Origin of the sequence: Microcoleus sp. AT8-B5, assembly GCF_036705565.1 — a bacterium.
Classification (GTDB): domain Bacteria; phylum Cyanobacteriota; class Cyanobacteriia; order Cyanobacteriales; family Microcoleaceae; genus Microcoleus.
This window is the reverse complement of sequence record NZ_JAUBUY010000021.1, coordinates 1-57,671: the sequence shown is the minus strand read 5'-3', so window position 1 is coordinate 57,671 and position 57,671 is coordinate 1. Positions and strand designations below refer to the sequence as shown.

The following is a 57,671-nucleotide window of genomic DNA, read 5'->3' as shown; positions in this document are numbered from 1 at the left end:
GCCGAAGAGTTCTTCTACTAAACCTTTCCAAGCGGGCAAAATGCCTGCGTGGTGGGCGGCGATGCCTTTTAAAAGTGCTTCTTTTTGACCGAAGCGTTCTGCTTCTGGGTTTCGCTGTAAAAAATCGTCAATGATGCGTTTGAGTTCGGCTGTTTCGGCTTCGTTAACTAGGGAGAAGTTGCCGACTTCTGCGACTGCTTGGTCGCACCCGCGACGGCTGAAGATGAAGTAAATTGCTGGTAGCATATCTCGATCGTCCAACCGGGCCAAAACATCGGTCAAACTCGGAGTGGGAATGCTGCCTCTTTCTACTTTTTGCCCCTTCTTTTTGGGGACTAACCGGACATTCGCTCTTTTGCCGGTCTCGTCTAGCAGCGGAAATATCCCTTTTTGGTTGGCGAAGTGGAATTGCAGGGGTACTGGCCGAAAGTCTGAGTAGACGAGCTCTGTGGGCCCGTGGACTTTGTTAATCCAGTCTGTGAGTTGCTCGCTATTGGCAACGGTTGCTGAGAGGGCCAGCAGTTGAATTTCGCTCGAACAGTAGATGATGGATTCTTCCCAGACGGTACCGCGCTGGCGATCGTTCATGTAGTGACACTCGTCGAGCACGACGGTTTCGACTCCGGTGAGGGAAGTGCCGACTTCTCCGATCGGCGTACCGTAGAGCATATTCCGAAATATTTCGGTAGTCATCACCAAAATCGGCGCATCTCGATTGACGGAGATGTCGCCGGTGAGCAAACCTACGTTGTTGTCTCCAAATTGACTGCGGAAGTCGCGCAGCTTTTGGTTAGAGAGTGCTTTGAGGGGTGTGGTGTAGAAGACGCGCCGCCCTCTGTCGAGTGCTTGATGGATGGCGTATTCGCCGATTAACGTTTTCCCAGAGCCTGTGGGAGCGCACACGACAACGGATTTACCTGCATCGAGGGCGGCGATCGCCTCTCTCTGAAAGTTATCTAGCTCGAAGGGAAATATGGTCTTCAGATCCAGCTCTGGGCGGTTCTGGGCAGTGTCTGGCACAAGGATTATTATCAGGTTTCAGGGTAAGTATGCTGAAATCTTGCTAAAAGCAAGTCAGCAGAGGACTGTACTGATTTTAGATCAACGCCCGCAAATCGGCTATGAAGGAAGAGGGAAGAAGGAAGAGGGAAGAAGGAAGAGGGAAGAGGGAAGAAGGAAGAGGGAAGAAGGAAGAAGGCAAAAATTTTTTCTTTCTTGTGCCAACTGCCAAAACATGAGGTGCTCATAGGGCATAGGGTTCCGTGGGCATAGGGCTCGCCCCCATACCTCACCACGCTTGAGAACCGCTATATTGATTAGTCCCAGCCGAAGTCTCGATCGCACAATTGGGCTAATCTCTGATTGTGCGATCGAAAATATGCTCTCAATTGGTCGTATATTGTGTCGTTTAATATAAAAATAGCTGTTGGCTGTGAACTTGGCTCAAGTGCTGCGATTTGTGGATTAAACACAATACTATTCGACTAGATATCACAGAATAATATGAATGTCAAGCTCTTTTGATAAAAAGATTTGTAGGGGCGGGTTCACCCACAATATCTCACAAATACAAACAATCTAAATAAACCCGCCCCCTCCCCACTAATAACCTACATGAACCTTGATTTCCTCCCATTATCCAAACGTATAGATAGATTTACCGTTGGGTGGGGCGGGTTTAGGAGATTGTGGATTATTGACGATTATTGTGGGTGAACCCGCCCCTACAATTCCCGAAATGATTAGTCCCAGCCGAAGTCTCGATCGCACAATTGGGCTAATCTCTGGTTGTGCGATCGAAAGTATGCTCTCAATTGGTCGTATATTGTGTCGTTTAATATAAAAATAGCTGTTGGCTGTGAACTTGGCTCAAGTGCTGCGATTTGTGGATTAAACACAATACTATTCGACTAGATATCACAGAATAATATGAATGTCAAGCTCTTTTGATAAAAAGATTTGTAGGGGCGGGTTCACCCACAATATCTCACAAATACAAACAATCTAAATAAACCCGCCCCCTCCCCACTAATAACCTACATGAACCTTGATTTCCTCCCATTATCCAAACGTATAGATAGATTTACCGTTGGGTGGGGCGGGTTTAGGAGATTGTGGATTATTGACGATTATTGTGGGTGAACCCGCCCCTACAATTCCCGAAATGATTAGTCCCAGCCGAAGTCTCGATCGCACAATTGGGCTAATCTCTGGTTGTGCGATCGAAAGTATGCTCTCAATTGGTCGTATACTGTGTCGCTGATGGGGGGATATTGGGTGGCGTTGTATTTTTCGTAGGTTTGTAGTTGGTGCGGCGGTAAGTCTAGAAATTCTAAGACGCTGTTGTATGTGCCGAAGGGATTGGTATATAAGTCTTCGCTTTTGAGGATTAAAAGTTGTGATTTGGGAAAAAGTTTTATCCAGGCTGGGAGTTGATCGGCGTAAATGCCGCGGGTTAGATAACTGTGGTGTTGGTGTTCGTAACTGTAGTAGTTTGGGTTGGTTTGGAGTTTTTCTATTTCGCCTTTGAGTCTTTCGGGTTCGGCGGCGATCGCACTTTCTAATGATAGGGATTCGTAGCCTATTTTGATATAGTAATAATAGTGGGAGATTGCGCGTTCTACTGGGTTTCTCAGCAGGGCGATTATTTTAACTTTGGGACATAAATCATAAATTCGCTGGGGAACTTGGGGGTGACAGATATAGTAGGGGCTGGCTTCTCCGGTTAGTAGATTTTCGCTTGTTTGGGGCTGGGGAAATTGGGCGTAGTACCAGTCGGGGCTTTTGTCGAAGTTGAAGTCGAAGTAATGGATTTCTTTTTGGGCGGCGGGGAGGATTTGGGGATGTTGGATTAGGTAGTTGTACAGGGATGTTGTGCCGCCTTTTTGGGCGCCGATGATGATGAAGTCGGGGGGTTTGGGGGGTTGTTTCATGGGTGGGGATGGTAGGTTTATTTGGCGCTTGTACTGACAGTGTTTCGGATTTGGCATTTGTACCGATTGTCCGCCGGGGGTTTTAACCCCCGTCTCATAGCGCAAGTCCTTTGAAAAGGACTGAAGATGTATTTATATATCTAATATCTTAATATTTGATTAGTCCTATGCAAGAGGACTTTAGCTATGAGACGGGGGTTTTTAACCCCCGGCGGGCTGGGGCGCAAGACGAAAATTCGATCGCACTTGGGGGCATTAGGGCAATTCGATCGCACTTGGGGGCATTAGGGCAATTCGATCGCACTTGGGGGCATTAGGGCAATTCGATCGCCCAATTTAGATTTGATGGCGCTGACAGGCATAACGATTCGATGGGCTGATCGTGATTGTAGATTCCGGTGGTTGAAAAGCGCTAGCAAGGCGAACACATCAACAAAGCCTGCCAGACAAGGGCTGGGAAATACATCGGATACGATCGCGATCGCTGTTTTTGGGCGATCGCATTCACTCTGAGTCTGACCACGAATTTCAAAGGTGGTATCAAGCCCCCGCATTTATCTCGCGCAAGTCAATCGAAAATCGAAAATCGAAAATCCTCAAGAAAGAGCATTTATCTCGCGCAAGTCAATCTAAAATCTAAAATCTAAAATCTAAAATCGATTGACCCCTGACATTTCAATTTAACTAGATTAGAGTGGAGTTAGGAATATCTAATCCCTGCGGGGCAAATCTTTCGCGGAAATATATTATTATCGGCGGCGATTTTGGTTGCGGGTTTGTGGGTTTTATTTTTCAGCCAAGGTACAAATTTAAATTTGTGCAAGAGGCTGATATGCAGGTTGTGGAAAATGGGAACAATAAAGATGGGATTGTACTGTCGAGCAGTAACTACCAGCAATACCATCTCTGAAATTATTCAGGAAGGCGTCAATGTTTAAGAGCAAATTATCCAAAATTATCGTATCCCTGCTGCGGCGGATTGCTGGTGTTACCAGATCCGGGGCTAAGCGGCTGATGAGAGCAATGCTGCAAACCCTGATGGCTATGGGCCGGAGGGCGAGACTGCCGGTGGCGGGGTTTGTGCTGCCGACGGTGACGATGGTGTTGCTGGTAGTGATTTTGTTGACTGTGGCGATTACGCTACGATCGTTCGATCGGGCTAATACGGCGCGTAACGTGCGCGTGAACCAGCAGGTGCTGGCGGCGGCGACTCCCGCGCTCGATCGGGCAAAGGCGAAAATAAATTTCATGCTTTGGGAAGACCCGCAAAGACCGACGGGTACTCCATCCGATCGAGAATTGTACTTGAGAATGGCAAATGCTGACAAAGCTGCGACGGATCTTTATAGCTTTGGGGACGAGGAGCGACTGATACTTAAAGCAGACCTCGACGGTGGCGGCGTCAATCCCGCGAGTGACGCTAACCAACCTCCTATTCTTGCTGACGGCAAAACAGAAAATGAGTCGATCAATACTGCGTGGAGATATCCCGTAGATACTAACGGTGATGGCAAATTTGACACTTTTACTATTTACGGCATATTCTTCCGCAGTCCGAAGCGCAGTGATGTAGAACCAACTTTAGGCAACTTCACAAGGGCCAGAAGGTCGTTGGAGGCAAGAACGCCACCGACATCGGCCAAAAGTCTCAACCCGGAATGCGTGCAGGGTGGAGGTACTGTCGCTACTTTGGTAGGCGACTCGGGCTGGTACAGAATAGACGGCCCACTTAAAAAAAGTTTTTTTGTTGAGACAGTTAATGTACCGATTACACAGAAAGATATAGATAATGGCTTGGTAGGGAATTATCAAGCTTTCAACGGATCTGCCAGCACAGCCGCTCTGGAATACCAACAAGACCAACTCCGCATTCCCCTCGCAAACAATGCCGTTGTATATGAAGACGACTTGGATATATCGCCAGGGCCTCTGTTCAATCTAAACGGGCGGATATTCACAAACAGTAATTTGTTAGTGACCAACTTAAATGGGGGAGATAGGACACGACTGTATCAAGTTAGCAGCCCGGATTCTTGTTTTTACGAACAAGAAAATAGCAAAATTGTTGTGGGAGGCAATGTAGTTAATGGCTGGGCAGGCAATACCGCCGGAATTAATCCAGTAAGCGTGCATCTTTTCCAACAAGCCTCATCACTACCTACAGGTAATGGCAGAAACGCCGCCATGCTGACGGCGGCAAAAACTATTAGCAACGACGATTCTGAATCCACTACCGCCGATAGCAGCTTGGATGTACTTTACGACAATAAAGCCTATTCCGATCGCCTCTCTTCGCTAGTGAATGCACAGATGGGGCCACCGTTAGCCCCCAACAATGAGCGAGAACCTAACCCCCAGCCGGGAGACCCATTTTCCGTGCGAAATAAACCAGACACGCAAACCCGGAGCCAAGCGCTGGAAGAATATTTTAAACAGATGCTCCGCAAAGTTCCCTTTGCGGAAACAGCAAACCCGCCGACAACAACACCAGACCCGCCGATTGCAGGAGCGCAAGACCAACTGCGACCTGCTTTGCCGACATGGATCGAGCCGGATGATGGTACAACCCGTATCGAAGTCTTGCCCCAACTAGCAGCTCATAAGTTAGAAACAACACCACCAACTGAAGATGGCTCACCGCTAACTGAAGAAAAATTGCTGGGCGATCGGGTGATTGCGGGTAACAACTTACCAGCGAAAAGATGGAAGACCGATGACAATGAATTTACCAGCGCGCCAGAAGAAGTTCCCGGCAAGTGGAATCCTACCGACACCAGTGGCATTCCCCGCACGAGAACGCCCCAGGTGACAAAGCTGGCAGACGTAGGAGCGACAGACCGCGGTGGTTTCTGGGAAGGAGCAGCAGCGGAAAAACCTAAAAATCCCCTGGATGGCGTTGGCGGCCTGCGGGTGATCACCAGTGCAGGAGTTTACGAGCGCATCAATTCTTTTCTGCCACCACCCACTTGGATAGATTCAACTGGTAATTTATTGGGAAATGGCACAACTGATGCTTACGACGACCCAACTACCACCGGTACTGAGAAATACCCCGTTGTGTGGCCGGACTCCATGCCGATGTCACCTCTGGGAGCAGGCTCTCAAGTGTATAACAATAGTCTTCCCGGCGCTTATGATCCGATAAAGTGGACTCCGTGGCTGCCCGCCTGGTCAACAAATCTGCCAACCGTCGCCGCAGGATCGATCGATCCGAAGACTCCTCAGTATGCCAAGGGCGATTTACGGATGCGGGCGACAGCGGTTTATCACTACAAAAAAGACGGCGGCTACGTTCCACCTGTAGCACCAAACAAGCCCGATCTCACTAGCGTTCGGCCATTTGCCTGTGTCAGCAGCTATTACGACCCCAGCAACGCTTCCACAGCCAGAAATTTAGCTGGACTTCCCGATGATGTAAGCGGTCAGAACGCAACCCTAAACCCACCCGAATTAGGGACGAGGGGGGCTCAAATTGGCTCAAATAATGGGATAGTCTACGGCCCGCCGGTCGATCGAACACAAGATGCAAAATTAACTCCAGATGCAAACGGCTTATTAGTCGGCGCCACCCCCAATGATTTACAAACGCAAGCAAATTACGTGTTTCCTGACGGTAGGTTTGCCAACGAGCCTTTGAGAAACGCGCTGCTGAAAGAACCAGCCGATCGCACTCTGGCCGACAAAGCAGCGATCGATTCTACAATGTGCGCTTTAGGGATTATAGCCACCACCCCCTTACCATTCAGTCCTGATATTCCTGCCGGGGCAATTCAAGAAGTGGCATTTTTGAACGCTAGAGAAATCAAGGCGATCGATCGCGATGACCTCAATACCATCGTTAACGAAGCCTTTACGCTCAGCAGTCCACTGGGTACAGGCGCAGCAAAACTAACAGGCAATTACAACCAGCCCATAGAAGAACGGCAACCTTTAGAAATTCGCGCCACTCAGATAGACCTCAATCTATTGCGAAGCAACTCAATTGCTGGAGAGCCTTTACTGCCATACAGCGGGATTATCTATGCCAGCCGAGATGACGCGCTGCCTGATCGGAGCGATCGCACCGCAGGAGGCACCGGCATAGATAAAGATGAGAGTGCAAGAAAGAGCCCCACTGACTTCCTACTAGACCCCACTCGCAAGCCTAACGGAATTCTGCTGATTAATGGTGAAAAACTCGCCAGAGTTCCCAGCCTCCCTCCCACTGTGGCCAATGTAGTTCTGGAAAAAGGGCTGACTTTGGCATCGAATTTGCCCGCTTATGTTAAAGGAAATTTCAACCTTCACACCCAACAAGAATTTAAAGCTCCCTCCCAAGCAGAATTTAAAACTACTGCTGATTGGGAGAAGTTTTACAATCGCGCAAAAAACGACCTCAATAAAAACTTTGCGTGTCGCCCAAACGACCCCAGGCTGAGTGGTCAATGTACGATCGGCGACGAATGGCGCCCTGCAAACGTACTGGCAGATGCAATCACCCTGCTGTCCAAAAATTACCGTTTTGGCTTCCGCAACGAGGGAGATTTTGACCTCAGAAACAATGCGGGCGCTGCTGCTGTACTGCCCCGCAGACAGCAAGGATTTTTCAACAACAACTTTGTTACTAACGGACTTTCCAGCGGAGCGTTTTTAGCTAATGGCAATTTAAGGCCAGCAACAAATCCGATAGTTCTGACAGACGCTAACTACGTGGCTACAAATCCCCAGCCACTATGGAGTTCCTACTTCAACAACTTTGTCACGCCGGTACAGCGCCGCGGGAACTTCCCAGAGTACGTAATGGAAGTTTGTACAAAACTGCCAGTTTCTGCCTGTAAGGATGATGATTGGTACGTCGATCCAACATTGGCCACAGACCCACCCACAGCAGCAGGTAAGGCAAAAGTTGGTCCATACACAGCCGCTGCTTATCCAGCGGGAACAACTGCAATTCCCCCAGTACAAGAATTGCAGCGCTTCCCCCGCCGCGTAGCTTTTGAGAGAAAGAGTATAGCACCTTTCGATCTGACAAACCTGACTGATCCAAAGCCCTTGGGTATTAGTGGAGGAACTATCGCAGCAGGTGCGGGCGTTGCAAAAACTAACTCTCTGTGGTTTGCAGCCAAGAATGGGACTAATGTCGCTTACGATGCTACCAATATTCCCTATCCAATCAACACCAGCAACACCACTGCTGGCAATTCAGACGGCAGTAGAGTACCTCTACCAACCCTCGCCGCATCAAGCACAGCTCTTGCATCCTTACCAGCAGTAACAGTACCGACAACAGGCTACAGCTACAGTGGGTCGCAGCCGCTATTGATGCCAGTCCCGCAGTTCATGAGTGCAACAGCAGCCAACCCAGGTGCCCCGCGAGGTAGTGCCGCTGCAGACTCAACAGGGTGGATAACCCGGGCTGTAGAGACTACATTCAATATGGTGGTGGGAGCGGGCGACACTCCCTCAAGGAGGCTAGGTACTACGTCGTCGGGTGACTTTAACGGCGGCTTGCAAAACTTGCCCCGATTCTTGGAACTCTGGAACATAGGAAATCCTGCTACTTCTACTAACATCCAAGGGTCTTTCATCCAGCTAAACCGTAGCGCCTTTAATACCGCACCTTATATACCAACTCTGCCGAAGGACTATCTGTCATCGCCCAATAGCCTAAAAACTTTGTTCGCCCAATCGTCTAATCCTACTGCACAGGCTACTGCTATTCCTGGTGTTGACCAGCCAACAAAAATAATTGAATACAACATATCAGGTAATCAGCTTCCATACTTCAGCCCGCCCACCCGTAACTGGGGCTATGACGTGGGCCTGCTATCTCAGCCACCGGATTTGTTTACCCAAAAGTTCACAACTCCTCCCTCACAACGAACCCCGGACGAGTATTTCCGGGAAGTACCTCGCGATGACGAGTGGATCAAAACTTTGATGTGTTCTAAGGTGGCTCCAGGCGGCTCCAACGCCGACAAAAACGCCACCGAAAGCCTCACAACTGCCGATCGAGCTAAATGCTCCACTTAACCCTCTAACTTTCCGTCGCGCAACTACTGGAGTCCTACTTATGACTAAGCAAAAACCACACCAAAATTTATCCCAGTCACGAGATGGTGGCTACACGATTATCGAGTCATTGGTAGCGATGATTGTAGTTTCGGTACTGATGATCGCGATCGCCCCCGTGATGGCCTTCTCAGTCGCAACTCGCGTACAAGCGCGGCGGGTGGAACTGGCCACGCAGGCGGCGAGAACTTACATCGACACTCTCAGATCGGGGGCGATCGCGAGTCCAACTCAGACATATGACCCTTCCAATTCCATAATTCCTCCTGCTCCCGCAGACAAAACTAATTTGTACTGTTTTAAGTCAGAGCAAACGAGCGAGGTCTGTGGCAGCGACAAAGACTTTTACGTTCAGGGTATTCGTTCTCTAGGGGCCAAGCCGACAGACACAGGCTATTTCTTAAAAGTCCGGGTTTACAGAGCCGATGCCCCCTTCGGCTCTTTGATAACCCAAGAACAAGGAAAACAACAATCAGTTGCTAATTCAGGACTAGGCAACCCTAAATTGCCTTTGGTGGTAATGCAGACAGAAATTCCACCTACTACAACAGGAAATTCGTCTGCATATCGATCGTTGTGCGATCGTACCGGTGGTTGCAACTAATCAACAAAGTCCGCGGCGCGCTCGAATTTAAAATCGCTCCCCCATTTGACAAAGGAAACAGTCTAAATGAAAACTTTACTCAGGTGGCTTCTCAAAAGTCAGCACCAGAAAAACCGCTCCGGGCCAGATCAAACAGACAAGGGCATGACTCTCGTCGAGCTATTAGTCGGAGCAATTATGGCGTTTTTAATCATTACGCCGATGCTCGGTTTTGTAGTGGATATGCTGAATACCGATAGAAGGGAACAAGTCAAGTCAAACACCGAGCAAGACCTTCAGGCCGCCGTTGATTTCATCGCCCAAGATTTGAGTCAAGCTATTCATATTTACGATAATTCTGCTGCTGGCATTCCTGCGCTCCAAGCGGGAAATTTCATCCCAAATCAACCCGATAGAACTCCTATTCTTGTATTTTGGAAACGACAACTTCTCAAGGACTCTGTGCCAGTTAATGCCGATACTCCTCTACCAATAAATTGCGATCCAGAGGCTCAACCGGGTAAAGTCGGAGACTGTAACGACACTTATGTACTATCATTAGTTGCCTACTACCAGATCAAAGATAATAATCCTATTTGGTGTCAACCTTCAGGAGGTTCTTGTCCTACCCGTATCGCTAGGTATCAAATTAACGACGGATTGAAAGACACCAATTCAGGTGTTTATTTTACTGCTCCAAGCCAAGTAGAAAAATCGCAAGAAAAAAGTCCAGCTTACAATGGTACTCCCACGGGTAATATACCAGCTTTTGACATTTCTCAGCCAGATAAAAATGTGACTACAGGAGGTGCTAATTTCCCAGAACCCCCAGAGGTACTCGTTAATTACATCGACCACAGTAGCAATACCGAGACGGAATTACCAGCCACTGAATGTACAACGGCTCTTGGTGATCCTACAATCAAAATTGGAACTACAACATCCCCAATCCCAGAAAAGAGTCTAAAAATAACAGATTCTTTAAGTCCCAATCCAACTAACAGTTTCTACGCTTGTGTAGATACAGCTAAAAACATAGCTAGAGTTACGATTAGAGGAAACAGCCTGCGCCGCCTTCAAGCCAACGATGCTGAGTTCAAAACAACTAAGTCGGCATTTTTTCCAAGATCGAGCGTGCAAGTAAAAGGTCTAAGTGGGTTAGGAAAGTAACTGATTGGCTGAAACACATTTCTGAATCGCCGCCCGCCGATAAACAATAGGAGAATACCATGAAAACCCCACCAATATTATTAAAACTTTTGCATAACTCGGCTGCCAAGCCCAGCCCTAATTTCAACAAAACTGCATCCAGAAAAGATGATGGAGGATTCACGCTTCTAGAAGTGCTCGTGATAGCGTTGCTCATAGGTATATTTAGCTCGATCGCCGCTCCAAGCTGGCAGGGATTCATCAACAGACAAAGAGTTCGCACTGTGAACGATCGCGTTTTCCAATCATTACGACTTGCACAAAGTGAAGCAAAGCGAACTAAGCGCGATGTCACAGTTACATTTGATAGAACGGTCGATCCGCCAAAAATTACGTTTACCCCCCCACTAGCTACCGGTGGTAGTACACAGACGTTAGATGGTGGAGGCGAAATTCCACCCGGCACCATTGCACTTCGTCATAATGCGCCTGCACCTGCAAACTCGATCGTTTTTGACTACCTGGGTAATGTGAATGAACTTCCCGAAGATACATCAGTAAATCCAAGTGTTCGTCGATTTGTTGCCACAGTTTCTACTGTTAACGGTGGTGCTAAGCAGTGTGCGATCGTGGAAACTATCATAGGAGGCATGAGAACTGCTGAAGGAAATAATTGCCCAACGCTACCATAGTTTTCAATAAATTTAATCTTAATCTCTAACAGCAATTCCGCCTAAGTTCTGAATTGCTAAAATCTATTAACTTAAATTATTTTATATTTCAAATCCTATTAAAACCGTCAAAAAATGCAGCTATAACTAAAACAAATAATCATCCAGCCAGGAAATCAACTATTACTCAAAGACATAACCTGGCCGATGTTTGAAACCCTACTAATATCATTTCCGGTAACACCAGAATGATGTTGACAGTTGACAGTTGACAGTGAACAGTCAACCGTCAACCGTCAACAGTCAACTCGAATTTACTATTCCGATGCTAACGAATTTGATATCATAACTGCTTAACTAACCAAGCGATCGCCCCTGCAACATCAGCAACCTGCTCAACATCGGGAATCCGTGGCCGCTGCACCATCACCACCGGAATTCCCAGTTCCCTAGCCGCCACAATTTTCGCATAAGTAGCACCGCCCCCGCTGTTTTTACTAACAATTGTATCAATCTGATATTCTAATAGTAATTGGCGCTCATCTTCCAAAGAAAAAGGCCCCCTTGCTAATAACAATTTACCATTAGGAATAGGAGAATTGAGTGCCGGAGGATCGATCGCCCGCATCAAAAACCAAATAGCATCCAAACCAGCAAAAGCAGCCAATTCCTGCCTACCAATCGTCAGAAACACCCGCTGAGACAGCCCTAATAAAGCCCTTGCAGCCTCCGAGTGGCCCGCAACTTCAATCCAGCGATCGCCCTCCACCCTCTCCCAAGCAGGACGCACCAGCATCAAAAAGGGCACATTACATTCAGCAGCCGCAACAGCAGCATTAGCAGAAATCCGAGCCGCAAACGGATGAGTAGCATCGATTAAGAAGTCGATCGGGCGATCGTCTCCCTTGGCGTAGCCCCCGTAGGGGCGGGCCGAGCTAACGCGCAAAAACGCCGCCAGCCCAGCCGCCCCACCAAACCCCCCAATCCGCACCGTACCCGTTTTGGGGGTAAAAGGCTGTTGAGTGCGTCCTGCTAGCGAAGAAACCACCTCTATATCAGCAATTTGAGACGCTCTCACCGCCAGTTCCGCAGCATCCCCCGTCCCCCCCAAAATTAGCAACCGTTTTTTCACCAAATTATACTTCTGCCTGCAATTTTCCTTAAAAACCGATGACTTGAGTGTCAGGAGGCAGTGCAGTGGCCTCGGAGACCTTTTTAAACACAGTTGCCTGCTCGTTTAAGGAATTAGGCCTCGCCTGTCCGGGATTCGTGCCTTGCAACTGAAGCCGCATTTGACCTTCGGGAGTCAACTCAAAAACAGTCTCAACGGTTTCTGTGCTGCTGAGGCCGACATCAATGTGCATCGGTTTTTCACCGAGATTAACTTTGTACCTCATTTCTTTGGCGCGGGCAGCTCCGTCGGGGCCTTTAGCCATGAGAAACAATTTGCCTTCTGGCGCAAAGACGAAGGTGAAAGACTGACCCGAGGCGACAGTGCCTTGCCATTGGCCTAGGAGTTGCTGGTCGAGGGTGCTAGCGGCCGGGGCTGCTGTTTCTTGGGCAATTGTTGGTGTTGCTGCGGATGCTGAACCGAGGGCGGCGTTGAAGCTAATGAGGATGCCCAAGCAAAGGCTACCTGCGATCGCTTTACCAATCATTTTTGAATTAGACATGAGACAAATCTAAAAATTGGTTATTTGTTTTGTACACTGTAGCCGTAAAACCGTACTTTGTTTAGTTTAAATCCCTTTTATGGATAGATATAGGTTGAGGTTCAAACCTACAACGCAGTTGTCATCCCCGAACTAAAGCTTTTTACTCGTTACCAGGCTTTTACTCGTTACCAGGCTCTTCCTGGTAACGCATATCCGCAGGAAGAGCCTCCCTAGTCTGGGCAGAGGCAGAGCCTCGCTTACATCGTTTCCCAGGCAGAGCTTGGAAGTTAACCAGTTATTGAAACTGATGCGAGTATTGCTATAATTGACTATTGCGATCGATCGCATCTCCAGATAGTTTAGCAAATCGATCCCATTAATAAGCTGTTCGACATCTAAATTGCATTTTTTGTGCGGGCTTTCTGGCCCAACCCCTACTCCCCACAACAACTTTATCAAGTTTTGACTGTGCAGTTTAAATGCAGGACAGCTTAGTCTTCATTAATTTTTTTCAGTATCAGCTTCGACTTGTTCTGTCGGAGATTCCGGCGCCGGTTCCTGTGGATTTCGCGATCGTTTCATTAGCTCCAATGCCTCTGCGTAAGACCAAGCCACGTTCACAAGAAAAGCTTTCGCCATGCCGGACAAATTTTGTGCATCCTCGGTTTCAGGCGCTTCAGCTTTTTGGTTGCCGTCATTCATCATATTTTTGTTTTCTCCCGGCCAGGTTTTTATAGCGATTTTTTGCAGTCTGCGATCGATACCCACAAATTATGATTTTTCTTGCACCCGCACCCTACTTATCTTTGAGGATATGACCTTGATTACCACGAATAATATCATAAATAAGCTGTGGAGCATTTAAACCAGTAACGAGGCTAAGCTAATACGCATTTAAATTGCATGGGGCAATAAATTTTCCTTCTTGTGGGGAGTAGGGATTGGGCCGGAAAGCCCGCCCTCAACATACAGCATATTCCATGTATATGCGGTACACACAAGAAGAGAAACGCGAGTAAGGTGCGGATACACCCGTCAATCTGCAATCTTTATCAAATATGAAGGAGCGACGCACCCTACGGACTAACACCACACAATATAGCTGCTAATGTACTTTATGAACCAGCGAATATGCTGTAACATAAAATACTTCCAACTCAAAAACCCAGTTTCATAAGAGAAACCGGGTTTATGAGCGTCTGTCCTAGTTTATGTATGCTCGCCTACTTGATTGCGTCTGCCGTATTAACTAGCTCAACCTATTTAAACCTCAAACTTTTCAGGTGTTCAGAAACTCGCAAGGGCGAGCACTCTTGGCTGCGCCCCGAAAGCAATCAGGTTTCTCAGTGTTATATTTTTTTAGTGGGAGCTACTAATCCTTTAATTCGCGGATACTTCTCTTAGCAGTGTCTTGATACATCTCCCCCATTTCTTTCACGGCTGCTCCTGCTTCTTGGCCAATCTTCTGAACTCGTTCGCCTGGAGAGTCTGAGGTTTCGCGAGCTTCTTGCCTCCATTCCCGTGTTGTTTGGGGTCTTTCAGGATTGTTGAGCTCAGACTTTGAGCTGGCTTGCGCGCCAAAACCTTTGTTACTGCTTCCCGAATTAACATTGGTTGTCAGCACCAGAAAACCGACTAGGACAACACTCAAAAAACTCTTAATTTGAAAGCCCTTAAGCAGGGAACTGATGCGAGCAATGGCTGTGGAAATCAAATTCATCTCAGTAATACTCCCGAAGTTAATTGGTGATAATTTTCAACATTTTTTCATCTAATTGACTCGCTCCAAAATTAGCAGCTAATGCGAAGTAAAGCCAACTTAGCTTTAACTTGCGATCGACCACCTAAATAGAGTTATAGGTTAGCGATAAAATCTGCTAAACACGCAACCTATGTGTCAGCCAATTAGCTTTTTCACACATGAATATCACCTTAACAGCAGCCAAATAGTTCTACCTCTAACTAAAGTCATAACTTAGTTAGAAGCAAAAAACATATTTTTATACACATGGTTAGACAATTTTTAATCAAGCATGGTATGCAGGGCAAATTCTTATTGCAAGCGATCGCCCGTTTTCACGTCAAACCAGTGCAGCAACTGAGGCGGAAAAACCAGCTCTACAATTTCGGAATTCCAGTGGCGGTCATTTGGCAGCAAAGCCCGCACCGTTACAGACTCCACACCTTTAACTCGGACGCTAACTAAATTTTGCATCCCCAAGTTTTCCACTAAAAAAACCTCACCTTTAATTGCCTCTGGGCCCGACATCTTGCCAGCCTCTACATCTGCAAAGCCGACGTGTTCCGGGCGAATTCCCAACACAATTTCTGGCGGCACAGTCGGCATATTTGGGAGTGGAACTCCAAACTCCCCCAACTTAGCAAAATTTCCCTGGCATTTAAGCACTAGCAAATTCATTTGCGGGCTGCCCACAAAACCAGCTACAAACTGATTTGCCGGACGAGTATAAATTAAGTGTGGCGGATCGAGCTGCTGCACGTTGCCGCTGTTGAGAACTGCGACTTTTGTTGAAAGGGTCATTGCTTCGGTTTGGTCGTGAGTGACGTAAACTACAGGAGCCTTTTGGGAGGAAAACAATTGTTTAAGTTCGGCCCTAACTTTTTCCCGTAATAATGCGTCGAGATTGCTCAAAGGTTCGTCGAGCAAAAATACTTCCGGTTGGCGCACTAAAGCGCGGCCGAGGGCCACTCGCTGCCGCTGTCCGCCTGATAGTTTTCCTGGTTTGCGATCGATTAATTCCGTCAATCCGAGGGATGTTGCAACTTCCGTCACTAACCGATTGATTTCGCTGGAGGAGATTTTGCGAAGTTTGAGGCTCGATGCCATATTCTCGTATACTGTCATGTGCGGATACAGCGCGTAACTTTGAAAAACCATTGCAATATCCCGATCGCCCGGTCTGAGATAAGTGACATCGCGATCGCCAATTCTAATCTCGCCTCTAGTCGGCTGTTCCAACCCTGCAATTAACCGCAGCGTCGTAGATTTACCACACCCCGAAGGCCCCAGCAACGTCAGAAATTCCCCTTCGCTGACATCCAAACTAATGTCTTTCACGGGAACAACTTTAGGGCTGTAGGTTTTATTGAGGTTTTTGAGTTGCAATTTTGCCATGATTTTTAATGGGTAATTGGGAATTGCTAAGAACAGCACGACACGGATAAACACGGATACACGGATTAATCTTTTGTTGCTTGTTTGACTACTGACTACTGACTACTCTCCAATCTAAAATCTAAAATCTAAAATCTAAAATCGATTTATCCTTTTACAGCACCCGCTGTTAAACCCTGAACAATGCGCCGCTGGAACACCAAAACCAGCAAAACCAAGGGCAAAGTTCCCAAAACGGTAGCTGCGGCGATCGGGCCGTAAGGAATCTCAAAGACTGACACCCCGCTGAGTTGAGCAGTTGCGACGGGAATAGTTTTCAGAGATTCGCGAGTCATAAATGTCAGTGCAAAAATAAACTCGTTCCAAGCTGAAATAAACGTCAAAATTCCCGTTGTGACTAACGCGGGAAATGTCATCGGTAGCACGATTTGCCACAGCATTTGAAAAGTGTTGTAGCCGTCAACTTTAGCCGCATCTTCCAAATCTTTGGGCAACTGTTGAAAGAAACTTCGCATCACCAAAATTGTCAGCGGCAAATTGATAGCAGTGTAAGGAATAATTAAGGCTAAATAATTATTGCCTAAATCCAAAGCTTTGACAATTTCCAGCAGTCCCAAAAATAGCAGCACCGCCGGAAATAGCGTTACAATCGTCACACTTGCCAGGATAATTCTCTCGCTCCACAGCCGCAACCGGGCTAAAGCGTAAGCTGCAGGAGCGCCTACAGCCAAACACAGCAATGTTGAAGTAATCGAAACAAAAGCGCTATTTAAAATGTAAAGTGCAAACGGGCGGCGCTGGAACAGCGACAGGTAATGCTCGAAAGTAATTCGTTTGGGAATGTAGACGTTGGGAATCGCCGAAATATCTGCATTTACTTTGAAAGAAGTTAGCACCTGCCAGATAATAGGTGCGAGGAAATAGGCGACAATTAAGAGCGCTGAGATTGGCAAGATTAATTGCCGGATGTTAAAGGTTTTTTTGCTAGGTTGTTCGCGGGCGATCGACATAATTTATACCAATGAAAGGAAAAATTTAAACCGTTCAGCAATCTAAAATCTACAATCTACAATCCTCAAATCTAAAATCTAAAATCTAAAATCTAAAATCAATTGATGCGGGCTCTCGATAACAGATAAGTGGCGATCGCAACTGCTGCCACTAACATCAAAAAAGTACACACCACCAAAGCCGCCCCATACCCAAAGTCTAAATACCTCATTACCGTGCTGTAAATGTAGATAGAAACCGTCTCCGTTGCCCCCGCCGGCCCCCCTCCCGTCATCACCTGAATCAAGTCAAAAATGCCGAAAGATTGGGCAAATCGAAACAGCACAGCAATCACAATTTGCGGCATCAACAGGGGCACAGTAACTTGACGGAAACTCTGCCAGCTACTAGCGCCGTCAATCGCGTGTGCTTCGTACAAATCACCGGGAATTGATTGCAATCCCGCTAGCAAAAGCAAGCTGACAAAGGGCGTAGTTTTCCACACATCCGCTGTAATCACTGCCATCATTGCCAAAGTCGGATCTCCCAGCCAGCTAATGCTATTTTGAATCAATCCCAATCGCCTCAAAATGTCGTTAATTACCCCGTATTGGTCATTAAAAATCCACGCCCAAGCTACTCCCATCAATGCAGTGGGCAACGCCCAAGGTAGCAGGGAGATTGTGCGAACAATGCCGCGCCCTGGGAAGGATTGATTTAAGACTAAGGCAATGCCCATACCAAGAATTAATTCCAGCACAACAGAGGCGACTGTAAATACAGTGGTGTTGCCTAAAGTTTGCCAGAAACGCCCGTCACCTAACATTCGACTGTAGTTAGCAAAACCGGAAAAAACCAGTTTTAATTCTGTACCGAGGTTTTGGGTGAATAAACTCAGCCAAAAAGCCCGCAATATTGGGTAAGCAAATACTAGCATCAGAATTATCAAAGCTGGTGCTACTAATATCCACCCGGTTTTTTGTTCGCGCTGTCGCATCTTGTCTAATTGCATCTTGTTCACCTTTAATTTATTTTTTGGCGGGCCAGAAGCCCAACCCCTACTCCCCACAATTGAATTAACTGGTTTGTGGAACAGGCATCTTGCCTGTTTCTAACTCTTTGTGGAACAGGAATCTTGCCTGTTTCTAACTCTTTGTGGAACAGGCAAGATGCCTGTTTCTAACTCTTTGTGGAACAGGCAAGATGCCTGTTTCTAACTCTTTGTGGAACAGGCATCTTGCCTGTTTCTAACAGAGACAAGATGTCAAATTTACGAAGCTTGGGGTTGTTTCAAACTGCCTAATAAATTACGAGTTTCGCTAGCTGCTGCTTTCATTGCTTGTTCTGCACTCATTCTCCCGGTAAAAGCTGAACTCAAATAGCGCTGCAAAATATCAGAAGCTTGAGCGTATTGTGCCAGAGGCGGGCGCAAAGATGATCGTTCCACTACTTTTAGCAGTTGCGGGTAGTGGGGATATTTGGCGACTATTTCTTTGTTGGTAAATAGGGATTTGTAACTGGGAACTAAACCGGTTTGTAAAATAAATTTGCGCTGGGTTTCCTCGCTGGTAAGATACTGAATTGCTTTCCACGCTTGTTCTGGATGTTTTGAGGTTTTGGCAATTCCCCAGCCCCAGCCGCCCAAGCAGGAACCGCCTGTTTGACCGATACTGCTGAGCATTGGCTCGATCGCAATTTTACCTCTAACATTCGATCCTTCGGCATTTGCCAGCTTCCAAACATAGGGCCAGTTTCGCAAAAACAGCGCTTGGCCGTTTTGAAACAAAAGCCGGGTTTCTTCTTCTCCGTAGGTGGTGACACCGGGAGGAGAAATGCCAGAGGCGATCGTATTTTTGAGAAATTCCACTGCTTTAATTGCTTCTGGTTTATCTAACCCAACTTCAAAAGTTTGCGGGTTTGCCCAGAAGCCACCAAAACCGGAGAGCACTTCGACAAACATCGCAGATACTCCCTCGTATTGTTTACCTTGCCACAGATAACCCCAAGTTGCTTTTCCCTGTTTTTGCAAGTTTTGAGAGATTTTTACCATCTCTTCAAAGGTTTTCGGGGCTGGAATTTTCGCTTGTTCTAAAATGTCTTTGCGGTAATAAAGCATTCCGGCATCGGAAGCGTGGGGAATTCGGTAAAGTTTGCCCCGATACCGCCCGCCTTCGACGTTTCCTTGGATAAATTTTGATAGTTGTTCGGGGGGAATTCTGTCTGTCAAATCGCTTACCCAACCTGCGGCTGCAAATTTGGGAACCCAGACAATATCCATGTTGATGATGTCGTAGGGCGATTCGCCTAAAAGAAAGGCAGATGTGTAAAGATTTTCTATGAGGTTGCTGTCAAAAGGCCCTTCTATGAGGTTGATGCGAATGTCGGGGTTTTTCTGTTCAAATTCTTTGACAAAGGGTTTCCAGTTAACAAGGTCTTGACCTTGCATTAACATGGTGAGCACGACTGGCTGTTGAGTCAGTGCCGGCAGAATAAATAAAAGTAAGACGGCGGCTAATGTGACAGCGAATAAGGCTAAAAGACGGGGACGCTTCTGGCTTCGTTGCAGCAGGGAATTTATTTTTTGCATTTGCTTTTGAGGAATGGCGGTGCGATCGCCTTATTTCTCTCATAACTCGCTTTCTTTTGTTTCGCTGAATTTAGCGAGTTTGTGCAATAAAAGTTTAAGTAAACTTTAGCTTACTTAATAATGCTTGAGTGAAAAGTGCAAATTTTGATTTAACTGATTAGATGGCGAGTTAAATCAACATCTATCTACAGATAGATATTAGACCTATTACAAAAATAGTCAACTATCTTGAGATTATCTGCGTTTATCTGCGTTTATCTGCCTGTAATCTGCAGTTAATCCTTCAATCAAAGATTTATGAAATTCAAGTCTATTGAGAACATTTAAATAAATAATTCTTCCTTCTTTTTTCTTCCTTCTTCCTTCTATCCTTTACATCCGTTACATCCGTTACATCCGTTACACAATCCGTTGCCGAACTTCTTCCTTCTAAACACAAAAAACACCGCTCCTCAAAACAGGAGAACGGTGTATAGGGGGTGTTATGGGTTGTTGTCTGGGATTAACCTTAACAAATTACGATCGGCTGAGGCTATGCCTTGTGATGGTTAAAAAATTGGCACAAACCTGCACGATCGCCCGTTGCTCGATCGACCGCGAGCGATTAGCCCAACCATTCCACAACAGCATCCTGCTTGGTATTGGTGCGCCGTTCTGGGGTTTCGCGGTTGAATTTCAAGTGGATGGCGCGGTTTTGTTCGCCGTCTGCTGCTACTGCAAAAATCGGATAGTCGATTAAGCCGTCTTGGAAAGACATCTGGAAGCGGAAAGTGCCGTCAGGATTGAGTTTAATCGGCTGTCCGCCTACGTAGACGGTAGCGTCAGGCTCGGTGGCGCCGTAGACAATCAGTTCGGCATCAGCAACTAACCAGAACTGGCGGGGGCGCATCGGGGCGGCGAAGCCAACTCCCGACATACCGACACCGGACATACCGAAACCTGACATGGTGAGACCGGACATACCGACACCCGACATGGTGAGGCCGGACATACCGACACCCGACGCGGTGAGGCCGGACATACCGACACCCGACGCGGTGAGGCCGGACATGGTGGGAGCCGCCCACATTCCGACGCCGGAGGGGAACACGTAGGAACTGAGAGCTTGTTCGTGGATGCCGACTTGCTGGACGGAACCGGCGACGTGCTGCATGGAACCGAAGACAGAACCCGCTACGCGCAGGGATTCGGCAGATTCTGCCATGCCGAAGATTTGTTCGTAGATGGCGTTGCTGGTGCTGTAACCACCGCCATTGACTGCTTTTGCGAGTTTCTTGGCCGGAGGAACCAGTTCGGCGAAGGTTTTGCCCTGCAATTCTTCTTCCCAGTCGAGGGTGATGAATTGATCTTCAATCCAGTCGCTGGGATAGACGGGAGGAACGCGGACTTCAGCCGATCGAGCTAATACCAGCCACCGACCATCTGCACAGCGGTAGCCGATGTCGATCGCGTAGTCCCGATCGCTCACGGGGATTGGCACGTACCATTCCCGCGCCAGTTCGTCGCAGGGATATTCTTGAATGCTGTGCGGGCTTTGAGTGTCGAGGTTAACATCTGTAACGTCGTAGATCCGCAGGGCGAGTTGCTGTCCTCCTTGGCGACGCAATTCTTCTTTGCGATCGTTGGGAATGTCCCAGTAAGTGTAGGCCCATTCTGGGTCGCGGGGCATTAAAACCACCCGGCTTTCGCCGTAGCCGTTGGGCAAATCTGCTAAACCTTCATCTACAGACGACAAAGAACCGCCTGTTCTATCTTCTTGACCGAGTTCAAACTTTGCTGCTTCCACTGCTTCTTGTGCCTCTAGTTTGCGAGATGGGCTGTAGGAAAATTTGGTGCGCTGAATTTCTTGAATTGATGCCAGGAGTTGCGATTTCCGCATCCGGCTGTAGCGAGAGACTCCACATTCGCTAGCAACTCTGCGGAGTTGTCGCAAAGTCATCTCTTCTAATGGTGGGCGTTCTTTTGCCATGAGTTGGTTCTCCACTAATTTAGGATGGCGGGTTAGATTTTTTCTTCCAACACAAATGTGTTGACTTTTTGAGTTAGAAACTCTTTTAAATCTACATATTATCGAGCTTCCAAATCTCTCCAACCTTTGAAGCCTTGCTTGTTTTTAGCTTGTCTTTTTCCCCATGCGATCGGGGGTTTGGACTTCTTGGCTTCTGCGCGCACCGTTCGATCTAAATAAAGCTTTATCTGTCGATTCTTGATTGACAAGATCGATTTTGTGAGTGCGATCGGTGCTGCTAGCAACGCTGTGCTTGCAGCACACGCGCTATTCGACTCCCAGTGCTGCTTAATCGAAGCATTTCTTTGGGATCGTTTTGTCATGACTCAATGTTGCAGACAACTTGCGATCGGGTCAAGGGGTCTTTTCCTTTAATTCTGGGTACTTATACGCATTTTCGTGATTTTGGGGATCACTTTGTCAGGGAATCTTGACAATTAAGCGCTTGTGGGGATCGTCAGGGAAACAATTGTCAACATTCCCTGACATAAATTAGATGTGAGATTGAGTCGGCCAGGGCGGTACTATGGATAGAGGAGATTTAGTACAAAATTTGGTAGGCTGGCAGTTGGGCGGTACTCTTGTGCTAGCTTCGCTAACGGGCGATCGCAACTACAAACCAAAAGTCTTGGACGCAAAAAAGGTTTGACGCTACCTATACAGATAAGGTGGGCACTGCACACCCTACACATAGAGCTTCTGCGTAAATCTTGTAAAATCTAAAATCTAAAATCTAAAATCTAAAATCGAATGACTCTAACGCTTTACAACAGCTTGACCCGTCGCGAATCACCTTTTGAGCCCCTCGAACCAGGAAAGGTGCGGATGTACTGCTGCGGCGTTACGGTATACGATTACTGCCACGTCGGCCACGCCCGCGCTTACATTGTTTGGGACATGGTGCGCCGCTATCTGATGTGGCGGGGATACGATGTGCGCTACGTGCAGAATTTTACAGATATTGACGACAAAATTCTCAACCGCGCCCGCGAAACCAATTCCACAATGGAAGCCGTGGCGGAACGCTTCATCGATGAATATTTCGTAGATATGGACAAGCTGAATATTCTCAGGGCCGATGAATATCCCCGCGCCACCCATACAATGGACGGCATTAAACGGCTGATTCACGAATTAGAAAATAAAGGTTATGCCTATGCGAACGGCGGCGACGTTTACTACAACGTGAGGCAATTTGCCGATTACGGAAAACTTTCCGGCCGCAAGTTGGAAGAAATGCAAGCCGGGGCTAGCGGTAGATTGGACACCGCAGAAATAGAAGCTCAAAAAAAGCAAGATTCCTCTGATTTTGCCCTGTGGAAAAGCGCTAAACCCGGTGAACCTGCTTGGGAGTCGTCTTGGGGAAAAGGTCGCCCCGGATGGCACATCGAATGTTCGGCGATGGTGCGCGATTGCTTGGGCGAAACAATTGACATTCACTGCGGCGGTTCCGATTTAACTTTCCCGCACCACGAAAACGAAATTGCTCAATCTGAAGCCGCGACTGGCAAGTCACTGGCTAATTATTGGATGCACAATGCTTTTGTGACTGTCAATGGCAAAAAGATGTCGAAATCTTTGCACAATTTTATTACAATTCGCGATTTGTTGGATGGGAATTGGTCGGGCGATTTGGAATCTAACCCCCCCGCAGCCCAGGGCGGGCACGGGGGCACCGCCCCTACGCAGGATGGGAGTCAGAATCAAAGCGAGAATGCAAAAGCGGTGGAACCGATGGCGGTGAGGCTGTTTGTGTTGATGGCGCAGTATCGCAGTCAAATTGATTTTACCGAAGAGGCGATCGCTAGCGCTAGAAATGGCTGGAATACCATCAATGAAGGTTTGCTGTTTGGGCTGCGCTACGGTTCTCAACTGAATTGGGACGTTGAGAAAACTGGACAGGATAGCAAAGCTGTGCAGGAATTCCAATCAGCGATGGACAATGATTTCAATACTCCCGGCGCTGTGACGATTTTGTTTGAATTGGCTAAGGAATTGGCCAAAGAAGGCAATGTTTTAGTGCATCAGGGAAAAACAGAAACTGCGCCGGATTTGTTGCAGCAAAAATGGCTGACATTGGTGAGTTTGGCGGGGGTTTTGGGTTTAGAAGTTCAGCCGGAAGGTGACAGCAATGATGCTGTTGATGGTTTGAGTGATGGGGAGATTGAGGTGATGATTCAGCAGCGGAAAGATGCTCGGAAAGCTAGGGATTTTGCTGAGGGCGATCGCATCCGCAACGAGCTTAAGGATAATGGGATTACTTTGATCGATCAAAAGGATGGTACAACCATCTGGCATCGTGGTTGAAACTAAATTCATAGTCTGCGGAGGCAGACTTTGTTTGACAAGAAGCGGTTTCAACCGCCGAATTCTAAACACGCTCTAATGTCTTCCTCCGTCAACTCTGGAAAATCGTCTAGAATCTCTGCGTGAGACATTCCCGCAGCCAGCCAACCCAACACATCATAAACGGTAATTCGCATTCGCCTGATGCAAGGCTTTCCACCGCGTTTACCTGGTTCGATCGTAATGATTTTGCGATCGCTCATGACCAAACCGAGTTTAGTACATTTTTTTTAGTGTAGCCTAGTCTTTGAATAAGCGATATAATTTACTCAACTTCGCAATTTGTTCAACCTTAGAGGTAATAGCCTAGCTCTATGAATACCCTCGACCAAGTGCTAGAAACTGCTTTACAACTGTCCTACGAACAGCAGGAAATGCTGATAAAAATCCTGCAAAACCGTCACCGCGAGAGTGTCCGCGCGGAAATAGCTGCTGATGCCCAACGAACCTTAGCTGATTTCCGTACAGGCAAATTTCGACACCAGTCAGCCGAGGATGTTATTGCAACATTACGCCAGTCTTTGGACGAGCCGGAAGCATGAGACAACTGGTTCTGACTGTTGACTGTTGACTGTTAACTGTTGAGTATTTGAACAATACCGATGCAACCGGAAACGATATCAGTTATTATTAGATAATAACTCCACAAATAGATTTAAGTTTTATTTAACTTGTTCACAAATTCGGCAACAGCCGCGACAAATTCTGCGGTGGATTCATAGGGCAAAACATTGCGCCCCGGCATTAATAAACCTTCCCCATTGGGAAAATAAGCTAAATATTGCGCTAATCTTTCATCCGGTTTCTCTTCCTTACCCGCTTGACTGATGCTTGAGGCTTTTTCTCCCATGACAATGAGTGCAGGTCGATCGAACTTTTGAATCGTGTTACTATAATCCTGGCGCCAAAACCCCGCTAAAAACGAGAAAACCGCGTGACGGCTGTCAGGATTGGCCGCCCCAGCCTGCAAAGCATCCAACCATTCGCTGTCAACTTGTGCCGCATCGCCAAACAGTTGTTTCACAGAAAAAGAACGCAAAAACTCAGCGCGTCTGGCGTAGCGGTAAAAAGCGTTTCCCAGGGGAGAATTTAACAAATTCCAGACAATTCTTTGCTGTCTTTCTGTCGAATGTTTGTTCATCACCGCCCAAGCTGGAGGCCCTGCGAGAACTAAGCCGCGAATTAAATTTGAGCCGCTTTCCTGCTGCTTTTTTGCTAAAGCCAAGCCTACAGACAGTAAAGCACCTTGCACGAGGACGATCGCAGGTTTTTTGACTACAGTTTCCAAGAAATACTGCAACTGTGCCGCCCAATCGTCAGGATAGCAGGCCACAGCCGGCATTTCGCAATCGCCGCAGCCCAAAAGGTCGGGATTATAAATTGGATTACTGTTCCCTGCTTTGTACCAACTCTCACAAAATCTATGCCAAAAGATTCTTGACAAACCAACTCCTATCGGGTGAATTAATAACAAAGGGATGCTATCTTCTGTCGCAGTAGTTGGGTTATAAACATCATAAGCACAGCGATAGTTTTGCCATTCGTAAAACAGCGTTGGTGATTTTATAGATGAAATGGTTGACAAATCTTTATTTGAAGGTGGTGATTGCATATTAATCTTTTAATTTTTTACTTGTTTGTTTACTTATGATGCTACGACAATGTGAGTTTTAGCTTGAACATTTGGTGGCGAGTGGGCAATCCTAATCTCTACGTTGCTGCCGAGTGCGTTGAGAAAACGAAATAGGCGTTCCGTAGAGAAATCTAATAATTTACCGCGCATCAATGCTGAGAGTGTAGGTCGATCGATTCCTAATAGCTTTGCTGCTTGGTTCTGGGTTAGTTGGCGTTCCGAAATTAATTCACTAATCTGATGAGCTAGTTCTGCCTTAATCAGTAATTCCTCTGGATTGGGTAGCCCTAAATCAGCAAAAACATTTCCACTACTGGAATGCACTTTTATTTTTTCAGTCATTTTGTTCCTCCACTTCTTGCTGTTCTAAATATTTTTTGTAGTGTTCTTTGGCACGCTTAAGTCGAGATTCAATCAAATCTATATCTTGCTTGGGGGTAGCAATTCCCTGCTTTGATTTTTTTTGAAAAGCATGAAGAATATAGACTATTCCTTCAAATTTTACGGTATATACAGCTCGGTAAGTGTCTCCATCAAAATTTTCAACAATTTCTAGAACGCCAGCACCTTTAAATCCTTTAAGCGGTTTAGCATCAGGATGCTTTTTACCCAGTTGAGCGCGGTACAAAGCAAAACCCATAATTTGCTGAACATCTTCAGGAAAGTCGCGCAAGTCGTCACGGGAACTGCCGATCCATTCAACGGGTTTTAAGAGCGACTTCATAATCTTAATTATATTATTTATATCATATCGTTTATCATAAAATAGAGAGTGACACGATCGACAACAATATCATTACTCAATTTTGTCAGAATAATCATGTCAGAACAGCGGATTACCATTTCTTTACCTAACTTGCTGCTAATTGTAGCATCGTCCTTGCTGCTAGTGCTGCTGTGGCAATTGCGGAGCCTGCTAGTAATTCTGATGATATCAGTTGTGCTGGCTGCTTCGATCGTCCCGATCGTTAATTGGGCCCAAACGATGCGGGTTCCCCGCTGGCTGGCGGTGATTATGGTTTATTTAACTCTCATCGGTGGATTTAGCGGGACGGTAGTGTTAATCGGGCCCACAGTCATCGAACAAATAGAGTTACTGCTGCGGCAGTTACCAGTTTATGTCGAAAGTTTGCGAACTGTGGCAACTAATCTATTGAGTCGCCTAACCGACGACGCCCCAACCTTGGTGGGTCTGGTGGACACTCAATCGCTGACTAATTGGCTGATTCGATCGAGTCAACAACTGGTTTTGCGATCGTACAGTTTAACCAGAGGCATTCTAGGCGGTTTTTTCAGCTTAGTTTTAGCATTATTTATTTCCGGTTACATGGTTGCCGACAGCGACACATTAATCAAAAGTTTGGTGCAATTTTTCCCAAAACCTTGGGATACAAGATTAGCCGCACAAGTGGCGCCAATTGGTCAAAGAATGGGGAGCTATATTCGCGGGCGAGTGTTAGTTTCGGGCATTTTAGGGATATTTATTACCACAGGTTTAAGCATTTTGGGAATGCCGGAATTTGCTTTAGGCTTGGGTGCGATCGCAGGTGTGACAAACTTGATTCCGTTCATCGGCCCAGTATTGGGAGCAGTACCAGCATTAATTGTAGCATTAGCTAAAGGTGGCTGGGTACTTTTGTGGGTATTACTGTTATTTGTAATTATCCAGAATTTAGAAACTTACGTACTCGATCCTTTGCTGGTTGGTTCCTCGGTTGGTGTGCATCCTTTATATCAATTGCTGTCTGTATTGGGAGGCGTTCAAGTATTAGGAATTATTGGGGCAGTAATTGTGCCGCCTTGGTTTGCGGGAGTGGCAGCTTTGATTGAGAACTTGTATTTAAAACCGAAACTTAGGAGCGAACATCGAGAGGCAATAGATCGGGCTAAAAATAATTCTGACTTGCCACCTCTTACACCTTCGGCGTGACAGCAGGGGAGAAGAGGAGAAGGGGAGTAGGGAATTGAAACATACAATTTATATCGTTTCTGTTGGCATCGGAATAATAATTTTCGGAGTTCAGCGCTTACGTGACCGATCGCGGGGACACTCGTACTTGGGTATAATTCCGTAGTTGCCAGGTTTGATCTTAAATTCACAACAGCAATTTTAACATCCCAGAAGCCGTTCGATATCAAACCCGTTGGCATCGGAATTATTCATCTCTCTCTTCTCTTCCTCCGCGTCCTCTGTGCCCTCTGCGGTTAAATCATTCCGGTTCAACCGGATGTGATATGACCACGAATTTCTTCATGTGGTACCCGCCACGTTATTTATCCGTGGAATCAATCCAAAATCGAAAATCGAAAATCACTTATTGCCCCCGCATTTATCTCGCGCAAGTCAATCTAAAATCTAAAATCTAAAATCTAAAATCGATTGACTCCAATTATTCGATCGCTACCATTAACACTTCAACAGTATCTACAAGTCTGCCGACTGATAACTGATGACTGATGACTAAAAACTAAGGACTAATTGCCACCTCAATGCGGCGGTTGCGCTGCCGATTAGTATCAGAACTATTGTCTACCGAAGGGCGACTTTCCCCATAGCCGATCGCCACCCAATGATACTTCTGACCGAGCACACCAGACAAATACTGCACCACAGCCTGAGCCCGGGCAAACGACACATTGCGATTATCCGCCGCTTCCCCCGCGTCGTCAGTGTGGCCCGCAACCCGCACAGTTGCCCCCTCGTGATTGCCCAACTCCGCCACCAAATTGTCCAAAATCGCACTTGTGCCCGCGCGCAAAGAAATGCTGCCAGTATCAAACAAAACATCGCTGGGCAGAGTCACCATCAGCCCATCTCCCCCAAACACCGGATTATTGGCATTCTGTGGCGCAGTATTCACCGTTTCAGGGTTCAGACTGGGGCTGCTGCCGATCGCCGGTAAAGGCGGAACAGGAGTTGCCGCCGTTTCCGGCCCCGCCAATTCCCGCGACATCAACTGCAAACGCTTTTCCAAAGTTTCCGTCGGGCGGCTGCTGCCCAACTGACTCTCCAAAGCGGCAGTGCGACCAATCAGCGCGTTGAGTTCGCCCTGCAACTGTCTCAAATCCGACTGCAATTTCTCTCTCTGGGCAGGACTGACTGTTGACTGGGGAGTCGGTGTAGCGGTTGGTGGCGGGAGTGCCGGAATTGGCGTTGCTGGGGCGCGTTTCGGGCTGGAGGTCAAATTTTGAGTTACACGCAGCAATCTCTCTGCGATCGGCATTTCCGTCGCCCCTGACGGATAAATTTGAGCGATCGCCATCCCCAAAACCCACGCAAAACCGCTACCCACCCCCAGCAGCAGCAGTCGAAAAATCAGCGACAGTACAAGCAAACCTTTTCCCCGCGACTTGGAGACGCGAGTGGGGGGGATTGAAGGTTTTTGGTTAAAAGATCGCGTCATATTTCATCCCTCTCGGTGTACAGACCACATTAATTTCGATACTATCTTACCTATCCGATTTGAAATTTGAGATTTGAGATTTGAGATTTGTCCTCCAATCTAAAATATAAAAAAGAAACCCGGTTTATATAAATCTGTGGTTTGGTGGCACGCAACGGACTAGAAACCTGGTTTCTAGTCCGTTGCGTGCCAGCCTGAATCTGTTGGATAATTCAGTAAAACTTTTGGAAAAAAAACCGATGACTGACCCTTTAAATAGCCCTTATCCCGTTCCTTGGGAGTGGATTAGTGCCACTCATGCTAAAGTGAGCTCCACTGCAGGCACAGGCCTCCGCTATTATCGCAGTCCATCTCTAGTATCAACTAACGGCCAATACGCAGCTTACAGTCGAATTGAGTTGCAAGTACAGCCGGAATTCTCCCGATGTCGGGTTAGCAGCGTCATGTTTGTGGAAAATCTCAAAACCGGCGAACTGCAAACAGTGGCGGCTGCTTCGCCACTGGCCGAAAGTGGGATGTATGCTAGCGATGATACAGATATGTCCGGGACGATCGCCATTTTAGTGCCTGTTTCTTGGAATCAAGACGGTTCCCGGATTCTCGCCCGCGAATTTGAAGCACTTTTCAACTCTTCCGATATGTCCGACTACGGTGTCATTTGGGACAAAAATGATAATTATACTTATACCGTTGCTCCCGCTCGCAGTCTTTACACTCATGCTGTATTGTTGGGTTGGAGTCAAGTTTGTCCCGGAAAAGTTCTGTTCCGCGCCGGCAATTTGGGCGATCGATCTTGGCCTCTTTGTGCAGTGGATATGACAGGGCAAACAGTAGCAGTCACCGAGGACAAACCCCTAGTTTTCGGCAGTCAAGCCAGCACAGACTGGATCGAACCTAAAACTCGTTTTTAGATATTATGGCGGCATTTTCTTGGATATGGCCCACAATTTTTCTAGTGTCAGGTCAGTCTTTTAACCAATTCATTTTGACCCTGGGGCTGATAGTTCTGGCTGTTATTTCCGGTCTAACAGCTTTTATTTTTATTCGGATTTTTCTTAATTGGTTGCAAGCGAAATTGGAGGGAAACCGCCATTTTTTTATACGCTCGTTCACCAGAAAGACGGGCAATTCAACCGCTCATATTTCCGAACCTGAAAAGGTTTTTTTAGAACCCAGATTCGTAGAAAGTGACGGCAATTTAACTGCTACTATTTTTGGAGGCAAAAGCGATATTTCAAGAGCGATTGAGCCGGAGATAATCTGCGAAAAATCAGCAGCAGTTGCCTATCTCTACAAGCCGATCGCTCTTTGGCACGGGCGCTTAATTTTGCCATCAAACGAACAGCGGCTGCCCTACGGCACAGTGTTTTTTGAAGTAATAAATGCACCCAAAAAATATAAAAACTTTATTGGCAAAACAGCATTTTTGAAATGGAGTACAAATCGCGAAGTACAGTTTTTTGTCCACGCAGTCAGTCAAGATATAAACTTCACACAAGAAACTCAAAAAAGTCAAAAATCTGGCAACATCCATCCAGATAGATTAAACGGCTGGCGAAATGTCGGGCCTTTAGAAACTCTAGCAGGCAGCAGACTTGAAGACAGCGTGACTGTGATGCTGCGGAGGCCGGTGATTGCGATTCATTATAGCAGCAGCGATCGCCAGGAACTCACGATCGATCGCGAACCAGTACAAATTATCGGACGTTTCTGCGCCTTAGTCTCTATTTTACAGCGAAAAGAACGCGACAGCGACAAATTTATTGTCCGGCATTTCAACAAAACATCTCAACAATTTGACGGCGCCGCCGAAATCATTCGGATTCCACAAGTACAGCCAGACAAAAATGGCGTAGCGAGGTCTACCAATCACCTAATCGAACAATCGCCCTTAAATCCAGAAGGCTGGTACATTTACGGCGAAAGAGACGAAGACAGTATATTTGTAGTACAGGCAATCGAACCCCGCAAAATTGCCCAATTAATCCCAGATGAAACACATTTCGGACTAAAAAAATCTATCGATTATTTAAGCAGCCAAAATTGGGAAAATACACCAGCCCAAAAAGGGCAAGCAAAAATAGTATTGTTAACCCCAAATGACGCTAAAGAAAACGCTTCAATCTCTCCTTGGCAAGAAGGAGATATCGGGATAGTGATTCACAGTTTCGGGGGTATCGGCGGCAAAAAAGGCGAACGGCAACCCCTGGGAATTGTCACCGGACATTTTGCTTTCGGAGTAGCAAAAGTAGTGCGCGATCGCTTTACCAGCGAACTGCGTTTTGACATAGAATACAAACAAGTTTACGCCCACAATCCCGACGGAATTGTTGCCGGTTCCAGCAAATGGCAAAGCTACATGGGAGACTTGCAGCGCGGCTGGTTGGGCGATCGCCCGGTTTGCGATATCATCTGTAAATTAGACTGCGTGTGTTGCGACTACGATTTTGACGGCATCACCTTGTCACCTTTAACCGAATTAAACCAGCAACTAGATATCATGATGGCCCGCTACCGCAGCGGAGACGGCACCGGCGCAAGTTTAGTCACGCCAGCAACTTCTTGCGTCCAAGATTCAAGTCAGGCAATTTACGCCACAATTAAAAAAATCACTTCCGAAATAGAGTCAAATCCTCAGATTCAAGACTGGTTAAAAACACATCCCACCGACGCACAAAGCAAAAGGTTTCACCAATTAGTAGCTTTAGGAGAGAGTTTAGAAAAAGTATTAATGCCCCTCGGAATTGTTCGTCCAGATTGGCGGAAAAATTCGACATTGGCGGGGATTGATGCGGAACTGAAAAAAACCTTTTTTGCAGGTATAGCAACCCTGATAAAAACTGCTATTAGTTACCGAACAATGCTGCCGAGGCGAACCCAAGATGAAATAGCCAAAGTTTTATTAAAACAAGGAGCTTTTTTGTGGATAATTCGCACCAATCAAGTTGGAGGATTTGACCCAGACATTAAGCCGATCGCACCAACAGGGTTTTGAATCAGCAATCGGTTTGTAGATGATTCGGCGATTTAAATCGCTACTAGAAAAACCAAGTCTGCCTCCCCAGACTAAGAGATTGATATCATGTCCGGTCAATTACCCTGATTCCTGTAGGGGCGGGTTCACCAACAATATTTGCTAAAAACCGACAATCTCAAAAACCCGCCCCGGCAATTGTATTATGCGCGATCGATCGGACATGGTATGAGGCAGCATTTAAGCGGGATTTGGTATCAGTCAACAGTCAACCGTTAACAGTCAACAGTCAACCGTTAACAGTCAACAGTCAACAGTTAACCATTACCAAGGAGTGACTTGAACAGTGCCGTCTGGTGCCAAAACTACGCGGAAATCAGCCAGCGGTTCCGCAGGTGTCCTGGTGCCAACCGGTTGGTAAAGCAACTCCGACAACGGCGTTTCGGATCGATCGACTGCTGCCGAATTTTCCGGCTTGTAACCGACAATCGCCCCGTCTGGGGCCACACTCACCCGATAAACCAACTCCGCATCAACCGGAGGCTTATCCTTCACAACTCCGTCAATTTGCTGGGAAAGTTTGCCCCTCAACAGGTCAATTTCCCCTGGATCTGTAATTGGCACCGCTGCCACATCTGGGCTTGCCAAACCTTCCGCAACAGGAGTGGGCGTGCTTTCCGGCGAAGTGCTCGACTGCGGTGTGGCCAACGGTGAAGCGTCCGGCTGCGGCGCGGGGATCGGAGTCGGCGAAAGCGATTCAGCGTTCGGAGTTTGAGTCCCAGGCAGCAAACCGTCAGCAGGGGGCGTGGGATTGGGATTAGGCGAACCCGATCCGCCCGGATTCGGCGTCCCCTGATTCTGGCCTGCAGGATTGGGCTGCGGCACCGGATCTCTCGGCCGCTGGACTTCCGGTATCGGCACCAAGAAAAACGCCATCGCAGCCAAAGCCAAACTCGACACCCCCACGACAGCAGGTAAAGTCCGCTTCGCCAAAGGTTCGGCCGACTTGACGTAACGCTTGGAAATTGGGGTTAATTGCAGCGACAATTCCGGCAGCGTCTGCGTGTCGGCAAAAAATTGATCGATCGCCTCTACCAAGTCAAATAGCTGTACCGTCGTCAAATCAACTTTTGCCGACAGTTCTGTTTTTTGATCGATTTGGGTGGCGCTGCCTGTGGAGGCGGGTAGAACGGTCAATCGGTGCAAATTCCCGTCAATTCTGTGCAACTGCACCATACCCACATTCGGGCCGTAGCGATCGGGATAATGCACTCCGCTCATAAATTCTTGAGCGTAGCTGCTGACGGCCCTCACCAAGCTTTCAAAAAACTCCCGTCCCCCGCTTAAAGGCTCGCCAAGACCTGTAACATAGCATTCAGCGCTCATTAATATTGAAAGCACCGGCCGTAAATCTAACTGGCTGGCTGCCGATCCATCGCTCAACCCTTCTAGAACCAGGGTGCAATTTGGCAGACTGTACTGACGCCTAATAGTCATTTTTTATTCAACTTCTCCATCAAACAGGCTAACCCAGAAGCGCTGCATTCCGGCTGTGCCTGTACAAAATAGCAGTTTGCTCAACAAGTTCAAAGCTAGTTCGTTGAGCTTGTCGTCGGAATCGTAAGCTGCAACTAGCGATCGCTTGGGGTTCATGCGCGATCGAAAGTGAGCTCGAAAGCGTTCTAAATACTCCGCCAGCGACTGGTTCTGGTTGAGGGGGATATTTTTCGATCGCAACTGCTGGGAGTCTAGCAGCAACTGTCGAATTGTGGCGGTTAACTTACGCGCCATATTACAGGCGATCGCCACCAGCGCTTTTGCCTCCACAATGGTAAGGGAGCGGCGCTGGGTATAGCGTCTCAGCGGGTTAGTATTACGCATCAGCCAAAGGGCAACCCGATTTTTGATAATTGATTCCAATTCCAGGTCCTTTGACACAGCCAGCATTTCTTCGGCACCTCCGAGATACAAGGCTTCGATCGCCAGCAACATCAAGTCAATTTGCAATCTGGCTCGGCGGGGACATCCCCCATCGGAGGGCGACAAGTCTGGCAAACTGTCTAAAATTAACGGGTTTGACTGGGTAAGCGAAGTTTCTGACGGCATTAATATCACGGCAACATCCATTCCAAACAAACTATACGGGCACGGGGGGTCTTGAGCAAGACAAATTCTCAACCAAGAACTTCTCTGGGATACTTTATTTTTATCATTGACTTTTAGGTATATTTTCTAATTTAGCAGCAACCGACCGTCGCGGGCGAGCTCCGGCGGCCGGAGTTCGATCGCCCACTCCCCCACCCCGCCGCTTTGTGATTCCTTGCTTCTTGAGGGGGGAGAAGGGGAGAGTCAATCGATTGCGCGATTTTAGATTTTAGATTTTAGATTTTAGAATTGAAGCATTGATCCCACGGATAAATTCTGGGGTTCCTTTATCGGATACAGGTTTTTTATTTCTGGACGGATGAATTACGTGGCGGGTATCCTGGATGCTTTCTGTCGGAAAGCGACCAAGAATTACCCATTTCCCCTTTCTTATTCTCTATTGGGATCGATCAATCTTCCTGCTTCTGGGGTTGCACCGCCGCTTCTCTTTGAGCAGTAAAATCAGTAGCCGCCGTCTTATCAGTTAGACTAATTTTTCCCTTGAGGCTTTCTTGCTCCACAATTCCGCGCATTTTAACAGAACTGTTTTGACCGGTTGCTGTGGAGTCCCTGCAACCCGCTAAATTAGGAACCGCACCCGACAAGTTCAATCCTTGAGTTTCCCACCTACCAAATAGAGAAGGTTTCTCTTGGGCTGTTTTTTCCCTGCCCTCCCTGCTGCCCGATCGCAAATTACCGCTCAAATAAACACCCGATTGCTCGATTGTCAATACCAAAACATCAGAATTCAGACATTCGGGCAAACTTTTAGGATCGAAGCGATAAGTTCCCGCAATTGCCGGGGCCGCCTTTAAATTTGCTTCCCCGTAAGCAGTTACTACTTTAAACAGCAGTGAAACTGAGCCGATCGCAATCCCGTAAAATGCCAGGGATTTGAGGCTTAAATGATTCATCATCTTGGTAATTGGTAATTGGTAATCGGTAATTGGGTAAAATGCCCAGTGCGCCCCTACTCATGACTAATACTGAGTAGTTTGACTGAGTACCGATGCCAAGTGCGATCGCACTTTAACGTAACACCGCGCAATCAGTAGCGAAGAATGACACTGCACAGCCAATTCATCAGTATACTGTCCCAAAGTTTGGCGCTCAATTCCCCACTCCCGACTCGTACCCGCAATAGTTAAATCAGCATTAGCAGAAGCCGCTACTACTGCTTGAATTGGCTCAGCAGCCTCCACAATCGGAGTCTCAATGCGCGATCGCACCTCAACTGGTAACTGATCCATCACTCGCCCAAACTCGTAACTCAGATTGTTTTCAGCTTCCCCGTCAACCGCCACCCGCAGCACCGTCAAACGGCGTTCTTCGCTATTAACTAATAGTCTCAGTGCCAATTCTAACCCCAAATCATCATGAATGTTTGCCGCGTAAGGTACTAACAAGTTATTCAACCTTTCCCGGCCTCTGTCAACAAAAATTGCTACATCCACCTTAGCGTTGCTGAGAATTTGGCCGACACGTCCTCCCAAACGGTTGCTGCTAAAAGTTGGTCTGTGCCATCCTACTAAAATCAAATCCGCGCGATCTATTTCCGCAATTTGTGCCGTTTCCCTGGCTACATCATTAGTAACCCGAATGATGGGATGTACCAATTTTTGGGCCTCCGGCAGTTCCAGACTCTCAATCAATTCTGATAATTTCGAGCGGCGTTCTTGAATAATGCGATCGGCTTCCGCAGGCGTACTTTCAAAGGCATAGTCATCATTTAATTCTATCAAACTCAGAGGATGAACCGCCACCGACTGTAAATCCTCACCACCCATACCAGCAGCCGGCTGCGCCAGCGCTACCGCTAGTCGCAGTAAACCTTTCTGCGTGCTGGGATTGGCAACCGGTACTAAAATTCGATAAGTTGGCAGCAATTTGTTAGCAGTTTCTTCGCTGCTGTCAGCCATTTGTGAATTTTCTAATTCTGAATCCTCAGAGTTAACTTCTGAAATATCTAACCTAATTAACCGTTTTGGATAAGTCCACTCCAACAGAGGCGAAGTCATAAAAGTTGTCACTAAAGCCATGATGACTAACATTGTAAATAGCAGCGGCGAAACTACACCTAGGGAAAGACCGATATTCAGCACAATTAGTTCAGTCAAACCGCGAGTATTCATCAGCCATCCCAGGGCTGAAGCTTCGCGATTGCTGATGCCACAAACTCTGGCCGCAACGTAAGTGCCGAGGTATTTGCCGATAATTGCCACTCCCAAAACTGCGGCGCACAGCAGCCACAATTCGGGACTGTTGAGCAAGCCGATTTCAGTCCGCAAGCCGCTGTAAGCAAAAAATATGGGCAGCAGAAATATTAGTACAAAGTCTTCGGTTTTTTCAGCTAATTCTCTGGTTAATCCCGCATTTTTAGGCATAACAGCACCCAGCAAAAATGCACCGAAAATTAAATGAATGCCGATCCATTCAGTAATTAAGGCAGAAGCTACAACTCCCATGTAAATGCCGGACAGCAATAACTGTGTTAATCTGCCAGTGCGGTTGTACTGTTTGGAAAGTCGCTGCAAGAACCAGCGCACTACAGTCAGCATGAAACCGATGTAAATTAAAGATTGAATAATTGTCGGCAAAGCACCGATCATCGAATTAGTACGAGTAACTGCGATCGCCACCGCTAACAAACACCACGCTGTCACGTCGTCTACCGCAGCGCAAGTCAAGGCCAGCGTCCCCAATTTGGTATTCTGCAAATTGTGTTCTGTAATAATTCTTGCCAGCACTGGAAAAGCCGTAATTGACATCGCCGCGCCCAAAAACAAAGCAAATGCGGTAAAGGAAACGCTATTATTTGAAACGATGGGATACAGCAGCAGTGCGAGCAAGCTTCCCAGGGAAAACGGCACTAGAATGCTGACGTGGGAAGTTAAAATCGCTATATCTAAATTGCTTTTGAGGTACTTGGGATTCAGTTCCAAACCAATCAAGAACATGAAAAAAATCAGCCCCACCTCAGACAACACGTTGAGGAAGGGAACGGCTTCGGCTGGAAAAAGTGCAGTTGCGGTGGCTGGTGCAACTAAGCCAAATAGAGAAGGCCCAAGCATAATTCCTGCTACAATTTCTCCAATGACTTGAGGTTGTTTGATCGCTCGAAATCCTAAACCGACAAGTCTCGAAAGTGCGATAACAATTAGAACTTCAAGCAGGACGAGAATGGGTATGGGCATGGCGTTTTTAGCTTGGGGATTTTTGCGGATCGAGAGGGCAGGGTAGTAAAGCTGACTGAATTGCCGATCGAAAAAAATCGATACCAGCTCGATCGAAGGTAGAAGGTACCAGAGGCGCACCAACAAGGCCATTCTCTCACAAGCCAACAAAGGCTTTGGCAACTTCCCACTTGGATTTTTTGTTTTTTAGAAGCGCTTGCAAGTAACTTTAACCGCAGCCTCTGCACCCCGGACTCTATCTCACCTCCGGTTGCCCACCGCCCATTTAAACTCACATTTTGCACCATTCTCAATTACTTGTTTAGGAACAGGCTTTTCGGCCTGTTCCACAAGAAAACTCGTTCTTTGTGGAACGGGCCCCAGAGCCCGTTCTTGACAATGGTGCAACATCTGAGTTTAAACTGATATCTTGCACCATTCTCAATTAGCCGTAGGGGCGGGTTCGCCAACAGCCTTAAAGCTTGCAAATAGGTTCTATAAACCCGCCCGACCCCACGAAAAATCCTCTTATTGATATTGCTGCAACATCTGAGTTTAAACCTAGTGATATAAAATTGTCAGAAAAAGTAGCGCGCGCTGTGATAAACTAGAAAAGTTGTTTAAATTCGCACATCCGGGTTTTCGGGTGTTTCTAGGGCGCAAACCTTCAGAAATACGACCGGGTGGAGGATTAACCCGAATTAGGAGTTAAAAATACAATGCCAGTAGTCAGTTTGGCTCAAATGTTAGAGTCAGGGGTTCACTTCGGACACCAAACCCGTCGGTGGAACCCGAAAATGTCTCCATACATTTTTACAGAGCGCAACGGGGTTCACATCATCGACCTCGTGCAAACCGCTCAGCTTATGGAAGACGCCTACGAGTACATGAGAGTGGCCTCAGAAAAAGGCAAAAAGTTTTTGTTCGTGGGTACGAAGCGCCAAGCTGCAGGGATTGTAGCCCAAGAAGCTCAACGCTGCGGTGCTTATTACGTCAACCAGCGCTGGCTGGGGGGAATGCTCACAAACTGGACGACGATTAAGTCCCGCGTGGAGCGCCTCAAGGATTTGGAGCGTCGCGAGGAAATCGGCGCCCTGGATTTGTTGCCGAAAAAAGAAGCTTCGGTACTGCGCCGAGAAATGGCAAAACTCCAGAAATATCTGGGCGGGATTAAATCTATGCGGAAGATTCCCGACGGAGTGGTGCTGGTAGACCAACGCCGCGAGTATAATGCGGTGTTGGAATGCCAAAAGTTGGGAATTCCGATCGTCTCTCTGTTGGATACCAACTGCGACCCGGATTTGGTTGACATTGCGATTCCGGCAAATGACGATGCTATTCGATCGATCAAGCTGATTGTCGGCAAGTTGGCTGATGCCATCTACGAAGGTCGTCACGGTCAGCAAGGCGGCGACTCTGATGAAGACTACGACTACGACGGTGGTTACGAAGGCGCTGAATATGATGTCGAAATCGAAGAATTGGATGACCCCGATTATGTAGATCCCGACGACGCCGCTGACGCTGACGGCGAAGAAACCGAGAGCTAGTATTGCGATCGGAATCTGACACCAGGAAATTAAAAATTAAAGATTGAAAATTAAAAATAATAATTATTTTTAGTTGGATATTTTTAATTTTTAATTGTACATAAGCTGGTCTGCATTTAAATTGTATGTCAAAAAAGATTAAAGTCTTGTGGGGTGGGCGTCCCGGCCGCCCTGAATATACAATTTAAATGGGCGACTGCTTAGCACGAGTCTAAGTCATTAGTAGATATCTGGCAAAAGCATTCATTGTGTGAGGGCCAGAATTAATTCTGGCGCTACACCTACAAAGTCGGTACTAAGATCGACTGGGTATTTCTTCACTCTGGTCTAATCATTAACATTAAAATTAGTGACTGATGACTAATGACTGATGACTAATGACTAATAACTAATTTTGATTGGGAACTTAAAGAAGATGGCGGACATATCTGCAAAACTTGTTAAAGAACTGCGCGAAAAAACTGGCGCGGGCATGATGGACTGCAAAAAAGCCCTCGTTGAAAACGAAGGCAATATGGAAACATCCATCGAGTGGCTGCGGAAAAAAGGTCTGGCTTCGGCAGGTAAAAAAGGTGGACGAGTTGCCTCAGAAGGGCTTGTAGGCAGCTACATTCACACGGGCGGCCGCGTGGGAGTGCTGGTGGAAGTTAACTGCGAAACAGATTTTGTGGCACGTCGCGAAGAATTCCAAACTTTGGTGCGGAATATTGCGATGCAAATTGCAGCTTGCCCGAATGTGGAATACGTGAAAGTTGAAGATATCCCCGCCGAAGTTGTCGAAAGAGAAAAGGCAATTGAAATGGGCAAAGATGACTTGGGCAATAAGCCGGAAAACATCAAAGAAAAGATTGTTCTAGGGCGGATTGAGAAGCGCATGAAAGAGTTATCTTTGATGGATCAGCCTTTTATTAAAGATCAGAATATCTCGGTGGAAGAGTTGGTGAAACAAACGATCGCCCAAATTGGAGAAAATATCCAAGTGCGCCGCTTCGTGCGTTTTGTCTTGGGCGAAGGCATTGAAAAGGTAGAAGCTAACTTTGCCGATGAAGTGGCAGCCCAAATGGGTGTTCAATAATCCCAATTAAGATTGAGAATTAAAAATTAAAAATGTGAAAACTTGATTTTTTGCATTTTTAATTTTTAATTTTTATAGGACTTATGGACAGACTATATTTGTAGGCTGGGCACTGCAAAAGTTACTACTACAGACAGCGTAAAAAGTTAAAATTTGCGTAAGTCTTAAGCTGTTGTGCATTTAAATTTTTTGTTGAGGGCGGGATCGGCTGCCCACGCCACAAAAGTGAAAATTTATTTGACCATGGAATTTAAAAGTGGATTAGCTTATTTTAATTTTATACGAGAGATATGGTGCGACCAAGAGAGAGAATAGAGCAAGATTTGGCAGGACTCGAAGAGGCTTTAGCAGCCTTGAATATGGAGTTTCGCAGTACCTACGATGGTTATTTAACTGCGTTGGGACAAGCGGTGCGACAGCAGTTAATTTTGGCTTGCTATCACCTTTGCACTCAAGCAGTACCGGAGTCGTTTCTTAAGTTGTCCTTCGATGGGCGGCAAAAAATGCAGCAGTCTGTAAAGGCTTTGGCTGCGGCGTCGGAGGAAAAATTGCGATCGCTGGTGACTGAATCAGAAACAGAGGAAGAAATAGAGGAAGAAATAGAGGAAGAGGAAGACGAAGAGGAAGAGGAAGACGACTTCGACAAAGACGAAGAGGAAGAAGAGGAAGACGAAGAAGACGAAAAGGAAAAAAACCAAGTTTCCGCGATTAACTATCTATTTTCATTGGCAAATTATCAATTGCCAAATGCCAATTCCCCGGAAAGTTTGGCACGCTGGCAAAATAGTATTGAAAAGTCGATCGTCCATATACTCAAGCTGCTTTCTCGCGACACCAACCGCTTGCTGCAACAGTCGGGAATCTTGCCGAGTCAATTACCAGAACCGGTTCTAGAAGCTGCTTCTGCTGCTGAATCCTCCGGCGATAGTGTTGCCGGGCCGCCTAACTTATTAAACATAATTATTGAAACCGATGCCTCATCAGCATCGCGCAAATTGGCGGCAGCAACCTTTGGTAGTAGGGCACTGCACATTACAGCGATTAAACTGCGGCTGTCGGAAATAGAGTTTGCCGATGCGGGAACCTCGGCTTGGCGCCAGCAAATTCGTAACCTGTCTGTCAAGTTGAACTCGCTGGGCCGCGATTACCAGAAAAAGCAGCGGGAACTTGCTGTGGTGGAGGCTGAGTCGGCTTGGCGATCGAGTTGGTTTGAAGATTAGTCAGTTGTTAGTTGTCAGTTGACAGTTGACAGTTGTCAGTTGACAGTTGACAGTTGTCAGTTGACAGTTGTCAGTTGACAGTTGTCAGTTGACAGTTGTCAGTTGTCCGTAGGTAATTGTCGGGAATTCTTGAGCTATGATTAATAACTAATGACTAACCACTAATGACTAATGACCAATGACCAATGACTAATGACTAATAACTAATGACTAATAACTAATGACTGATGACTAATAATCAACCCGAATGGCAGCGATTGCAAAAAGCTCTTTCAGTAGAAGCCGATCGCGGATTTAACGACATCCAAGGCAGTCAATACCGCTTCAGCGAGTTTCTGGGCCTGAGTTTGAGACAGTTGGCAGGTTCTGTGGCGGCTTCGGCGCGCGAGCGAGCCAGACAACTAGCCGCTGAATTTGACATCTACCCTCAGAAGGATCTCGAACAGCGCCAACATTCGATCGCCATTACGGTGAGTTTCCTCAGACAAATGGAGCAAGTTTGGGAACAAGAAACTCGCCACCAGCAAGAACAAGTAGCACAAGTCAGACCCGCAAACGCTCCCCAACCAACCGCCCCGGCAGTTTCCGTTCCCCGAACAGCACCCCTGAGTACAGCCGCCGCACCACCAAGCCTGACTCTTGACCAACAGTTAACCCGCGTCACCGGCATCGGCCCTGCCAACGGCAACCGCTTGGTCAAACTTGGTTTATACACTGTATATGACTTGCTTTACTACTATCCCCGCAATCACATCGACTATGCAAAGCAAGTACAAATTCGCGAGCTAGTAGCTGGGGAAACTGTCACTTTAATCGCCGAAGTAAAGCGATGCAATTGCTTTTCTAGTCCGAAGAATAAGAAATTAACCATATTAGAAGTAATTTTAAAAGACCGCACCGGAGAGATAAAAATTAGTCGTTTTTTTGCAGGCCCTCGCTACAGCAATCGCGGTTGGCAAGAATTCAAAAAGCGCGAGTATTGTACTGGTGCAGTGCTGGCAGCTTCGGGGTTGGTGAAGCAGGGTAAATATGGAATTACTTTAGAAAATCCTGAGTTAGAAGTATTAGACGACTCCGGCGGTGCGATCGAATCAATGAAAGTCGGCCGCCTGATACCAGTTTATCCGCTGACGGAAGGGGTGGATGCCGGTTCGGTGAGGCGATCGATTTTGGCTGCAATGCCGGCGGCGAAAATGTTGCCAGAATCGCTACCAGAGGATTTGCGCGAGCGTTACGGTTTAATGGGTTTAGCCGATGCCGTGACTAATATTCACTTTCCGCTCGATCGAGATTGTTTGGCCGCCGCCCGCCGTCGCTTAGTTTTTGACGAATTTTTCTACCTGCAATTAGGACTTTTAAAGCGCCGCCAAACCCAAAGAAAAGCTCAAGCTAGTGCAGTCATCCTTCCTACTGGCAAATTGATCGAACATTTTTATGAAATCTTGCCTTTTGCCTTGACTAATGCTCAGGAAAGAGTCATCAATGACATCCTCAACGATTTAGCTTCATCGCAACCGATGAACAGATTAGTGCAAGGCGATGTCGGTGCTGGCAAAACCGTAGTAGCTGTCGTGGCAATGCTAGCAGCAATTCAATCCGGCTATCAAGCCGCTTTAATGGCGCCGACAGAAGTTTTAGCAGAACAGCATTACCGCAAATTGGTAGGTTGGTTTAACTTGATGCACTTGTCTGTCGAACTGTTAACTGGTTCCACAAAAGTAGCCAAGCGCCGCGAAATTCACAACCAATTAGAAACCGGAGAATTACCTGTTTTAGTGGGAACTCACGCGCTGATTCAAGATACAGTGAATTTCCATAAATTGGGTTTGGCGGTAATTGACGAACAGCACAGATTCGGTGTGCAGCAGCGCGCTAAATTGCAGCAAAAAGGCGAAGCTCCCCACGTTTTGACGATGACGGCAACTCCCATTCCCCGAACGCTGGCGCTGACGCTGCACGGGGATTTAGATGTGAGTCAAATTGATGAACTTCCCCCCGGTAGGCAGGCGATTCAAACCACTGTACTGTCTGCCAAAGAACGAATCCAAGCTTACGATTTGATTCGGCGGGAAGTGGCGAGCGGGCGTCAAGTTTATGTGGTGCTACCGCTGGTGGAGGAGTCGGAAAAGTTGGATGTGCGATCGGCAATTGAGGAAAAAGAGAAACTTGAAAAAAGTGTCTTTCCTGAGTTTAAGGTGGGTTTGCTCCACGGGAGAATGAGCAGTGCCGACAAAGATGACGCAATTTCTAAGTTTCGGGACAAAGAAACGGATATTTTAGTATCTACTACTGTCGTCGAGGTGGGAGTAGACGTGCCGAATGCCACGGTAATGCTGATTGAAAATTCTGAGCGTTTTGGACTGTCGCAACTGCACCAGTTGCGGGGTAGAGTTGGTCGGGGCAGCAACCGTTCTTATTGTTTGTTAATGCCCGGTTCCAAAACGGCGGAAGCTATGCAGAGAATGAAGGTTTTAGAACAATCTCAAGATGGCTTTTTTATTGCGGAAATGGACATGAGATTGCGCGGGCCTGGTCAGGTTTTGGGAACTCGGCAGTCGGGTTTGCCGGATTTTGCTTTGGCGAGTTTGGTGGAGGATCAGGAGGTTTTGGAGTTGGCGAGGGCGGCGGCTCAAATGGTAATTGAGAATGATGAAAGTTTGAATCAATGGCCGGTGGTGCGGGATGAATTGGAGCGGAGATATCAGCGGATGATGAGTGGGTCGATTTTGACTTAGAGTGTTTTGAACGCAGCAACGGGGTTTTTAATAATATTTTGTAGTGGCCGGTTAAGCAAAGATATATCAAAGCTGCCAGTTTATTGCTGCACTCAGCCCCCCTCCTCCCCACAGGGAGGTTTATTTGCACCTACTTATTTAATGTCAGTAATGTAAGAAATCGGTTTTCTTCCCATAAACTCACGTAAAATCCTAGGTTTTTTGTCAGGAAACGCGGTTTATACTTTTTTGCTGAGACTGCTGCAAAATATCAGGTTGAGCGAAACGTCAAAAACACGAAGTTGTTGGGTAGGAGTGCCTCAACCCAACCTACTTTCGGAGACGATTTTTCCCTTGGTCTAGGGTATTTTTATGAGTTGTCAGGCTTGGGGCTCTTATTAAACCAAGAATCCTTCGCAGGAATGACGGAGAAGTGTCAAAATTAAGATAGTCCTGCCAGAAACAGGAAAAAGGAAATCCGGCCTGTACTGGCCTTACCAGGCAACATTGATTCCTCGCTTGTCACGCTTGCAGGTGGTCGCCGACGGTTCGTCGCATTTAATCTCAACACTAATTTATGAAAGATCTCACTCGTTATCGAAATATCGGCATCTTCGCCCACGTAGATGCTGGCAAGACCACCACAACTGAAAGAATCCTGAAACTGACGGGTAAAATCCACAAAATCGGTGAAGTTCACGAAGGCGCGGCGACTACTGACTTCATGGAACAGGAGCAAGAGCGCGGTATTACGATTCAATCCGCTGCTACCACCTGCTTCTGGAACGAGCATCAGCTCAACATCATCGATACTCCCGGACACGTCGATTTTACGATCGAGGTTTACCGTTCTTTGAAGGTTCTCGATGGTGGCATTGGTGTGTTCTGCGGTTCGGGTGGAGTTGAACCGCAATCTGAAACCAACTGGCGCTACGCTAACGATTCCAAAGTCGCTCGCGTCATCTACATCAACAAGCTCGATCGCACCGGTGCAGATTTTTACCGCGTTGTCCAGCAAGTTGATAAAATCCTCGGCGCTAAACCGATGGTAATGGTATTGCCGATCGGCATAGAAGAAAAGTTTTGCGGCGTAGTCGATTTGCTGACCCGCAAAGCCTGGATCTGGGATGATTCCGGCGATCCCCTGAACTATCAAATTAAAGATGTTCCCGCCGATATGGTGGATGATGTCGAAACTTGGCGCGAAAAGTTGATCGAACTGGCCGTCGAGCAAGACGACACTGTGATGGAACAGTATCTCGAAGGCAACGAGCCGAGCCTCGACGACCTCAAGCGCTGCATTCGCAAAGGTACTCGCGATCGGGCATTTTTCCCCACCTACTGCGGCTCATCGTTTAAAAACAAAGGCGTGCAGTTGGTTCTCGATGCCGTAGTTGACTACCTACCAAACCCGATGGAAGTCACACCGCAGCCAGAAGTCGATCTCGATGGCGAGGAAACCGGCGAGTTTGCGATCGTCGATCCCAACAGGCCATTGCGGGCACTCGCGTTTAAGATCATGGACGATCGCTACGGCGCTCTAACCTTCACACGCTTGTACTCCGGTACTCTGTCCAAGGGCGACACCGTACTCAACACCGCCACAGGCAAAACCGAGCGCATCAGTCGTTTGGTGGAAATGCACGCCAACTCTCGCGAAGAAATTGAATCGGCCCAAGCAGGGGACATTGTGGCGATCGTCGGTATGAAAAACGTCCGCACCGGACACACCATCTGCGACCCCAAAAATCCCGCAACCCTAGAGCCGATGGTATTCCCCGATCCCGTTATTTCGATTTCGGTCAAACCGAAACAAAAAGGCGGCGAAGAAAAAATGGGAGCAGCCCTCACCAAGATGGTGCAAGAAGACCCTTCCTTCCACATGGTGACGGATCAAGAAAGTGGCGAAACGATTCTCAAGGGGATGGGCGAGTTACACCTCGACATCAAAGTAGACATTCTCAAGCGCACCCACGGCATCGAAGTAGAAGTCGGCGAACCGCAGGTAGCCTACCGCGAGTCGATTACCAAGCGCCTCGAAGACGAATACACCCACAAAAAGCAATCAGGTGGTTCCGGTCAATTTGCCAAAATTGGCTATGTGATCGAGCCTGGTGAGGTTGGAAGCGGCTTCCAGTTTGAGTCAAAAGTGACCGGTGGTAGCGTGCCGAGAGAATATTGGCCAGCGGTCGAAAAAGGCTTTGAAAGCTGCATCGACAAAGGCGTCTTGGCCGGATTCCCCTGCTTGGACTTGAAATTCACCCTTCTAGAAGGCGGTTTCCACCCCGTTGACTCGTCAGCAATGGCTTTTGAAATTGCTGCCAAAGCGGCCTATCGTCAGTCTCTGCCGAAAGCGGGGCCTCAGTTGCTCGAACCGATTATGAATGTCGATGTATTCACTCCAGATGATTACATGGGCGACGTGATCGGCGACCTCAACCGCCGCCGGGGGATGATGAAATCTCAAGAAACAAGCCAGACAGGAGCGCGGATCAAGGCAGATGTACCGTTGAGCGAAATGTTTGGTTACATTAGCGACTTGCGTACTATGACCTCTGGGCGCGGACAGTTCTCAATGTCCTTCTCGCACTATGCTCCTTGTCCGAATAACATCGCTGAAGAAGTGATCAAAGCGGCAAAAGAGCGTCAAGCTGCGAAGTAGTAGTGCTTTTGACTCCCGGTAGGTGCTATCTGGAGTCAAACAGAACAATTCAATCCCCGACAACTTCTACGAAGTCGGGGATTTAATCTAGATAATAAGTACAGTGAGGTTCGACAAAAAAATATGATTGAGTCGATCGCAACACTTTCACTAACAGACTTCCTCGCTCAACCGGATATTGAATCCTCGCCTGCATGGGAATTTATTCTGGGACGAGCGGTTCAAAAAACTATGCCAACCCTTTTTCATTCGCGACTGCAACACAACTTGGTTAACTATATCAACGATCGGACTGATCGATTTGAAGCGATACCAGAGTTGCGTTGCTTGGTACTTCCCTACTCGCCAGTACCAGATATAGCGATTGTAGCAGGCGATCGGCTTACCGATGAAGACGGACCACTTAACGGCGCACCGGATTGGTTAATTGAAATTCGATCGCTGGATCAAAGCACTTTAAAATTGCAGAATAAGATCCTCCACTGCCTCATTAACGGCACGCAATTAGCATGGCTAATCGATATCTCTCACCAACAAGTTTGGGTATGGCAGGGTGAGGAGCTACCTATAATCTGTTCGGGTGCAGATATTTTACCAGTTTTAGGTATTCTCCCGGAACTTACGGTTGATGCTGTGATGGCTATGATTCGCCGACAGTAGGCATTTTATTAGAAAACTGGGTTTAAAACCCCGTTGATAGTAATTAGGGTTTGCTGAATATACCGCATATTGCGTGGTCTGGGTTTGCGATCGGCTTATTCAGCAAGCCCCACATATTAGATAGTAGAACCACGAGCAGACTTCAACAACATCTTGATTTGTTCAAGACTTAATGGTGGTGAACTACGATGAATCATAGCGTGACAATTTGGACAAACAGGACGCAAATCTTTTATAGGATCAATTTCATACTCTTCTGCAATCTCTGAAAGGGGTCTTAGATGATGAACATGAATGAAACCTTTTCCCCGTTGCCCAAAAGCTCTGCCAAAATCGAAATCACAAATAGAGCAACTTGAACCGTAATAATCAATACATTTTTGCCGCGCTTTAGGATCTCGTTCATAGGCGTTGACTGAAACTTGCCGTACTGCCCCCTCACGAAATGTTTGTACTGAATCTACTTCATCAGGAAAGAATCTAGTAGTAGTTACAGATTCCTGAACCTGAAGCGGACTTTGCCAATCCCACAAACATTTTACGTAGTCCTCAAAACGATCTTCCTCACCAAGAAACACATTTGCTGCAGCACGAAAGATAGCAAAGATTTCGACAAAGTTATCAATCACTGGCTGAGCTGCATCTAGGTCTTTAATAGGAAGAACTAGGGATGGACTCTGAATATAAGTACCATTCCTACCTCCTTCATGAATTAATTGCAGTTTGTTAATGAACTCATCATACTTTAACTTACCATATTTTTCCGGTGCAATATTATCAGAGGAAATATTATATATACCATGCTTCAAAATCCTAGTAACATCTTCTAAATGGTTTTTCAGAACGTGAACAATCGGATTGCTTTCTAGCCCTCTTAATCCAAAAAAATTCACAAATAAACTATAAGAAGTACACTCGAATCTCTGTTGGAAATACCAACCTTTTCCTTTTATAGCCAAGCCAGCGGTTGCTATTTTGAAGGGCCGGGTTTTCTTGGCTACAAGGCTGTGCCATGGTGTAGTCAATATCTGACAATCTGAGAGTACATCTGTGCCATAAACTTGGTGAATTTGGTCACAAGCTTGTTTAATGATTATTTTAAGCTTAGGGACAAGTAATTCTTTTAGCTTATCAGCACGCTCTCGATTGTCTTCGACTGAGAACAGATATTGTTCAGCAGACCCTATCAATGGCAAGTCAACGATTTGTGACAATTCGGTCTCCTCAACTGAATTCATATTTGCTCTCCGACATGACAAGTGCAACGAAAACTAATCGATATTTTAGCTTTTTTTCGACATATCCTGAAATAGGTCATGCTTCCCCGGTTCCTAAAACTTTTGCTGTGGTGAGTTTCAGCCTTGTAGGGTGCGTCAATCGATTTTAGATTTTAGATTTTAGATTTTAGATTTTAGATTTTAGATTGACCCCACGGATAAATGCGGGGGCTTGAGGATTTTCGATTTTCGATTTTGGATTGATTCCACGGATAAATCCGGGGGCTTCTACCCTCAAGAAATTCGTGGTCAGTTAGAATACTTACAGGACTTGGGAAACGCTTATGGACTGACGCACCCTACTATCGTCTTTTAAATGCCGAACAGCTTATGACTCAAATAAATCCCGATCGCACTGCTGGTACAATTGCGATCGACGTTTGCGCTCAATCAAACGGGCAGTATCTTTGTCAGATTTCGTCATCTCTGAGCGATCGCCCTGATGATACCATGAATTTTTACGGACAAACGAAAGAACACGCGATCGCGATCGCCCTGGAAAATTTAGCATCTCGCTACCGCCAGCAAGCGGAAGACTCTCAAAATATAGATTGGGATGCGGTGGAAATTTCGGATTCTGGAGAGCCAATTGAAAAGCGTTATCACGTAATTTTGCACTACGAACGAATTGCTAAGGATGAATCTAAGTTTGAGGCAATGCACAATACAATGCTCGGAAATACAGTAGTTGAAAATGCCAAAATTTCAATAATTGAGATCGATCCCGATATCGAAATCGAGGCCAGAGGGCTATCAAAATATTGAGGCATCGGGACTTAGGTGCAGATGGGCATCTTACCCTACGCATCAACGATCGAAACGTGAGTTTGAGGCGGCGATCGACTAGAAGCGATCGCATAATTTCAAATCCCCAAAATTTCTTTTCTATTACTCCCCCGCAAAATCTGCCCTAAACTTCTCCACAACTCGATTTAACTCAACCGAATGAGAAGCCTTAAATAAAATCCGATCGCCCTTTTCGACAAATCCCAACAACCGCTTTGCTAAATCTTCCCGCCCATCCTTGGCTGTAATATCTCCTATCTCCACAAAAGGCAAACCCGCCGCGCCCGCGGCCATCGCCGCTGCTTCCTCAAAATCAGCAAAAACAAACAAAGCATCCAGATTCAACTCTCGCGCCGCCATTCCCACTTGTCGGTGAAATTCGATCGCCCTGTCGCCCAATTCCTTCATCGTTCCCAACACCGCAATCCGGCGCTTTCCTGGAGTATCTGCTAACAGTCTCAGGGCCGCCAACATCGACTCCAAACCAGCATTGTAAGTCTCATCCAGAATCACAATATCCTGCGGCAAATCGTAACGGCGCGCCCTTCCATCCGGTAACTGCACAGACAAACCTTGCTTTAAAACTTCCCAATCAATACCTAACACTTTCCCTACCGACAAAGCCGCCAAATAGTTTACAGCATTGTGCCGTCCCGGCAGCGGTAATGGTAATTCTATACCATCTATAAGTATTGTATCATTGTTGAGCAATTCTCCGCACAAATCCCCGCCTTCTAAACCGTAACTTAAAGTTTTTCCCTGCCAAACTTCGGTCGCAGTTGCGATTAATCTGTTACAATCGTGATTTAGAATAGCAATGCTATCAGCAGGCATTTCGGCTAAAAGTTCGCACTTAGCTTGGGCGATCGCCTCTTCGGAACCTAATCGCCCGATATGTGCCGTTCCTACATTAGTAATTACCGCAATAGTAGGACGCGCAATTTGCGACAGCAGCGCAATTTCGCCACTCCCGCGCATTCCCATTTCGATTACAGCATAATTGTGTGTCGATGAAAGCTCCAACAGAGTTTTCGGTACTCCAATTTCATTGTTGTAGTTATATTGAGTTTTAAGAACATTTCCACTCGTTGACAAAACCGCTGCAATTAACTCTTTAACAGTAGTTTTACCTACAGACCCAGTAACAGCAACTATAGGTATACTGAATTGGTCACGCCACCAACGGGCGATCGACTGGTAAGCTTTTAAAGTATCGTCAACGCGCAACAGCGGAAAATTAGGCAATTCCTCTTGCCAATGTCGATCGACAATCGCGGCAATCGCCCCCAAATCCCTGGCTTTTGCCACAAATTGATGGCCGTCAAAATTGTCTCCCCGCAGCGCCAAAAATACTTCACCCCCCTCAAGAGTGCGCGTATCTGTGGCAATACCTGTCCCTACAACTGTCAAAACGCCTTCAGACACAGTAGGCAAAGGTACAGTTAAAATTTCAGCAAGTTGGGCGATACTTACGCGACAAACCATAACCAGCACTCACATTTAAAATAATTATTTTCACAGCTAATTCTACCTCGCCCAACCTCAAATTTAACTAACAGCGGGCGGCGGATCGGGATTGACCTCGATCATCCTAATACTAAATCGTCGGTTCACCAAAAAATTATCCCGTACCCACCCACGATCTTTACCAATACTTTACACAGTCGATGGTATTTAAGGCCTTGCTAATTACCAACAATTCATGTCATGCTGGTGTTGATAAATAGTTTAACTAAGCAAAAAATATCGATCGGCATAAGCTGCTGACCGCTTCTACCCATAAGTCTCCGCCGGCGAGAAGCTCGGTTGACTCAATTATTGCGATTCATTTGCCAATTCATCAAAATAATAGCGCTGAAAGCTCCTGCCCCAGCCTCGGAGGGTTAATCCACAGTGAACGACTACAACAGACAAAGCCACGAAGAAGAACAGCTACTTTACAAGCACTGGCTGGAGTTGGTACAACGAGAGCAGCCTGCCGAACTCATCAGCCGCTTTCGCACTTTGTTTATCCAGGGTACCGGATATCCCGATCGCTCGATCGCCGAAGCACTCGAAAAAATAGCAGCCTCAAAACACGCCGAACAAGAATTCAAATACATTCTCAACCGCTGCTGCCACATCCTGATCAACCGCTGGCAAACCTACCCCAGCAAGCAAGCAGCCATCCCTGAATTGATCGCTCTGTTTGAAGAAGCACCCAAAATCTTATTTGGATACCATAGATCGCGGGGGCGAGGCTCCATCCCCCAATTAGTAAATCAATTTACCGAAAGCGAACAGTACCTCACCCTCCAACGTTTAGCCAAAGTCATAACTCACAACAATGAAGATAGCAGCAGCAAAACCCCTGCTACCCTCGCCCTCGGAACCTTAATTCCCCGCTACCCTTACCTGTACAAACACTGCCTGCTCAGCGACGACAGCAGCTACGAACAGCAAAAAATCATTAAAAAAATCCAAGCTCAAAAGCAGCAGCAATTTGAGATCAACCTCTCCCAGTATGTTGCTCACCAAGTGAGAAAAGCCCAAACAGCGCGTCGGGAAACCTCAATTGTCTTCAAAAGAAGTATACAACCTATAAAAAATCCGACCCTGTTGACCGACCCGGAACTATTCTTTGCCCTCAAGCAATTTGTCGGAAAAGTAGAAGGAGCAGATACCTACAGACAGCTAGCGGGCCGTTTCACGGCGAACGCCAGCACAAATCAGTCCTACCGCTCCTTTAAAGACGACTTGTACGAATACCTGATTTCTTCTGTCACCGACGATCGCTACGGCAAACGTCTCTTTAACGAAAAATTGTATAAGCAACTACAAAATACCCTGCCCCACAGCGACGATCAGAAGTTTAATGAATTTTTAATGATCAGAACTTGCAGCCAGTTATTGAACTTTTTAGTAGTAGAGAGTCCTGTGCGGCCCAACCACTTTGTCTTCATCGACTTGATCTCAAACCTCGGTCCCACCCAAACCACAGGTTTGCTGCTGAAAATCGTACTAATTTGCGGCAAAGTCAAGCCCTACCTAGAAAAGCGGCTGGCAATTTTGTTCGGTCACTACGAATGCAGTACTCGAGAAGGCGTAGTCTGGTTAGTCAAAGCCCTGGAAAACGTAAACCTAGCTTTGAGTACCAACTTTGGCAAGGTGGATGTATCTTTCCTGCGATGAGAGGGCGCGGCATAACTTTCTCTGCTTCCACTGCAGGCAAAACATCACACCGATCGACCAGGTTTCTGAATACCCTAAAAGTTTTACCTTTAATTAGAACAACTTAATTAACTCCTGAAACCTACTCAAAAGACTCTATTCTATGTTAAAGTATCAAGTGTGAATCAGATTCAGTTGCAGGCTTTGTTCATTGCTACAGAATTGTCTAAAAACTTGCCCTTCTGTATCGGCAGGGGACTCTCCGAAACTGAAATCTTCGCACTGTCTAAATTTTGGAGTTATTCCTCATGTCGATATACGTCGGTAACTTATCCTACCAAGTTACCCAAGAAGACATCACCACCGTCTTCGCCGAATACGGAACCGTTAAGCGAGTACATCTACCTACCGACAGAGAAACCAGTCGCCCCCGCGGCTTCGGTTTTGTAGAAATGTCCACAGATGCAGAAGAAGATGCAGCCATTAGCGCTCTCGACGGAGCAGAGTGGATGGGTCGCGACCTCAAAGTTAACAAAGCTAAACCCCGCGAAGATGAAGGCCGGGGTGGCGGCAACCGGGGCGGCGGTGGCCCTGGAAAATTTGCTCGCGGAGGGGGCGGCGGCGGAGGACGTTATTAATTTCCTCTGAGAAAGATTTGAGATTGGAGAGTTGAAATTGGCGCCAGAGCTCACCTAGCTCCGAACCACTTCCGGTCGTTCCGAAAAATCTATGCTCTTCAAATTTCCATATCTACCCGATTAAATATACCAAAAAGCCAAGGGCCTAACCCTTGGCTTTTTGGTATGTATGAGGGTTGACGGTATAAGTCGGAAATCGGCTGGGCGAATCCGTTGCAGTACCGTCAGGTTCTAATCGTCAGGTTCGATGCTGCTGCTCAATCCGTGATTATTGAGCGTTTCAGCGTAAAACTCAGCGTGTTCGAGAGCGCAAACAATCACCAATCCCATCCCGTTAGTATGGGCTTCCATCATCACATTTACCGCCTGTGGCTGAGTCAGACTCGGTACCGTCGCCATCAAAGTCTGCACCACGTACTCCATAGGATTGAAATCATCATTGTGCAGCAGAACGCGGTAGCGTGGTGCAAGCTTGCGGACTGTGGAAGGCTTTTGAATAATTTCGACAGACACTAATCTATACCTCCTGACTTGTAAAATGTTAAAATTTGTCAACAATCTTGAGCCGGATTCCTCCGCTGTGCAAGACTATCTCACTTTCAGCTATTTTATTGAAATCTGAAAATTCAGACAAGGCAGCCCCTTGGTCGATCGCAAGCTGTGAACCCAACACCAAACCCACAGGGCGTGTCCTGGGCCCTGGGCAACCACCTTCCTAGCGCCATAATATTAGAAAGGCGCGATCGGTTAAAAATAACAAACTACTACCTGTTGAGTCTCCAGAACTGAGGGAACGAACATTATATGAAACGCAAACCTAAATCCTACAACGACAGATTCAGCGGCGACCCATCCCGAGCAGATGAAGACTCCGACTACCCAGGCTCCTTTGGCGGACAGTCGCGGCGTCAACCTCAGTCCGGTAAACCCTCTTTCCTCAATTCCGCCACCCTAGGGATTTTAACAGCCGTCTTTATTCTGGGAATTGGCATTGGCATTGCCTTTAGCTCCACAGCTACAATTAGCCCAGAGAACGTAGCCTCCCGCGAATTTATCGATCGCAGCGCCCCGAACCCAGAACTTTGCGTGCAGTTTGGAGCAAGCGCGATGGTGACAGATATGCGCCTCTACGTCACCCTCAACCCCTTCAACGTCTACATCTCGCAGCCGAGTATGCGCCCCGGATGCGTCCTGCGAACCAATAACTGGGCAATTCTCGAACAAAGAAAACTCATCAGCCAAGACCAAGTGCGCGATTGCAAAAATCGCATGAACACCTTTGGCTTCACCGGCCCCTTGGAAGCTCAACCCGAAATTAACTGTATCTACCAAAATGACGGCGCTAAAAACCTGTTCCTCAACCAACCGGGTTCGATAGCTCCAACCAGTGAAGGTCAAAATTTCTAAATCGCCGATATAGCGGTTTTCAGTTGAGTCAATTACAGATATGGGGTAGGGATTTAGGCAAAGCCTAAGTCCCTACTTTATTTCAGAGAATGGAAAACTCCTTCTGGCTTCAAAAACCAAACTGGGGCAAATCTTCCGTTAACTGAACTTGAAAAATTTGGCCGGGTTGAATCGTAGCAGGTTGAGGAGCAGCCACGTAAGTTGTAGCAACACCACCTGCTGCTCCCGCCAACAAACCGACACCGGAAAAGCCGCTCAGCAAGAACAAAGCTAAGCCACCAATACCAGTATTTCGCAACAAACTGCGATCGGAAGGCTGTTGTCGGCGGCCTCCCACGGGTTCTGAGCGAGCCAACAGAGGAATATTGCGGCCGTTGAGACTAATAGCTTCGACCACAAATCGACTGCCGAGGTTGGTCGTTTCAAACCGACCGATGACCGGCGTATTAGCAGGTACGATCGTATTGCCGCGACTGTCGAAAATTCCCCCTTGCAGCAGCAGCACTTCCTCTTGGCTGGGCTTCGCTTGCAGCCGCAAAGCCCGATCGCCCGGGTATAGTAAACTCAGCTCCGTGCCCGCCGGCAACAAGACATTCGCCCCAGTCGCAGCCTGCAAAGGAGCATTCGATCGTCCCCCAGGAAGCGGTTCACCAAAAGTAAGCGTCCGCTGTTGGGGTGCAGCAGCCGTTATTTGAGGATCTAGGCGGGGTAGAGCAGCAGCTTGTACCCCACGGCGTTCGTCAAGGCGAACATTGACTAAAGGCACTCTTAGCGGCCGGATTTGGTCATTGGGAGTTGGCGGCTGCGAATAATTTGTAGCGGGATTCGGGGAAGTAGGAGGCTCAGGTCGATCGACCTCTGGGGCAGCAGTTGAGTTGGAATCTGTCAGCCGCTGGTTTTGCGGTACTTGTATGGCAGGCTGGGGTTGAGTTTCGGGAGTTTCCATAATTCGAGTCGGTTCGATCGAAGGACGCAACACCCAGCGATTTTCTAACCCGCTTCTTTGGAATTGAACTTTCCCCGCGCTGAAACCGACTCCAGGAGCCAAATTGACCAGAATTCTCGCCGTTCCCGGTTGAAGTTGACTCACTTCCACAGAACGCACTCTGCCTTGCGGGTATAGCTGAGTTGTATCTACTCCGATCTCAGTATTGGGCAAATCCACAGCAATCTGAGACGGATTGAGTAGAGAATATCTGGGGGTTGTTCCCTCTGGGAGAGTAATTTCTAGCTGATTTGTCGCCGGATCGAATTTCCAACTTGTGACTGTAGAAGCATTTGCTGGTTCCAGTGTTGCTGGCACTGCTGCAACTGCGGCAACGACTGCTAGACTCAGACTCAGTGACTCGATCGCAAACAATCCGGGTGCTAGATAATTAACAGTCAATTTTTGTAAGTCTTCCCAAAATTTTCGTGGTAATTTTTTGTATGGCATGGCTGCTGGGTGAAATTTTTGATCTGAAATAGATTATGGATGGGAAAATTTTGCCTTCGGATAACGCTGAAAGTTTAACATTATTGCGATATGAAAAATTTAACTAAATGGAAATTATTGCGATCGCGCTTCGTTCTTAACAACAAGTGGTGTCAGGTTAGACAAGATGAAATAGAATTGCCAAGCGGACAAATTATAGACGACTTTTTTGTTAATGTCCGACCCAACATCGCCCTCGTATTTGCCACGACAGAGCAGCAAGAACTTTTATTAGTGCGCCAATACAGGCACGGAGTAGGCGAAATTTTGCTGGAACTGCCTGCTGGATCTTTCAATCCTGCTGAAGAGAGCGGCAAATCGGCAGCCGCCAGAGAACTTGCCGAAGAAACGGGATATGTTGCTGAAGAAATTTTGGAACTAGCAACCTTATATGATAACCCCGTAAAAGACACCAATTCTATCTACCTATACTTTGCTAAAAATGTCAAGCTTGCCAGCCAAATACAATTAGATATTACAGAAGATATTGAAGTAGTTTTAATCCCACTTACCGAAGTTTTGTTGAAAATAAAAAACCGAGAAATTTGTGTAGCAGGAAGCATCGCAGCTATTTTTTTAGGATTAGAATTTTTGAATGAACAGCGGTAAGGTGCTGTGTGAATGGAACCCTACACGCTGTTTTTTGTGAGAATTGTCTTAAGTCGAAAGAGTCATAAAATCCAGAGAAGTAATAGTATTATCAGCGCCAAAAACCTGAGCCAAAACCTCCCCAGTCGCCGCAACTTGTAGCAGTGTGCTATTGGCAGTCGAATTAATTTGCAAAGCCTCAAAACTCAAGCCACCAGCCAGAACAAACTTATCACTTCCTACAGAAAAATTGAGGATAGTATCAATACCACTATTAGCGCTTAACACAAAGCGATCGTTCCCCATACCCCCAATCAAAGTATCATCTCCCCCATCACCAAACAGCCAGTCATCCCCTGCACCCCCATTGAGAATATCGCTATCTTTCCCTCCGTGGAGGGTGTCATTACCCCGATCACCGTTAATAGTATCTTGACCTTCATTGCCGTATAACAAGTCATCGCCACTGCCACCATTAATACAGTCTTGCTGACCGTTTTCACCCACAGCGCCTCGCCGATTTTCCCCGGAATCGCCAAAAATAGTATCATTACCTTCATCGCCGCACAAAATATCGTTGCCATCATCCCCGTAAATCAAATCATCGCCCGCATCTCCCTGTACAACATCATCATCCTTACCTCCACGAAGCGTATCGTTACCAAAACCCCCACTCAGAGAATCGGAACTCTCACCACCATTGAGAAAATCATTTCCATCTCCTCCAAATAGCAAATCGCGGCCATCCACATCCGACACTAACTCGTTTTGCTTCCCACCATAAAGCGAATCATCCCCCTCATCCCCGACAATGGTGTCGGCACCGAGTTCACCCCAAATCCGGTCATTATCTTTGCCACCGTAAACTAAGTCATTACCTTTGCCAGCAAAAATGCTATCGTTACCGCTACCGCCGCCGATGAGATCGCCGGTGTCGTTACCGAAAATTAAATCGCCTTCAGATGTCGCAACACTACTGCCAAGTTGAGTGCCGTAGTCGCCGATGATGGTGTCGGAACCTAGATTGCCGTA

51 protein-coding genes (1 of these 51 running past the window's edge) are annotated in these 57,671 nt (G+C 47.0%); 22 read left to right on the top strand and 29 right to left on the bottom strand.

Features of this window, described 5'->3' with window-relative positions:
* The 4 genes from QUB39_RS16050 to QUB39_RS16035 form a co-directional block, all read right to left on the bottom strand.
* Window positions 1-1,020 carry the 5' end (the start) of a DEAD/DEAH box helicase gene (locus QUB39_RS16050; RefSeq protein WP_333485097.1) on the bottom strand. The gene continues 1,719 nt to the left of window position 1, outside the view, so the window shows 1,020 of its 2,739 coding nt (coding positions 1-1,020); the start codon lies at window positions 1,018-1,020; the stop codon falls past the left edge of the window.
* Between the two features lie 296 nt (window positions 1,021-1,316).
* Complete coding sequence (locus tag QUB39_RS16045) at window positions 1,317-1,472, bottom strand: hypothetical protein (RefSeq protein WP_333210588.1); 156 nt, start codon at window positions 1,470-1,472, stop codon at window positions 1,317-1,319.
* A gap of 270 nt (window positions 1,473-1,742) precedes the next feature.
* Window positions 1,743-1,898 carry a hypothetical protein gene (locus QUB39_RS16040; RefSeq protein ID WP_333210588.1) on the bottom strand — a complete coding sequence of 52 codons (156 nt, stop codon included), beginning with the start codon at window positions 1,896-1,898 and terminating at the stop codon, window positions 1,743-1,745.
* A gap of 270 nt (window positions 1,899-2,168) precedes the next feature.
* Window positions 2,169-2,933, bottom strand: coding sequence for a sulfotransferase domain-containing protein (locus QUB39_RS16035; protein WP_333485096.1), 765 nt, complete (start codon window positions 2,931-2,933; stop codon window positions 2,169-2,171).
* Window positions 2,934-3,100: 167 nt separating this feature from the next.
* Here QUB39_RS16035 and QUB39_RS16030 point away from each other — a divergent pair, with 167 nt between their 5' ends.
* The 5 genes from QUB39_RS16030 to QUB39_RS16010 all read left to right on the top strand — a co-directional run bounded on the left by QUB39_RS16030 (window position 3,101) and on the right by QUB39_RS16010 (window position 11,408).
* Window positions 3,101-3,250 (top strand): hypothetical protein, encoded by a 150-nt coding sequence (locus QUB39_RS16030; RefSeq protein ID WP_333485095.1) that lies wholly within the window; start codon window positions 3,101-3,103, stop codon window positions 3,248-3,250.
* Between the two features lie 613 nt (window positions 3,251-3,863).
* A complete protein-coding gene (gene hpsA / locus QUB39_RS16025) occupies window positions 3,864-8,945 on the top strand; it encodes a hormogonium polysaccharide biosynthesis protein HpsA (protein WP_333485094.1) in 5,082 nt (1,693 codons plus the stop codon).
* 40 nt (window positions 8,946-8,985) lie between these two features.
* The gene (locus tag QUB39_RS16020) at window positions 8,986-9,588 is read left to right on the top strand and encodes a prepilin-type N-terminal cleavage/methylation domain-containing protein (RefSeq protein WP_333245976.1); all 603 of its coding nucleotides are present in this window, start codon (window positions 8,986-8,988) and stop codon (window positions 9,586-9,588) included.
* A gap of 66 nt (window positions 9,589-9,654) precedes the next feature.
* Window positions 9,655-10,737, top strand: coding sequence for a hormogonium polysaccharide secretion pseudopilin HpsC (gene hpsC, locus QUB39_RS16015; protein WP_333055996.1), 1,083 nt, complete (start codon window positions 9,655-9,657; stop codon window positions 10,735-10,737).
* Window positions 10,738-10,796: 59 nt separating this feature from the next.
* Complete coding sequence (locus QUB39_RS16010; RefSeq protein ID WP_333485093.1) at window positions 10,797-11,408, top strand: prepilin-type N-terminal cleavage/methylation domain-containing protein; 612 nt, start codon at window positions 10,797-10,799, stop codon at window positions 11,406-11,408.
* A gap of 322 nt (window positions 11,409-11,730) precedes the next feature.
* Here the strand turns inward: QUB39_RS16010 and QUB39_RS16005 are convergent, their stop codons facing one another.
* The 10 genes from QUB39_RS16005 to QUB39_RS15960 form a co-directional block, all read right to left on the bottom strand.
* Window positions 11,731-12,519 carry a cobalt-precorrin-6A reductase gene (locus QUB39_RS16005; RefSeq protein WP_333485092.1) on the bottom strand — a complete coding sequence of 263 codons (789 nt, stop codon included), beginning with the start codon at window positions 12,517-12,519 and terminating at the stop codon, window positions 11,731-11,733.
* Between the two features lie 28 nt (window positions 12,520-12,547).
* Window positions 12,548-13,060 carry a hypothetical protein gene (locus QUB39_RS16000; protein WP_333233439.1) on the bottom strand — a complete coding sequence of 171 codons (513 nt, stop codon included), beginning with the start codon at window positions 13,058-13,060 and terminating at the stop codon, window positions 12,548-12,550.
* 483 nt (window positions 13,061-13,543) lie between these two features.
* Window positions 13,544-13,810 (bottom strand): hypothetical protein, encoded by a 267-nt coding sequence (locus QUB39_RS15995; protein WP_333210603.1) that lies wholly within the window; start codon window positions 13,808-13,810, stop codon window positions 13,544-13,546.
* A gap of 604 nt (window positions 13,811-14,414) precedes the next feature.
* Window positions 14,415-14,762: a hypothetical protein gene (locus QUB39_RS15990; protein WP_333485091.1), complete on the bottom strand. Its 348-nt coding sequence runs from the start codon at window positions 14,760-14,762 to the stop codon at window positions 14,415-14,417.
* A 333-nt stretch (window positions 14,763-15,095) separates the two neighbouring features.
* The gene (locus tag QUB39_RS15985; protein ID WP_333262567.1) at window positions 15,096-16,178 is read right to left on the bottom strand and encodes an ABC transporter ATP-binding protein; all 1,083 of its coding nucleotides are present in this window, start codon (window positions 16,176-16,178) and stop codon (window positions 15,096-15,098) included.
* 146 nt (window positions 16,179-16,324) lie between these two features.
* Window positions 16,325-17,188, bottom strand: a complete 864-nt coding sequence (locus QUB39_RS15980; protein WP_333056003.1) for a carbohydrate ABC transporter permease — start codon at window positions 17,186-17,188, stop codon at window positions 16,325-16,327.
* Window positions 17,189-17,286: 98 nt separating this feature from the next.
* On the bottom strand, window positions 17,287-18,180 hold the full coding sequence (locus QUB39_RS15975; RefSeq protein ID WP_333056004.1) for a sugar ABC transporter permease: 894 nt from the start codon (window positions 18,178-18,180) through the stop codon (window positions 17,287-17,289).
* A gap of 258 nt (window positions 18,181-18,438) precedes the next feature.
* Window positions 18,439-19,755, bottom strand: coding sequence for an ABC transporter substrate-binding protein (locus QUB39_RS15970; protein ID WP_333056005.1), 1,317 nt, complete (start codon window positions 19,753-19,755; stop codon window positions 18,439-18,441).
* A 604-nt stretch (window positions 19,756-20,359) separates the two neighbouring features.
* Window positions 20,360-21,724, bottom strand: coding sequence for a DUF4912 domain-containing protein (locus QUB39_RS15965; protein WP_333056006.1), 1,365 nt, complete (start codon window positions 21,722-21,724; stop codon window positions 20,360-20,362).
* 98 nt (window positions 21,725-21,822) lie between these two features.
* Window positions 21,823-22,086 carry a hypothetical protein gene (locus QUB39_RS15960; protein ID WP_333210609.1) on the bottom strand — a complete coding sequence of 88 codons (264 nt, stop codon included), beginning with the start codon at window positions 22,084-22,086 and terminating at the stop codon, window positions 21,823-21,825.
* A 203-nt stretch (window positions 22,087-22,289) separates the two neighbouring features.
* Here QUB39_RS15960 and QUB39_RS15955 point away from each other — a divergent pair, with 203 nt between their 5' ends.
* Window positions 22,290-22,412, top strand: a complete 123-nt coding sequence (locus QUB39_RS15955; protein ID WP_333210611.1) for a hypothetical protein — start codon at window positions 22,290-22,292, stop codon at window positions 22,410-22,412.
* Between the two features lie 101 nt (window positions 22,413-22,513).
* Window positions 22,514-24,070 (top strand): cysteine--tRNA ligase, encoded by a 1,557-nt coding sequence (cysS, locus tag QUB39_RS15950; protein WP_333210613.1) that lies wholly within the window; start codon window positions 22,514-22,516, stop codon window positions 24,068-24,070.
* Between the two features lie 50 nt (window positions 24,071-24,120).
* Here the strand turns inward: cysS and QUB39_RS15945 are convergent, their stop codons facing one another.
* Window positions 24,121-24,312: a DUF433 domain-containing protein gene (locus tag QUB39_RS15945; RefSeq protein ID WP_333056010.1), complete on the bottom strand. Its 192-nt coding sequence runs from the start codon at window positions 24,310-24,312 to the stop codon at window positions 24,121-24,123.
* A 111-nt stretch (window positions 24,313-24,423) separates the two neighbouring features.
* On the opposite strand from QUB39_RS15945, the gene QUB39_RS15940 reads away from it, so the two are divergent.
* Entirely contained in the window at window positions 24,424-24,651 is a 228-nt protein-coding gene (locus tag QUB39_RS15940; protein WP_333210616.1) for a hypothetical protein, read from the top strand.
* Between the two features lie 113 nt (window positions 24,652-24,764).
* Here QUB39_RS15940 and QUB39_RS15935 read toward each other — a convergent pair whose 3' ends face one another.
* The 3 genes from QUB39_RS15935 to QUB39_RS15925 are packed head-to-tail and all read right to left on the bottom strand — an operon-like array spanning window position 24,765 to window position 26,466.
* A complete protein-coding gene (locus QUB39_RS15935) occupies window positions 24,765-25,721 on the bottom strand; it encodes an alpha/beta hydrolase (RefSeq protein ID WP_333056012.1) in 957 nt (318 codons plus the stop codon).
* Window positions 25,722-25,754: 33 nt separating this feature from the next.
* On the bottom strand, window positions 25,755-26,084 hold the full coding sequence (locus tag QUB39_RS15930; protein WP_333233448.1) for a helix-turn-helix transcriptional regulator: 330 nt from the start codon (window positions 26,082-26,084) through the stop codon (window positions 25,755-25,757).
* Complete coding sequence (locus QUB39_RS15925; RefSeq protein ID WP_333056014.1) at window positions 26,077-26,466, bottom strand: type II toxin-antitoxin system RelE/ParE family toxin; 390 nt, start codon at window positions 26,464-26,466, stop codon at window positions 26,077-26,079. The genes QUB39_RS15930 and QUB39_RS15925 overlap by 8 nt, the downstream gene beginning before the upstream one ends.
* A 96-nt stretch (window positions 26,467-26,562) precedes the next feature.
* Here QUB39_RS15925 and QUB39_RS15920 point away from each other — a divergent pair, with 96 nt between their 5' ends.
* Window positions 26,563-27,672, top strand: a complete 1,110-nt coding sequence (locus QUB39_RS15920; protein ID WP_333056015.1) for an AI-2E family transporter — start codon at window positions 26,563-26,565, stop codon at window positions 27,670-27,672.
* Between the two features lie 538 nt (window positions 27,673-28,210).
* On the opposite strand, the gene QUB39_RS15915 is transcribed toward QUB39_RS15920, so the two are convergent.
* Window positions 28,211-29,146, bottom strand: coding sequence for an OmpA family protein (locus QUB39_RS15915; RefSeq protein ID WP_333056016.1), 936 nt, complete (start codon window positions 29,144-29,146; stop codon window positions 28,211-28,213).
* Window positions 29,147-29,385: 239 nt separating this feature from the next.
* Here QUB39_RS15915 and QUB39_RS15910 point away from each other — a divergent pair, with 239 nt between their 5' ends.
* Window positions 29,386-30,057, top strand: coding sequence for a hypothetical protein (locus tag QUB39_RS15910; protein WP_333056017.1), 672 nt, complete (start codon window positions 29,386-29,388; stop codon window positions 30,055-30,057).
* A 74-nt stretch (window positions 30,058-30,131) separates the two neighbouring features.
* Window positions 30,132-32,141, top strand: a complete 2,010-nt coding sequence (locus tag QUB39_RS15905; protein WP_333374225.1) for an abortive infection protein — start codon at window positions 30,132-30,134, stop codon at window positions 32,139-32,141.
* A gap of 303 nt (window positions 32,142-32,444) precedes the next feature.
* Here the strand turns inward: QUB39_RS15905 and QUB39_RS15900 are convergent, their stop codons facing one another.
* The 5 genes from QUB39_RS15900 to QUB39_RS15880 all read right to left on the bottom strand — a co-directional run bounded on the left by QUB39_RS15900 (window position 32,445) and on the right by QUB39_RS15880 (window position 37,621).
* On the bottom strand, window positions 32,445-33,617 hold the full coding sequence (locus tag QUB39_RS15900) for a DUF4335 domain-containing protein (RefSeq protein WP_333056019.1): 1,173 nt from the start codon (window positions 33,615-33,617) through the stop codon (window positions 32,445-32,447).
* Window positions 33,618-33,620: 3 nt separating this feature from the next.
* Complete coding sequence (locus tag QUB39_RS15895) at window positions 33,621-34,247, bottom strand: DUF3038 domain-containing protein (protein ID WP_333391703.1); 627 nt, start codon at window positions 34,245-34,247, stop codon at window positions 33,621-33,623.
* Window positions 34,248-34,329: 82 nt separating this feature from the next.
* On the bottom strand, window positions 34,330-34,473 hold the full coding sequence (locus QUB39_RS15890) for a hypothetical protein (RefSeq protein WP_333272794.1): 144 nt from the start codon (window positions 34,471-34,473) through the stop codon (window positions 34,330-34,332).
* A gap of 202 nt (window positions 34,474-34,675) precedes the next feature.
* A complete protein-coding gene (locus QUB39_RS15885) occupies window positions 34,676-35,182 on the bottom strand; it encodes a hypothetical protein (RefSeq protein ID WP_333056021.1) in 507 nt (168 codons plus the stop codon).
* A gap of 63 nt (window positions 35,183-35,245) precedes the next feature.
* Entirely contained in the window at window positions 35,246-37,621 is a 2,376-nt protein-coding gene (locus tag QUB39_RS15880; protein ID WP_333485090.1) for a cation:proton antiporter domain-containing protein, read from the bottom strand.
* Window positions 37,622-38,157: 536 nt separating this feature from the next.
* Here QUB39_RS15880 and rpsB point away from each other — a divergent pair.
* From rpsB to QUB39_RS15850, 6 genes are all read left to right on the top strand, one after another.
* Entirely contained in the window at window positions 38,158-38,988 is an 831-nt protein-coding gene (rpsB, locus tag QUB39_RS15875; RefSeq protein ID WP_333056023.1) for a 30S ribosomal protein S2, read from the top strand.
* 415 nt (window positions 38,989-39,403) lie between these two features.
* The gene (gene tsf / locus QUB39_RS15870; protein ID WP_333056024.1) at window positions 39,404-40,063 is read left to right on the top strand and encodes a translation elongation factor Ts; all 660 of its coding nucleotides are present in this window, start codon (window positions 39,404-39,406) and stop codon (window positions 40,061-40,063) included.
* A 290-nt stretch (window positions 40,064-40,353) separates the two neighbouring features.
* Window positions 40,354-41,283, top strand: coding sequence for a hypothetical protein (locus QUB39_RS15865; RefSeq protein WP_333056025.1), 930 nt, complete (start codon window positions 40,354-40,356; stop codon window positions 41,281-41,283).
* A 227-nt stretch (window positions 41,284-41,510) separates the two neighbouring features.
* A complete protein-coding gene (gene recG, locus QUB39_RS15860; RefSeq protein WP_333056026.1) occupies window positions 41,511-44,018 on the top strand; it encodes an ATP-dependent DNA helicase RecG in 2,508 nt (835 codons plus the stop codon).
* Window positions 44,019-44,574: 556 nt separating this feature from the next.
* Window positions 44,575-46,659: an elongation factor G gene (fusA, locus tag QUB39_RS15855; RefSeq protein ID WP_333313122.1), complete on the top strand. Its 2,085-nt coding sequence runs from the start codon at window positions 44,575-44,577 to the stop codon at window positions 46,657-46,659.
* Window positions 46,660-46,782: 123 nt separating this feature from the next.
* Window positions 46,783-47,319, top strand: coding sequence for a Uma2 family endonuclease (locus QUB39_RS15850; protein WP_333056028.1), 537 nt, complete (start codon window positions 46,783-46,785; stop codon window positions 47,317-47,319).
* A gap of 116 nt (window positions 47,320-47,435) precedes the next feature.
* On the opposite strand, the gene QUB39_RS15845 is transcribed toward QUB39_RS15850, so the two are convergent.
* Window positions 47,436-48,557, bottom strand: a complete 1,122-nt coding sequence (locus tag QUB39_RS15845) for an HNH endonuclease (RefSeq protein ID WP_333485089.1) — start codon at window positions 48,555-48,557, stop codon at window positions 47,436-47,438.
* Window positions 48,558-48,926: 369 nt separating this feature from the next.
* Between QUB39_RS15845 and QUB39_RS15840 the strand changes: the two genes are divergently transcribed.
* A complete protein-coding gene (locus QUB39_RS15840) occupies window positions 48,927-49,361 on the top strand; it encodes a hypothetical protein (RefSeq protein ID WP_333057013.1) in 435 nt (144 codons plus the stop codon).
* Window positions 49,362-49,484: 123 nt separating this feature from the next.
* Here QUB39_RS15840 and QUB39_RS15835 read toward each other — a convergent pair whose 3' ends face one another.
* On the bottom strand, window positions 49,485-50,867 hold the full coding sequence (locus tag QUB39_RS15835; protein WP_333057012.1) for a UDP-N-acetylmuramoyl-tripeptide--D-alanyl-D-alanine ligase: 1,383 nt from the start codon (window positions 50,865-50,867) through the stop codon (window positions 49,485-49,487).
* Window positions 50,868-51,275: 408 nt separating this feature from the next.
* On the opposite strand from QUB39_RS15835, the gene QUB39_RS15830 reads away from it, so the two are divergent.
* Both QUB39_RS15830 and QUB39_RS15825 read left to right on the top strand, forming a co-directional pair.
* Window positions 51,276-52,553, top strand: a complete 1,278-nt coding sequence (locus QUB39_RS15830; RefSeq protein WP_333057011.1) for a hypothetical protein — start codon at window positions 51,276-51,278, stop codon at window positions 52,551-52,553.
* A 287-nt stretch (window positions 52,554-52,840) separates the two neighbouring features.
* On the top strand, window positions 52,841-53,170 hold the full coding sequence (locus tag QUB39_RS15825; RefSeq protein WP_172192890.1) for an RNA recognition motif domain-containing protein: 330 nt from the start codon (window positions 52,841-52,843) through the stop codon (window positions 53,168-53,170).
* Window positions 53,171-53,401: 231 nt separating this feature from the next.
* Here QUB39_RS15825 and clpS read toward each other — a convergent pair whose 3' ends face one another.
* A complete protein-coding gene (gene clpS / locus QUB39_RS15820; protein WP_015178019.1) occupies window positions 53,402-53,683 on the bottom strand; it encodes an ATP-dependent Clp protease adapter ClpS in 282 nt (93 codons plus the stop codon).
* 291 nt (window positions 53,684-53,974) lie between these two features.
* On the opposite strand from clpS, the gene QUB39_RS15815 reads away from it, so the two are divergent.
* Entirely contained in the window at window positions 53,975-54,577 is a 603-nt protein-coding gene (locus tag QUB39_RS15815) for a DUF3172 domain-containing protein (protein ID WP_333057009.1), read from the top strand.
* A 109-nt stretch (window positions 54,578-54,686) separates the two neighbouring features.
* Here the strand turns inward: QUB39_RS15815 and QUB39_RS15810 are convergent, their stop codons facing one another.
* Window positions 54,687-56,012 carry an AMIN domain-containing protein gene (locus QUB39_RS15810; protein WP_333485088.1) on the bottom strand — a complete coding sequence of 442 codons (1,326 nt, stop codon included), beginning with the start codon at window positions 56,010-56,012 and terminating at the stop codon, window positions 54,687-54,689.
* A 90-nt stretch (window positions 56,013-56,102) separates the two neighbouring features.
* On the opposite strand from QUB39_RS15810, the gene QUB39_RS15805 reads away from it, so the two are divergent.
* Entirely contained in the window at window positions 56,103-56,660 is a 558-nt protein-coding gene (locus tag QUB39_RS15805; RefSeq protein WP_333057007.1) for an NUDIX hydrolase, read from the top strand.
* Between the two features lie 48 nt (window positions 56,661-56,708).
* Here QUB39_RS15805 and QUB39_RS15800 read toward each other — a convergent pair.
* Window positions 56,709-57,671 (bottom strand): calcium-binding protein (locus QUB39_RS15800; RefSeq protein WP_333485087.1); only part of this gene is annotated, 963 nt, incomplete at its 5' end.

Excerpts from the sequence above, each read along its gene's own strand:
- QUB39_RS16035 (WP_333485096.1), bottom strand. The coding sequence starts at position 2,933 with ATGAAACAACCCCCCAAACCCCCCGACTTCATCATCATCGGCGCCCAA.
- QUB39_RS16030 (WP_333485095.1), top strand. The coding sequence starts at position 3,101 with ATGCAAGAGGACTTTAGCTATGAGACGGGGGTTTTTAACCCCCGGCGG.
- hpsA (WP_333485094.1), top strand. The coding sequence starts at position 3,864 with ATGTTTAAGAGCAAATTATCCAAAATTATCGTATCCCTGCTGCGGCGG.
- QUB39_RS16020 (WP_333245976.1), top strand. The coding sequence starts at position 8,986 with ATGACTAAGCAAAAACCACACCAAAATTTATCCCAGTCACGAGATGGT.
- hpsC (WP_333055996.1), top strand. The coding sequence starts at position 9,655 with ATGAAAACTTTACTCAGGTGGCTTCTCAAAAGTCAGCACCAGAAAAAC.
- QUB39_RS16010 (WP_333485093.1), top strand. The coding sequence starts at position 10,797 with ATGAAAACCCCACCAATATTATTAAAACTTTTGCATAACTCGGCTGCC.
- QUB39_RS16000 (WP_333233439.1), bottom strand. The coding sequence starts at position 13,060 with ATGTCTAATTCAAAAATGATTGGTAAAGCGATCGCAGGTAGCCTTTGC.
- QUB39_RS15990 (WP_333485091.1), bottom strand. The coding sequence starts at position 14,762 with ATGAATTTGATTTCCACAGCCATTGCTCGCATCAGTTCCCTGCTTAAG.
- QUB39_RS15985 (WP_333262567.1), bottom strand. The coding sequence starts at position 16,178 with ATGGCAAAATTGCAACTCAAAAACCTCAATAAAACCTACAGCCCTAAA.
- QUB39_RS15980 (WP_333056003.1), bottom strand. The coding sequence starts at position 17,188 with ATGTCGATCGCCCGCGAACAACCTAGCAAAAAAACCTTTAACATCCGG.
- QUB39_RS15975 (WP_333056004.1), bottom strand. The coding sequence starts at position 18,180 with ATGCAATTAGACAAGATGCGACAGCGCGAACAAAAAACCGGGTGGATA.
- QUB39_RS15970 (WP_333056005.1), bottom strand. The coding sequence starts at position 19,755 with ATGCAAAAAATAAATTCCCTGCTGCAACGAAGCCAGAAGCGTCCCCGT.
- QUB39_RS15965 (WP_333056006.1), bottom strand. The coding sequence starts at position 21,724 with ATGGCAAAAGAACGCCCACCATTAGAAGAGATGACTTTGCGACAACTC.
- QUB39_RS15960 (WP_333210609.1), bottom strand. The coding sequence starts at position 22,086 with ATGACAAAACGATCCCAAAGAAATGCTTCGATTAAGCAGCACTGGGAG.
- QUB39_RS15955 (WP_333210611.1), top strand. The coding sequence starts at position 22,290 with ATGGATAGAGGAGATTTAGTACAAAATTTGGTAGGCTGGCAGTTGGGC.
- cysS (WP_333210613.1), top strand. The coding sequence starts at position 22,514 with ATGACTCTAACGCTTTACAACAGCTTGACCCGTCGCGAATCACCTTTT.
- QUB39_RS15945 (WP_333056010.1), bottom strand. The coding sequence starts at position 24,312 with ATGAGCGATCGCAAAATCATTACGATCGAACCAGGTAAACGCGGTGGA.
- QUB39_RS15940 (WP_333210616.1), top strand. The coding sequence starts at position 24,424 with ATGAATACCCTCGACCAAGTGCTAGAAACTGCTTTACAACTGTCCTAC.
- QUB39_RS15935 (WP_333056012.1), bottom strand. The coding sequence starts at position 25,721 with ATGCAATCACCACCTTCAAATAAAGATTTGTCAACCATTTCATCTATA.
- QUB39_RS15930 (WP_333233448.1), bottom strand. The coding sequence starts at position 26,084 with ATGACTGAAAAAATAAAAGTGCATTCCAGTAGTGGAAATGTTTTTGCT.
- QUB39_RS15925 (WP_333056014.1), bottom strand. The coding sequence starts at position 26,466 with ATGAAGTCGCTCTTAAAACCCGTTGAATGGATCGGCAGTTCCCGTGAC.
- QUB39_RS15920 (WP_333056015.1), top strand. The coding sequence starts at position 26,563 with ATGTCAGAACAGCGGATTACCATTTCTTTACCTAACTTGCTGCTAATT.
- QUB39_RS15915 (WP_333056016.1), bottom strand. The coding sequence starts at position 29,146 with ATGACGCGATCTTTTAACCAAAAACCTTCAATCCCCCCCACTCGCGTC.
- QUB39_RS15910 (WP_333056017.1), top strand. The coding sequence starts at position 29,386 with ATGACTGACCCTTTAAATAGCCCTTATCCCGTTCCTTGGGAGTGGATT.
- QUB39_RS15900 (WP_333056019.1), bottom strand. The coding sequence starts at position 33,617 with ATGACTATTAGGCGTCAGTACAGTCTGCCAAATTGCACCCTGGTTCTA.
- QUB39_RS15895 (WP_333391703.1), bottom strand. The coding sequence starts at position 34,247 with ATGGATGTTGCCGTGATATTAATGCCGTCAGAAACTTCGCTTACCCAG.
- QUB39_RS15885 (WP_333056021.1), bottom strand. The coding sequence starts at position 35,182 with ATGATGAATCATTTAAGCCTCAAATCCCTGGCATTTTACGGGATTGCG.
- rpsB (WP_333056023.1), top strand. The coding sequence starts at position 38,158 with ATGCCAGTAGTCAGTTTGGCTCAAATGTTAGAGTCAGGGGTTCACTTC.
- tsf (WP_333056024.1), top strand. The coding sequence starts at position 39,404 with ATGGCGGACATATCTGCAAAACTTGTTAAAGAACTGCGCGAAAAAACT.
- QUB39_RS15865 (WP_333056025.1), top strand. The coding sequence starts at position 40,354 with ATGGTGCGACCAAGAGAGAGAATAGAGCAAGATTTGGCAGGACTCGAA.
- recG (WP_333056026.1), top strand. The coding sequence starts at position 41,511 with ATGACTAATAATCAACCCGAATGGCAGCGATTGCAAAAAGCTCTTTCA.
- fusA (WP_333313122.1), top strand. The coding sequence starts at position 44,575 with ATGAAAGATCTCACTCGTTATCGAAATATCGGCATCTTCGCCCACGTA.
- QUB39_RS15850 (WP_333056028.1), top strand. The coding sequence starts at position 46,783 with ATGATTGAGTCGATCGCAACACTTTCACTAACAGACTTCCTCGCTCAA.
- QUB39_RS15845 (WP_333485089.1), bottom strand. The coding sequence starts at position 48,557 with ATGAATTCAGTTGAGGAGACCGAATTGTCACAAATCGTTGACTTGCCA.
- QUB39_RS15840 (WP_333057013.1), top strand. The coding sequence starts at position 48,927 with ATGACTCAAATAAATCCCGATCGCACTGCTGGTACAATTGCGATCGAC.
- QUB39_RS15835 (WP_333057012.1), bottom strand. The coding sequence starts at position 50,867 with ATGGTTTGTCGCGTAAGTATCGCCCAACTTGCTGAAATTTTAACTGTA.
- QUB39_RS15825 (WP_172192890.1), top strand. The coding sequence starts at position 52,841 with ATGTCGATATACGTCGGTAACTTATCCTACCAAGTTACCCAAGAAGAC.
- QUB39_RS15815 (WP_333057009.1), top strand. The coding sequence starts at position 53,975 with ATGAAACGCAAACCTAAATCCTACAACGACAGATTCAGCGGCGACCCA.
- QUB39_RS15810 (WP_333485088.1), bottom strand. The coding sequence starts at position 56,012 with ATGCCATACAAAAAATTACCACGAAAATTTTGGGAAGACTTACAAAAA.
- QUB39_RS15805 (WP_333057007.1), top strand. The coding sequence starts at position 56,103 with ATGAAAAATTTAACTAAATGGAAATTATTGCGATCGCGCTTCGTTCTT.